This window comes from Micromonospora salmantinae (genome assembly GCF_022230905.1).
Taxonomy (GTDB): Bacteria; Actinomycetota; Actinomycetes; order Mycobacteriales; family Micromonosporaceae; genus Micromonospora; species Micromonospora salmantinae.
In genome coordinates, this window is record NZ_JAKKFG010000010.1 from 115,343 (window position 1) to 171,051 (window position 55,709).

At 72.2% G+C, this 55,709-nt stretch carries 55 protein-coding genes (2 of these 55 running past the window's edge); 25 read left to right on the forward strand and 30 right to left on the reverse strand.

The features are described 5' to 3' along the window. A protein-coding gene (locus PSH03_RS08475) for a discoidin domain-containing protein (RefSeq protein ID WP_238688769.1) crosses the window boundary here: on the forward strand, positions 1-838 show its end. Its footprint begins 1,799 nt before the window's first position; the window shows 838 of its 2,637 coding nt (coding positions 1,800-2,637); its start codon lies beyond the left edge, outside the window; it ends in the stop codon at positions 836-838. Between the two features lie 111 nt (positions 839-949). On the opposite strand, the gene PSH03_RS08480 is transcribed toward PSH03_RS08475, so the two are convergent. Then, positions 950-2,254, reverse strand: a complete 1,305-nt coding sequence (locus PSH03_RS08480; protein ID WP_308194362.1) for a flavin monoamine oxidase family protein — start codon at positions 2,252-2,254, stop codon at positions 950-952. Positions 2,255-2,546: 292 nt separating this feature from the next. Here PSH03_RS08480 and PSH03_RS08485 point away from each other — a divergent pair, with 292 nt between their 5' ends. Both PSH03_RS08485 and PSH03_RS08490 read left to right on the forward strand, forming a co-directional pair. Continuing rightward, positions 2,547-2,903 carry a YciI family protein gene (locus PSH03_RS08485; RefSeq protein WP_238688771.1) on the forward strand — a complete coding sequence of 119 codons (357 nt, stop codon included), beginning with the start codon at positions 2,547-2,549 and terminating at the stop codon, positions 2,901-2,903. Positions 2,904-2,905: 2 nt separating this feature from the next. Beyond that, on the forward strand, positions 2,906-4,126 hold the full coding sequence (locus PSH03_RS08490; RefSeq protein ID WP_238688772.1) for an RNA polymerase sigma factor: 1,221 nt from the start codon (positions 2,906-2,908) through the stop codon (positions 4,124-4,126). Here PSH03_RS08490 and PSH03_RS08495 read toward each other — a convergent pair. Next, positions 4,080-5,741: a DUF885 domain-containing protein gene (locus PSH03_RS08495; protein WP_238688773.1), complete on the reverse strand. Its 1,662-nt coding sequence runs from the start codon at positions 5,739-5,741 to the stop codon at positions 4,080-4,082. The two genes, PSH03_RS08490 and PSH03_RS08495, sit on opposite strands and share 47 nt — an antisense overlap. A 31-nt stretch (positions 5,742-5,772) precedes the next feature. On the opposite strand from PSH03_RS08495, the gene PSH03_RS08500 reads away from it, so the two are divergent. Together PSH03_RS08500 and PSH03_RS08505 are read left to right on the forward strand one after the other, a co-directional pair. Continuing rightward, positions 5,773-5,931, forward strand: a complete 159-nt coding sequence (locus PSH03_RS08500) for a hypothetical protein (protein WP_238688774.1) — start codon at positions 5,773-5,775, stop codon at positions 5,929-5,931. Positions 5,932-5,975: 44 nt separating this feature from the next. Continuing rightward, positions 5,976-7,109 (forward strand): carboxylate-amine ligase, encoded by a 1,134-nt coding sequence (locus PSH03_RS08505; RefSeq protein ID WP_238688775.1) that lies wholly within the window; start codon positions 5,976-5,978, stop codon positions 7,107-7,109. 22 nt (positions 7,110-7,131) lie between these two features. On the opposite strand, the gene PSH03_RS08510 is transcribed toward PSH03_RS08505, so the two are convergent. Beyond that, the gene (locus tag PSH03_RS08510) at positions 7,132-8,916 is read right to left on the reverse strand and encodes an N-acetylglutaminylglutamine amidotransferase (protein WP_238688776.1); all 1,785 of its coding nucleotides are present in this window, start codon (positions 8,914-8,916) and stop codon (positions 7,132-7,134) included. A gap of 98 nt (positions 8,917-9,014) precedes the next feature. Further along, the gene (locus PSH03_RS08515) at positions 9,015-9,446 is read right to left on the reverse strand and encodes a MarR family winged helix-turn-helix transcriptional regulator (RefSeq protein WP_238688777.1); all 432 of its coding nucleotides are present in this window, start codon (positions 9,444-9,446) and stop codon (positions 9,015-9,017) included. An 83-nt stretch (positions 9,447-9,529) separates the two neighbouring features. Here PSH03_RS08515 and PSH03_RS08520 point away from each other — a divergent pair, with 83 nt between their 5' ends. Next, positions 9,530-11,323, forward strand: a complete 1,794-nt coding sequence (locus PSH03_RS08520; protein WP_305076076.1) for an ABC transporter ATP-binding protein — start codon at positions 9,530-9,532, stop codon at positions 11,321-11,323. A 44-nt stretch (positions 11,324-11,367) separates the two neighbouring features. Here the strand turns inward: PSH03_RS08520 and PSH03_RS08525 are convergent, their stop codons facing one another. Next, the gene (locus tag PSH03_RS08525; RefSeq protein WP_238688778.1) at positions 11,368-12,333 is read right to left on the reverse strand and encodes a TetR family transcriptional regulator; all 966 of its coding nucleotides are present in this window, start codon (positions 12,331-12,333) and stop codon (positions 11,368-11,370) included. Positions 12,334-12,442: 109 nt separating this feature from the next. Here PSH03_RS08525 and PSH03_RS08530 point away from each other — a divergent pair, with 109 nt between their 5' ends. From PSH03_RS08530 to PSH03_RS08555, 6 genes are all read left to right on the forward strand, one after another. Continuing rightward, positions 12,443-13,435 carry an ABC transporter ATP-binding protein gene (locus tag PSH03_RS08530; RefSeq protein ID WP_372494717.1) on the forward strand — a complete coding sequence of 331 codons (993 nt, stop codon included), beginning with the start codon at positions 12,443-12,445 and terminating at the stop codon, positions 13,433-13,435. Then, positions 13,432-15,057 (forward strand): ABC transporter permease, encoded by a 1,626-nt coding sequence (locus PSH03_RS08535; RefSeq protein WP_238688779.1) that lies wholly within the window; start codon positions 13,432-13,434, stop codon positions 15,055-15,057. The genes PSH03_RS08530 and PSH03_RS08535 overlap by 4 nt, the downstream gene beginning before the upstream one ends. 113 nt (positions 15,058-15,170) lie before the next feature. After that, positions 15,171-15,743 (forward strand): hypothetical protein, encoded by a 573-nt coding sequence (locus PSH03_RS08540; RefSeq protein ID WP_238688780.1) that lies wholly within the window; start codon positions 15,171-15,173, stop codon positions 15,741-15,743. 257 nt (positions 15,744-16,000) lie between these two features. Continuing rightward, on the forward strand, positions 16,001-16,627 hold the full coding sequence (locus tag PSH03_RS32800) for a restriction endonuclease (protein ID WP_238688781.1): 627 nt from the start codon (positions 16,001-16,003) through the stop codon (positions 16,625-16,627). Between the two features lie 57 nt (positions 16,628-16,684). After that, positions 16,685-16,831, forward strand: coding sequence for a hypothetical protein (locus PSH03_RS08550; protein ID WP_210782341.1), 147 nt, complete (start codon positions 16,685-16,687; stop codon positions 16,829-16,831). 26 nt (positions 16,832-16,857) lie between these two features. Further along, positions 16,858-17,790: an HNH endonuclease gene (locus PSH03_RS08555; RefSeq protein ID WP_210782343.1), complete on the forward strand. Its 933-nt coding sequence runs from the start codon at positions 16,858-16,860 to the stop codon at positions 17,788-17,790. 119 nt (positions 17,791-17,909) lie between these two features. On the opposite strand, the gene PSH03_RS08560 is transcribed toward PSH03_RS08555, so the two are convergent. Together PSH03_RS08560 and PSH03_RS08565 are read right to left on the reverse strand one after the other, a co-directional pair. Further along, positions 17,910-18,056, reverse strand: coding sequence for a hypothetical protein (locus PSH03_RS08560; protein WP_238688782.1), 147 nt, complete (start codon positions 18,054-18,056; stop codon positions 17,910-17,912). Further along, entirely contained in the window at positions 18,053-18,277 is a 225-nt protein-coding gene (locus tag PSH03_RS08565; RefSeq protein ID WP_238688783.1) for a cell division protein DivIVA, read from the reverse strand. Before PSH03_RS08565 ends, PSH03_RS08560 begins: the two co-directional genes overlap by 4 nt. A gap of 228 nt (positions 18,278-18,505) precedes the next feature. Between PSH03_RS08565 and PSH03_RS08570 the strand changes: the two genes are divergently transcribed. From PSH03_RS08570 to PSH03_RS08580, 3 genes are all read left to right on the forward strand, one after another. Then, positions 18,506-18,763 carry a hypothetical protein gene (locus tag PSH03_RS08570; RefSeq protein ID WP_210782345.1) on the forward strand — a complete coding sequence of 86 codons (258 nt, stop codon included), beginning with the start codon at positions 18,506-18,508 and terminating at the stop codon, positions 18,761-18,763. 472 nt (positions 18,764-19,235) lie between these two features. Further along, positions 19,236-19,805, forward strand: coding sequence for a carboxymuconolactone decarboxylase family protein (locus PSH03_RS08575; RefSeq protein WP_238688784.1), 570 nt, complete (start codon positions 19,236-19,238; stop codon positions 19,803-19,805). A gap of 386 nt (positions 19,806-20,191) precedes the next feature. Next, positions 20,192-21,118: a DUF559 domain-containing protein gene (locus PSH03_RS08580; protein ID WP_238688785.1), complete on the forward strand. Its 927-nt coding sequence runs from the start codon at positions 20,192-20,194 to the stop codon at positions 21,116-21,118. A 79-nt stretch (positions 21,119-21,197) separates the two neighbouring features. Here the strand turns inward: PSH03_RS08580 and PSH03_RS08585 are convergent, their stop codons facing one another. Further along, complete coding sequence (locus PSH03_RS08585) at positions 21,198-22,049, reverse strand: hypothetical protein (RefSeq protein WP_238688821.1); 852 nt, start codon at positions 22,047-22,049, stop codon at positions 21,198-21,200. Between the two features lie 214 nt (positions 22,050-22,263). Between PSH03_RS08585 and mptB the strand changes: the two genes are divergently transcribed. From mptB to PSH03_RS08605, 4 genes are all read left to right on the forward strand, one after another. Continuing rightward, a complete protein-coding gene (mptB, locus tag PSH03_RS08590) occupies positions 22,264-23,667 on the forward strand; it encodes a polyprenol phosphomannose-dependent alpha 1,6 mannosyltransferase MptB (RefSeq protein WP_238688786.1) in 1,404 nt (467 codons plus the stop codon). Continuing rightward, on the forward strand, positions 23,664-24,887 hold the full coding sequence (locus tag PSH03_RS08595; RefSeq protein ID WP_238688787.1) for a glycosyltransferase 87 family protein: 1,224 nt from the start codon (positions 23,664-23,666) through the stop codon (positions 24,885-24,887). The genes mptB and PSH03_RS08595 overlap by 4 nt, the downstream gene beginning before the upstream one ends. Before the next feature lie 41 nt (positions 24,888-24,928). Next, positions 24,929-25,396, forward strand: a complete 468-nt coding sequence (locus tag PSH03_RS08600) for a ribonuclease domain-containing protein (RefSeq protein ID WP_247669103.1) — start codon at positions 24,929-24,931, stop codon at positions 25,394-25,396. 79 nt (positions 25,397-25,475) lie between these two features. After that, complete coding sequence (locus PSH03_RS08605; protein ID WP_210782355.1) at positions 25,476-25,841, forward strand: barstar family protein; 366 nt, start codon at positions 25,476-25,478, stop codon at positions 25,839-25,841. A 77-nt stretch (positions 25,842-25,918) separates the two neighbouring features. Here the strand turns inward: PSH03_RS08605 and PSH03_RS08610 are convergent, their stop codons facing one another. The 8 genes from PSH03_RS08610 to PSH03_RS08645 all read right to left on the reverse strand — a co-directional run bounded on the left by PSH03_RS08610 (position 25,919) and on the right by PSH03_RS08645 (position 36,555). Continuing rightward, positions 25,919-27,412 carry an FAD-binding oxidoreductase gene (locus PSH03_RS08610; RefSeq protein WP_238688788.1) on the reverse strand — a complete coding sequence of 498 codons (1,494 nt, stop codon included), beginning with the start codon at positions 27,410-27,412 and terminating at the stop codon, positions 25,919-25,921. A 150-nt stretch (positions 27,413-27,562) separates the two neighbouring features. Then, complete coding sequence (locus tag PSH03_RS08615; protein WP_210782359.1) at positions 27,563-28,288, reverse strand: HD domain-containing protein; 726 nt, start codon at positions 28,286-28,288, stop codon at positions 27,563-27,565. Positions 28,289-28,370: 82 nt separating this feature from the next. Next, the gene (locus tag PSH03_RS08620) at positions 28,371-29,726 is read right to left on the reverse strand and encodes a pectate lyase family protein (RefSeq protein ID WP_238688789.1); all 1,356 of its coding nucleotides are present in this window, start codon (positions 29,724-29,726) and stop codon (positions 28,371-28,373) included. A 52-nt stretch (positions 29,727-29,778) separates the two neighbouring features. Then, positions 29,779-30,993: a Gfo/Idh/MocA family protein gene (locus PSH03_RS08625; protein ID WP_238688790.1), complete on the reverse strand. Its 1,215-nt coding sequence runs from the start codon at positions 30,991-30,993 to the stop codon at positions 29,779-29,781. Further along, the gene (locus PSH03_RS08630) at positions 30,983-32,476 is read right to left on the reverse strand and encodes a mannitol dehydrogenase family protein (RefSeq protein ID WP_210782362.1); all 1,494 of its coding nucleotides are present in this window, start codon (positions 32,474-32,476) and stop codon (positions 30,983-30,985) included. The genes PSH03_RS08625 and PSH03_RS08630 overlap by 11 nt, the downstream gene beginning before the upstream one ends. Further along, positions 32,467-33,771 (reverse strand): enolase C-terminal domain-like protein, encoded by a 1,305-nt coding sequence (locus tag PSH03_RS08635; protein ID WP_238688791.1) that lies wholly within the window; start codon positions 33,769-33,771, stop codon positions 32,467-32,469. Before PSH03_RS08635 ends, PSH03_RS08630 begins: the two co-directional genes overlap by 10 nt. Continuing rightward, a complete protein-coding gene (gene uxaC / locus PSH03_RS08640; RefSeq protein ID WP_238688792.1) occupies positions 33,768-35,201 on the reverse strand; it encodes a glucuronate isomerase in 1,434 nt (477 codons plus the stop codon). Before uxaC ends, PSH03_RS08635 begins: the two co-directional genes overlap by 4 nt. 25 nt (positions 35,202-35,226) lie before the next feature. Next, positions 35,227-36,555 carry a Gfo/Idh/MocA family protein gene (locus PSH03_RS08645; protein ID WP_238688793.1) on the reverse strand — a complete coding sequence of 443 codons (1,329 nt, stop codon included), beginning with the start codon at positions 36,553-36,555 and terminating at the stop codon, positions 35,227-35,229. A 236-nt stretch (positions 36,556-36,791) separates the two neighbouring features. Here PSH03_RS08645 and PSH03_RS08650 point away from each other — a divergent pair, with 236 nt between their 5' ends. From PSH03_RS08650 to PSH03_RS08675, 6 genes are read left to right on the forward strand one after another with little or no spacing between them, the layout of a single operon-like run. Further along, on the forward strand, positions 36,792-37,922 hold the full coding sequence (locus PSH03_RS08650) for a LacI family DNA-binding transcriptional regulator (protein WP_238688794.1): 1,131 nt from the start codon (positions 36,792-36,794) through the stop codon (positions 37,920-37,922). Positions 37,923-37,941: 19 nt separating this feature from the next. Then, positions 37,942-39,291: an ABC transporter substrate-binding protein gene (locus tag PSH03_RS08655; RefSeq protein WP_238688795.1), complete on the forward strand. Its 1,350-nt coding sequence runs from the start codon at positions 37,942-37,944 to the stop codon at positions 39,289-39,291. 31 nt (positions 39,292-39,322) lie between these two features. Then, positions 39,323-40,306 carry a carbohydrate ABC transporter permease gene (locus tag PSH03_RS08660; RefSeq protein WP_238688796.1) on the forward strand — a complete coding sequence of 328 codons (984 nt, stop codon included), beginning with the start codon at positions 39,323-39,325 and terminating at the stop codon, positions 40,304-40,306. Beyond that, the gene (locus PSH03_RS08665) at positions 40,306-41,193 is read left to right on the forward strand and encodes a carbohydrate ABC transporter permease (protein ID WP_238688819.1); all 888 of its coding nucleotides are present in this window, start codon (positions 40,306-40,308) and stop codon (positions 41,191-41,193) included. The genes PSH03_RS08660 and PSH03_RS08665 overlap by 1 nt, the downstream gene beginning before the upstream one ends. Then, positions 41,177-41,878, forward strand: coding sequence for a hypothetical protein (locus tag PSH03_RS08670; RefSeq protein WP_238688797.1), 702 nt, complete (start codon positions 41,177-41,179; stop codon positions 41,876-41,878). Before PSH03_RS08665 ends, PSH03_RS08670 begins: the two co-directional genes overlap by 17 nt. Beyond that, positions 41,875-42,735 (forward strand): DUF6807 domain-containing protein, encoded by an 861-nt coding sequence (locus PSH03_RS08675; protein WP_238688798.1) that lies wholly within the window; start codon positions 41,875-41,877, stop codon positions 42,733-42,735. The genes PSH03_RS08670 and PSH03_RS08675 overlap by 4 nt, the downstream gene beginning before the upstream one ends. A 51-nt stretch (positions 42,736-42,786) precedes the next feature. On the opposite strand, the gene PSH03_RS08680 is transcribed toward PSH03_RS08675, so the two are convergent. The 14 genes in view from PSH03_RS08680 to PSH03_RS08745 are tightly spaced (at most 30 nt apart) and all read right to left on the reverse strand, a layout consistent with a single transcriptional unit that may run on beyond the window. Continuing rightward, positions 42,787-43,569 (reverse strand): hypothetical protein, encoded by a 783-nt coding sequence (locus PSH03_RS08680; RefSeq protein WP_210787181.1) that lies wholly within the window; start codon positions 43,567-43,569, stop codon positions 42,787-42,789. Positions 43,570-43,599: 30 nt separating this feature from the next. Beyond that, positions 43,600-44,061 (reverse strand): hypothetical protein, encoded by a 462-nt coding sequence (locus PSH03_RS08685; protein WP_210787174.1) that lies wholly within the window; start codon positions 44,059-44,061, stop codon positions 43,600-43,602. Then, the gene (locus tag PSH03_RS08690) at positions 44,058-44,987 is read right to left on the reverse strand and encodes a hypothetical protein (protein ID WP_238688799.1); all 930 of its coding nucleotides are present in this window, start codon (positions 44,985-44,987) and stop codon (positions 44,058-44,060) included. Before PSH03_RS08690 ends, PSH03_RS08685 begins: the two co-directional genes overlap by 4 nt. Beyond that, a complete protein-coding gene (locus PSH03_RS08695) occupies positions 44,984-45,499 on the reverse strand; it encodes a phage tail protein (RefSeq protein WP_210787165.1) in 516 nt (171 codons plus the stop codon). The genes PSH03_RS08690 and PSH03_RS08695 overlap by 4 nt, the downstream gene beginning before the upstream one ends. Beyond that, on the reverse strand, positions 45,480-48,152 hold the full coding sequence (locus PSH03_RS08700) for a putative baseplate assembly protein (RefSeq protein ID WP_238688800.1): 2,673 nt from the start codon (positions 48,150-48,152) through the stop codon (positions 45,480-45,482). The genes PSH03_RS08695 and PSH03_RS08700 overlap by 20 nt, the downstream gene beginning before the upstream one ends. Further along, entirely contained in the window at positions 48,149-48,583 is a 435-nt protein-coding gene (locus PSH03_RS08705) for a GPW/gp25 family protein (RefSeq protein WP_030489705.1), read from the reverse strand. Before PSH03_RS08705 ends, PSH03_RS08700 begins: the two co-directional genes overlap by 4 nt. After that, entirely contained in the window at positions 48,580-48,918 is a 339-nt protein-coding gene (locus PSH03_RS08710; protein WP_238688801.1) for a hypothetical protein, read from the reverse strand. Before PSH03_RS08710 ends, PSH03_RS08705 begins: the two co-directional genes overlap by 4 nt. Beyond that, the gene (locus PSH03_RS08715; RefSeq protein ID WP_238688802.1) at positions 48,918-50,510 is read right to left on the reverse strand and encodes a contractile injection system protein, VgrG/Pvc8 family; all 1,593 of its coding nucleotides are present in this window, start codon (positions 50,508-50,510) and stop codon (positions 48,918-48,920) included. Before PSH03_RS08715 ends, PSH03_RS08710 begins: the two co-directional genes overlap by 1 nt. Then, positions 50,507-51,388: a CIS tube protein gene (locus PSH03_RS08720; RefSeq protein ID WP_238688803.1), complete on the reverse strand. Its 882-nt coding sequence runs from the start codon at positions 51,386-51,388 to the stop codon at positions 50,507-50,509. The genes PSH03_RS08715 and PSH03_RS08720 overlap by 4 nt, the downstream gene beginning before the upstream one ends. Continuing rightward, positions 51,388-52,740 (reverse strand): hypothetical protein, encoded by a 1,353-nt coding sequence (locus tag PSH03_RS08725; protein WP_238688804.1) that lies wholly within the window; start codon positions 52,738-52,740, stop codon positions 51,388-51,390. The genes PSH03_RS08720 and PSH03_RS08725 overlap by 1 nt, the downstream gene beginning before the upstream one ends. Next, the gene (locus PSH03_RS08730) at positions 52,715-53,197 is read right to left on the reverse strand and encodes a phage tail protein (RefSeq protein ID WP_030327509.1); all 483 of its coding nucleotides are present in this window, start codon (positions 53,195-53,197) and stop codon (positions 52,715-52,717) included. Before PSH03_RS08730 ends, PSH03_RS08725 begins: the two co-directional genes overlap by 26 nt. A gap of 1 nt (position 53,198) precedes the next feature. Beyond that, a complete protein-coding gene (locus PSH03_RS08735; RefSeq protein WP_210787154.1) occupies positions 53,199-54,440 on the reverse strand; it encodes a phage tail sheath family protein in 1,242 nt (413 codons plus the stop codon). Between the two features lie 23 nt (positions 54,441-54,463). Beyond that, on the reverse strand, positions 54,464-55,162 hold the full coding sequence (locus tag PSH03_RS08740) for a carboxypeptidase regulatory-like domain-containing protein (protein WP_210787152.1): 699 nt from the start codon (positions 55,160-55,162) through the stop codon (positions 54,464-54,466). Beyond that, positions 55,159-55,709, reverse strand: the 3' portion of a protein-coding gene (locus PSH03_RS08745) for a glycine zipper family protein (protein ID WP_210787145.1). The gene runs 58 nt beyond the window's last position; the window shows 551 of its 609 coding nt (coding positions 59-609); the start codon falls outside the window, past its right edge — the gene reads right to left on this strand; its stop codon occupies positions 55,159-55,161. Before PSH03_RS08745 ends, PSH03_RS08740 begins: the two co-directional genes overlap by 4 nt.

Below are 55,709 nucleotides of genomic sequence, written 5' to 3' on the forward strand. Positions count from 1 at the left end.
GCTCTTCACCCCTGGCGTGCACCGCGTCACCGAGCCGATCCAGGTCAACCGGGCCGACACTGTCGTCCTCGGTCTCGGCCTGGCCACCATCCAGGCCGACAACGGCGCGGTGGGCATGCGGGTGGCCGATGTGGACGGCGTGAAGGTGGCCGGCATCATGTTCGAGGCCGGCACGACGAACTCGCCGGTGCTGATGGAGGTCGGGCCGTCCGGCTCGTCCGCGAGCCACGCCACGAACCCGACCTCGCTGCACGACGTGTTCTTCCGCATCGGCGGGCCGCACGTCGGCAAGGCCACCAACACGCTGACTGTCAACAGCGACAACGTGATCGGCGACCACATGTGGCTGTGGCGGGCCGACCACGCCGCCAGCGGCGTACCGACCGGGTGGACGCTGAACACCGCCGACACCGGGCTCACCGTCAACGGCGACAACGTCACCATGTACGGCCTCTTCGTCGAGCACTACCAGAAGTACCAGACCATCTGGAACGGCAACGGCGGGCGGACGTACTTCTACCAGAACGAGCTGCCCTACGACCCACCGAACCAGGCGGCCTGGATGAACGGGTCGACCCGGGGCTACGCCGCGTACAAGGTGGCCGATTCGGTGACCAGCCACCAGGCGTTCGGGCTGGGCAGCTACAGCTACTTCAACGTCAATCCCGCGGTGGTCGAGGAACGGTCCTTCGAGGTTCCCAACAACCCGAACGTGCGCTTCACGAACATGGTCACCGTCTCGCTCGGTGGCGTCGGCACCATCAACCGGGTGATCAACAACGCCGGTGGCACCGCGAACGCGGCCAACCAGCAGGTGTACCTGACCATCTATCCCTGACCGGGGCGCCCGCGCCGGCCCGGACGTCTGACGGACCGGGTCGGCCGGGTCGCACCCAGGGCCGTGGCCGGCCCGGTCCCGCCGAGACCGGGCCGGCTGCGGTCGTGCCGCTCAGCCGGCCAGCACCTCGGCCGCCGCCCGCTCACCGGCGCGCACCGCTCCCTCCAGGTAGCCAGTCCAGCGGGTGGCCGTCTCGGTGCCCGCCCAGTACACCCGCCCCACCGGCGTCCGCAGGTGCGGGCCGTAGGTCCGCCACGTGCCGGGGGTGAGCGCACCGGAGAAACAGCCCCGGGTCCACTCGTCGGCCGACCAGTCGTACTCGACGAGATCCACGGGGTCCTCGGCACGCGGCCCGACCACGCTGGCGAACGCTTCCAGCAGGCACTGCCGACGTCGCGCGGGGGACATGCCACGCAGCGTGGCGGCGTCCGTGGAGTAGCTGAACCCGGTCAGCACCCCGATCGGTGAGGTCGGGGTGGAGTTGTCGACCGTCTCGGTGAGCGGACCGGCGCTGGTGGTGGCCACCCCGGAGCGCCCGTCGGCCCGCCAGAACGGCTCCGGGTAGACGGCGTGCACCTTCAGTGCCGAACCCATCGGCATGCGCTGGGTGAGCCCGTCACGCAGTGGAGGCAGCGGAGGGTCGTACCGGATCCGGCCGGCCAGTGCCGGGGCCAGCGCGACCACCACGGCGTCGCCGTCGACGCGCCCGGTGTCGGTCCACGCCGTCACGCCGTCGACGGTCTGTTCGATGGCTCGCACCGGCGCGGCCAGCGTCAGCGTGCCCGGTGGCAGGGCGGTGGCCATCCGCTCCGCCAGCGCAGCCGGCCCGCCCACGATCCGGTCCTGCTGCGCGCCACCGGCCATCCCCAGCAACGGCCCGGTCCCGCCGGCGCTGCGCAGGTAGAACAGCAGGTGCAACAGGGACAGCTCGTCGGCGCCGGTGGCCAGCAGCCCGCCGGCGAGCACCCGCCCCAGGTAGTCGGCGGTGTCGTCGTCCCCGGCCGTGACGGCGAGCCACCCGCCGAGGGTCGTCCGGTCCCACAGTGCGGCCTCCGGCGTCGCCCAGGGTGCGGCCGGGTCCAGTCGTGCGGCGTACTCGTCGAGCAGGCCGAGCACCCGGCCCACCTGCACCGGCGGCTCGGCCTGGCGCGCACCGGCCCAGAGCACAGTGGGCGCGCCGATCGATGCCGAGGCGAAGGTGGCCAGCCCGTGCTCGGCGACCAGCGCGTACATCCGATCCTGGGTCGGACCGATCCACTGCGCCCCCAGGTCGAGTTGCGTGAGCTCGGGCAGCCATCGGGTCAGCACCCGACCGCCCACCCGGTCACGGGCCTCCAACAATCGCACCTGGGCGCCGGCACGGGTGAGCGCCAGCGCGGCGGCGAGCCCGGAGAAGCCGGCGCCGACCACAATCACCCGCAAGCCGTCGACCACACCGGGGTCTACCCACAACCGTCGCGGGCATGGCTACCGGCTCCGGTCGCGGCACTCGCGGACCGTATCCCTGTCCTTCATCCTTTGCTCTGCACCCGCCGATGCGACACCCGTGCCCGCGCACCCGTCGCGTCCGCGGGTGCAGAGCAAAGGACGCCAACAGCGGGCCGGGTCGGACGCCGACAATTTTCCGCCGGCCTGTCGATCTGGGCGGCCGCCGATCGTGTGGAGGATGAGAGGTCGGCGACGGGCCGGCCCCCCGCGAGGAGGAACGATGACGCTGTACCTGCTCAGCATCCACCAGCCGCAGGGTGAGCTGCCGCCGGAGCCGGAGTTCCTGGCCGGGGTGATGCGTCAGCTCGGCGAGCTGCGCGACGAGTTGGCGTCCACCGGGTCGTGGGTCTTCGGGCAGGGCCTGCACGGCCCGGAGACCGCCACCGTGCTGCGGCCCCGCGACGGCGAGGTGCTCACCACCGACGGACCGTTCGTGGAGGGCAAGGAGTACCTGGGCGGCATCACCATCATCGACGCGCCGGACCTGGACGCCGCCCTGCTGTGGGGCCGCCGCTACGCGCTGGCCACCACCCTGCCGATCGAGGTGCGCCCCTTCCAGGGTGGGGCCGGCGACTGACAGTGCCCGACGTGGAGACGGTGTTCCGCGCGGAGTACGGCCGCGCCGTCGCCGTCCTGGTTCGCCTTCTCGGCGACATCGACCTCGCCGAGGAGGCCGTCCAGGAGGCTTTCGTCGCCGCGGTGGCGCGCTGGCCGACGACCGGCCTGCCGCCCAGTCCGGCCGGCTGGATCATCACCACCGCCCGGAACCGGGCGATCGACCGGCTGCGCCGCGACGCGGCCCGGGCCGACCGGCACGCCCAGGCGGCCCTGCTGTACGCCGCCGACCCACCCGCCGAGGAGGGACCGGTGCATGACGACCGGCTACGGCTGATCTTCACCTGCTGCCATCCGGCGCTCGCCCCGAGCACCCGGGTCGCCCTCACCCTGCGGCTGCTCGGTGGCCTGAGCACCGCCGAGATCGCCCGAGCCTTCCTGGTGCCGGAGCCGACGATGGCGCAGCGGCTGGTCCGCGCCAAGTCGAAGATCCGCAACGCCGGGATCCCGTACCGGGTGCCCCGCGACGCCGACCTGCCCGACCGGCTGCACGGCGTCCTCGCGGTGCTGTACCTGATCTTCAACGAGGGGTACACGGCCAGCGCCGGCCCGCATCTGGTCCGGGCCGAGCTGTGCGTCGAGGCGATCCGGTTGACCAGGCTGCTGGTCGAGCTGATGCCGGACGAGCCCGAGGCGCTCGGCCTGCTGGCGTTGATGCTGCTCACCGAGTCCCGCCGCGACGCGCGGACCAACGCCGAGGGTCAGCTGGTGGCGCTGCCGAGCCAGGACCGGGCCCGGTGGGACGCCGAGCTGATCACCGAGGGGCAGGCGCTGGTCCGCCGCTGCCTGCGCCGCGACCGGCCGGGCCCGTACCAGATCCAGGCCGCGATCGCCGCGGTGCACAGCGCCGCGCGGCGCGCCGCCGACACCGACTGGGCCCAGATCCTTCAGCTGTACGACCAGCTGACGGTCGTCGCCCCCAGCCCGGTGGTGGCGCTGAACCGGGCCGTCGCGCTCGCCGAGCTGTCCGGAGCGGCGGTCGCGCTGACCGAGGTGGACCGCCTCGACCTGATCGGCTATCACGTCTACCACGTGGTCCGCGCCGACCTGCTGGCTCGGCTCGGCCGCGGCGGGGAGGCCGTCGAGGCGTACCGGACGGCTGTCGCCCTGACGGACAACGCGGCTGAACGGGCCTTTCTCACCGGGCGCGCGACGGCCCTGAGCGCGCGTCTGCCACCGGGGTAGGCCGGGACTGGAGGCAAGCTGTCAACTGATCCAAGCCCAGCGAACCCAGCTCCAGGGCCTGGCGATGGAATGCGCGCCGGTCGCCGGGGAAGGACGAGCGGCCTGCCAGCCACACGCGCTCACCCGCCTTGTAGGCCAGCGCCTGCCCTGGCCGGCCCAGGTAACGCGCGAGCTCGGCGGATGCGTACGGCCCCTGATGGCAGCGGTCCTGCAACAGCTTCAGCGCCGCGTCCGCCGTCCACACGGCTCCATCGCCAGCTGGCATCGGCAGTCGCAGGTGCAGGCCGATGTCGAGCACGACCCGCGCGGCGCGCAGCAGCCGCATGTACAGGTACCCCAGTCGAGCACCCGGCTGTTCGTAGAGCCCGAGCTCGTCCATGAACCGCTCGGCGTACAGTGCCCAGCCCTCCTGGCTGCCGGAGAGGCCGCCGAGCAGGTTGAGCCTCTGCCCGAGGCCACCCCGGCACACCTCGGAGCCGAGGTGGAGGTGGTGGCCGGGAACACCCTCGTGATAGGCGGTGCTGTAGGCGTACCAGGTGGGGAAACTCGTCGCGTCCTCGGGGATGGACCACCAGACCCGGCCCGGCCGCGTCAGGTCCCGCGACGGCCCGGTGTAGGCGATGCCGGACGACGTGGTCAACCGCGACTCGACGCGCCGCAACGGGGCGGGGATGTCGAAGTACACGCCGTCCAGCCGTTCGGTGGCGGCCTCCAACAGTTCCTGCAGCCACGCGGCGAACGACTCCCTGCTGTGCAGGGTGCCGGGTGCGTCGGGGCTGTTGAGCCGGGCAAGCGCCTCTGGCACGCTCCCGCCCAGAGCCTTCGCCTCCGCGATCAGTTCTGCCTCTATCGCTCTGAAGTCGTCCCAGCCCCAGCCGTACAGCTCACGCACATCAGGCTGGGCCGCGAGGAAGGTGCGCACCCAGAGTTCGTACCGCTGCTCGCCGAACGTCTCCTCCTCGACGGCCTGTGGTGCCAGATCCGCTGTCAGCGTCCCAGCCAGTTTCTGGTACGCCTCTCTCGCGTCCGTCGCTGCGGCCTGCAACGACGCCCGCTGACACCCCTCGCCGTAGCGCTCCACCAGGGCGAGATCGTCGTCGATCCAGTTGCGGCAGCGCTGCGTGACGAGCTCCACTTGACGCCGCGCCGGCAGATTGCCGCGCTCTGCGGCGAGTGAGAGGCTGCGGGCATACCCGTCCAGGGCGGCGGGGATCGCGGCTACGCGTGCGCCGACACGAGCCCAGGCCTCCTCGAAGGCAGCGCCCTCGGCGTCGGAGCCGGGAACCGCGGCCTCGACGGCCTGGCGGATGAGCTGGAGCGGACCGGTGGCGGCCACGTGCAGTTCGCGCAGGTCCTCCCCGGCATCGTGGAAGGCGATACGCGTGTGCAGCCGTTCGGCGAGGTGAGCGTGCAGCGGGCCGCCGTCCGCCAGTTCGTCGCCCAGGCTCTCGAGCTCGCCCAGGGCGCGGGCTGCGAGGTCGGCCCGGGCCTGGTGGCCCTCCGGGCTGTAGTCGGTGAGCCCGTCGACATCCTGCTCGCCAGCCTCGACGACCGCTGTGCAGGGGTCGAGGCTGGCCATGTCGCACAGGAGCCGATTGGCGAAGCCCTCGATCACGGGGCCATGCTAGGGCCTTGACCTAGCTGCCGTGGTACGAGCCGCATCGATCGCGGTGGCCCGGCTCGGTCGGGACGCCGAGGCCGTCGACGCGTACCGGACGGCCGTCGCCTTCACGGACAACGCCGCCGAACAGGCCTTCCTCACCGCCCGCGCGGCGGTCCTCAGCGCGTGTTTGTCATCGGGGTAGGCCGGGAACCCGAGGCACCGCCGCAGCAGGGATGGGGAGGGGCCATGGCGTACCGACCGACCGCCGTCGACACCGTGCCCGACCTGTCCACCCTCACGCTGGGCGTGGAGGAGGAGTACCTGCTGCTCGACCCGGACAGCGGCCGGAACCTGCCGGTCGCCGATGAGGTGCTCGCCGCGCTGCGCGGCCCCGCCCGGGACCAGAGCCGCCAGGAGTTCCGGCACAGCATGGTGGAGATGGTCACCCCGGTCTGCTCCGACCTCACCGAACTGCGCGCGCACCTGGTGGCGCTGCGCCGATCCGCCGCCGAGGCCGCCACGGCGGCCGGCGCCCGACTGGTGGCGGTCGGCGCCACCCCGGTGGCCGAACCCCACCGGACGGTCCCCGACGAACCGCGCTACCACGCGATGTCGCGCCGGTACGGTCCGGTGGCGCACGACCCGGCGGTGTGTGGCTGTCACGTGCACGTCGGGCTGCCCGACCGGGAACTGGCCGTGCAGGTCTGCAACCACCTGCGGGTGTGGCTGCCGGTGGTGCAGGCGATCACCACCAACTCGCCGCTGCACGACGGGTACGACACCGGGCACGCCAGTTGGCGCTCGATGCAGTTGGAACGCTGGCCCAGCATCGGACCGACGCCGTTCTTCGACTCCGTCGCCGACTACGACCGCACTGTCGGCGAGCTGATCGCCGCCGGCATCATGCTCGACGCGGCGATGGTCTACTGGTACGCCCGGCCGTCGTCGACCTACCCGACGGTGGAGGTGCGGGTCGGTGACGTCTGCACCGAGGTGGACGACGCGGTGCTGGTCGCCGCGCTGGTCCGGTCCCTCGTGGCCACCCTCGCCGACGACGTACGCGCCGGGGTGAGCGCCCCGAACGTCCGGGACTGCCTGGTCGCCGCGGCGCACTGGCGGGCCGCCCACGACGGTCTCGACGGCGAGCTGATCGACCTGCGTGCCGGCGGCACCCGCCCCGCGTGGGCACTCGTCGACGAGCTGATGGCGGTGATCGCCCCGGCCCTGCTGCGCCACGGCGACCTCGGGTACGTGTTGGCGCAGCTCGCCCGGCTGCGCCGCGACGGCACCGGCGCCACTCGGCAGCGGCGGGTGCTGGAGCGCGCCGGAGACCTGCACGTGGTCCTCGACGACCTGGTCGCCCGCACCGCCGCCGGCTGACGGCCCGTCACGGCCCAGCGGGTCAGCGGATGTCGTGGGTCTGGAGCCACAGCTCCAGCAGGCCGAGTTGCCACAGCTTGTTGCTGCCGGCCGCGGCCTCCGCCCGGTCCGGCTCGGCCAGCAGATGTGCCACGTACTCCGGGCGGAACAGCCCCCGCTGGCGCGCGGCCGGCGCCTGCAACGCCTCGGCCACCAGCTCGCGCACCGGGCCGTCCACGTTGCGCAGTGCCGGCACCGGGAAGTAGCCCTTGGGCCGGTCGATCACCTCGGCGGGCAGCACCTCACGGGCGACCTCCTTGAGTACGCCCTTGCCGCCCTGACTGACCTTGTGTTCCGGCGGGCAGTGCGCGGCCAGGGTGACCAGGTCCTGGTCGAGGAAGGGCGTACGCACCTCCAGACCCCACGCCATGCTCATGCTGTCCACCCGCTTGACCGGGTCGTCGGGGAGCATCAGGTGGGTGTCCAGGCGCAGCACGGCGTCCAGCGCGGTCTGCGCCCCGGGCGCGGCGAGGTGCCCGGTGAGCAGGTCCCGGCTGGCGTCGTGCTCCAGCGCGTACGCCGGGCCGACGATGCGGCGCAGCTCGTCGTGGTCGCGGTCGAAGAACGCGGCGGCGAACGTCTCGGCGGCGCCGTGCCGGGGCGCCTCGACGAGTGGCTGGTGGTAGCCGTAGCCGGCGAACACCTCGTCGGCGCCCTGACCCGACTGGGCCACCTTCACGTGCTGCGCCACCTGCTCGGAGAGCAGGTGGAAGGCGACCACGTCGTGGCTACCCATTGGCTCGGTCATCGCCAGCACGGCCCGTCGGACGGCGGGCACCAGGTCGTCGTCGGCCAGCCGGATCCGATGGTGGTCGGTGTCGTACGCGCGGGCCACCAGGTCGGAGTAGTGGAACTCGTCGCCGGACTCGCCGTCGCGGCTGTCGAAGCCGATGCTGAACGTCCGCAGGTGTTGCTGGCCGGCCTCGGCGAGCAGCGCCACGATGAGGCTGGAGTCCAGTCCGCCGGAGAGCAGCACCCCCACCGGCACGTCGGCGACCAGCCGTCGGCGTACCGCCGCGCGTAGCGCGTCGCCGATCGCGGCCCGCCAGTCGGCGGCGTCCATCCCTTCGTCGGCGGGCTCCCGCACGTAGTCGGGTCGCCAGTAGACCTCCTCGCGGCTGCTCCCGTCCGCCTCGATCACCCGCAGGGTGGCCGGCGGCAACTTGCGCACGCCACGCAGCACCGTCCGCGGCGCGGGCACGATAGAGTGCCAGGACAGGTAGTGGTGCAGCGCCACCGGGTCGATGCCGGTGTCGACGTCACCGGCCCGCAGCAGGGCGGGCAGGGTGGAAGCGAACCGCAGCCGTCCCGGTGTCTCGGCGAGGTAGAGCGGTTTGATGCCGAGCCGGTCGCGGGCCAGGATCAGCCGCCGCCGCACCCGGTCGACCAGCCCGATCGCGAACATGCCGACCAGGTGGTCGACGAAACGTTCACCCCAGTGGGCGTACGCCACCAGGATCACCTCGGTGTCGCTGGTGGAGTGGAAGGCGTACCCGGCGTGGCGCAACTCCTCGCGCAGTTCCGGGTAGTTGTAGATGCAGCCGTTGAAGACCAGCGCCAGGCCCAGGTCGTCGCGGACCATCGGCTGCCCGCCCGCGTCGGACAGGTCGATGATGGTCAGCCGGCGGTGCCCCAGGGTCACCCAACCGTCGGCGAACAGGCCCTCGTCGTCCGGGCCGCGTGAGCGCATCGCCTCGGTCATCCGGGTGACCGCCGCCGCGTCGGGCGAGCGGCCGTCGAACCGCGCCTCCCCGCTGATCCCGCACATCAGCCGGGCCTCCCGTCACCTCGCCCCCGACCGGTGCCGGCCGGTCCCGCCGACCGGACGGGGCCGCTGGCTACCCGTGGGCGCGGGGAGCAAACCCGTCAGCCGCGCAGGGTGCGCAGGATGCGGGCCAGTTCGGCGCGGTCGGCGTCGTCGAGGTGGCCGAAGAAGCGGTCGGCCTCGGCCCGCCGCGCGGCCCGGATGGCGGTGCTGACCCGGTCGCCCTCCTCGGTGAGCGCGACCAGGGTCGCCCGACGGTCGGCCGGGTCGGGTCGGCGTTCGACCAGCCCTCGCGTCTGAAGGTCGTCGACGACCTCGGTCGCCGAGCGGGGCGCGATGCGCAGGTGCTCGGCGAGGGTGCCGGGGCGTACCTCACCGTGCCGGGCCAGCACGCCGAGGGCCCGGGACTGGCTGGGCGTGACGTCCCAGGGCGCCAGTGAGTCGCGGCTCTGCCGGCGCAGACGGGACGCCACCGCCCAGAACGTCTCCGCCAGGCTCTCGTCGTCGGCGCTCTCGACGGTGTGCTCGGTCACCGGAATACGGTAGCAGGATATGTGGTTGCTCCCTCATGATGAGGTAACCTCAGCAATATTGTCGACGAAAGGCAGTGCCCCCCTTGGAACCCACCCCGAAGGGCCGCGACCGCGGCCACCGCACCGTCAGCGCCGAAGAGAAGACGCAGGCCCGTCAGGTGTCGCTGCGCCGCATCGGTCGCCTGTTCACCCCCCACCGGCCCGCGCTGGCCGCCGTCACCGCGATCATCGTGGTCTCCTCGATCATCGCGATGGCCACCCCGTTCCTGCTGCGTGCCGTGATCGACCGGGCCCTGCCGCAGGGCGACGTGACGCTGCTGGTCTGGCTGGTCGTCGGCATGGTCGCCGTCGCGGCGGTGACCTCCGCCCTGGGCGTCGTGCAGACCTGGATCTCCACCCAGGTCGGCCAGCGGGTCATGCACCGACTGCGCACCGACGTCTTCAGCCACCTCCAGCGCCAGTCGCTCGGCTTCTTCACCCGCACCCGCACCGGCGAGGTGCAGTCCCGGATCACCAACGACATCGGCGGCATGCAGTCGGTGGTCACCTCCACCGCAACCGCCGTCGCCGCCAACCTCACCACAGTGGTCGCCACGGTCGTCGCCATGGTCGCGCTCTCCTGGCAGCTCTCCCTGGTCTCGCTCGTGGTGCTGCCCCCGGCCATCTGGCTGACCCGTCGGGTCGCCCGGATGCGTCGCGAGATCACCGCCCAACGGCAACGCGAACTCGCCGACCTCAACGTCACAGTGGAGGAGGGGCTCTCGATCAGTGGCGTCCAGCTGGCCAAGACCCTCGGCACCGGCCCCGCGCTGATCGACCGGTTCACCGCCTCCTCGGCCCGCCTTGTCGACCTGGAGCTGCGCAGCGAGCTGGCCGGCCGCTGGCGGATGGCCTCGATGAGCATCATCTTCGCCGCCGTACCGGCGGTCATCTACCTTGCCGCCGGGCTGCCCGGCACCGCCGGCACGCTGAGCATCGGCACCCTTGTCGCCTTCACGGCCCTGCAGGGCGGCCTGTTCCGACCGCTGATGGGACTGCTCAACGTGGGTGTCTCGCTCACCGCCTCGCTGGCGCTCTTCGCCCGGATCTTCGAATACCTGGACCTACCGGTCGACGTGGCCGACCCCACCGAGCCGGTCCGCCTCGACCCCGCCCAGGTGCGCGGCCACCTGCGCCTGGAGGACGTCACCTTCGGCTACCCGGGCAGCGACACGGCAGCCCTCGCCGGGATCACCCTCGACGTGCCCGCCGGCACCAGCCTCGCCCTGGTCGGCGAGACGGGCTCGGGCAAGAGCACCCTCGCCGGGCTGGTCAGCCGACTGCACGACCCGACCGCCGGCCGGATCACCGTCGACGGCGTCGACCTGCGCGACCTGCGCCTGGCCGATCTGGCCGCGATCGTCGGCGTGGTCAGCCAGGAGACGTACCTGCTGCACACCACCGTCCGGGAGAACCTGCGCTACGCCCGGCCCGAGGCCACCGACACCGAGATCGAGGACGCCGCCCGCGCCGCCCAGATCCACGACCTGATCGCCGGGCTGCCCGACGGGTACGACACAGTGGTCGGCTCACGCGGGCACCGGTTCTCCGGCGGTGAGAAGCAGCGCCTCGCCATCGCCAGGACGCTGCTGCGCGACCCGCGCATCCTGGTCCTCGACGAGGCCACCAGCGCGCTGGACACCGAGACCGAACGCGCCGTACAGCGGGCCTTCGACGTGCTCGCCCAGGGGCGCACCACGATCACCATCGCGCACCGGCTCTCCACGGTCCGCGACGCCGATCAGATCGCGGTGCTCGACCACGGTCGGATCGTCGAGGCCGGCACCCACGCCAGCCTGCTGGACAGCAACGGCCGCTACGCGACGCTGGCCGCCTGAAACCCGGATCACAACCGTCTCGAAACAGTCTCGGAACTGTCTCGTTATGGCGCGGTCAGGTGACGGTAGACGGTGGCCCGCGAGACACCCAGCGCGGCGGCGATGGCGTCGACGGAGTGGGTGCCCGCCGCGTGCATGCGTCGGGCCGCCTCGATCTGCTCCCGGCCCAGCGCAGGCGGCCGTCCCGGCCGCCGACGCCGGCTCGTCGCCCCCGCACCGTCGGCTACGCCCGGTGGCGTCGCCGAGCTAGCGCTTGCCGGGGCCGCGCCCCTCGCTGTCACACGCGTCGGGGCTTCGCCCGCTGGCGGCGGGACCGTCGTGCGCGGGGCGGCTGTGACGTCCGTGCGCGGCCCGGTCGTGGGGTCCGTGCGCGATCCGGCTGTGGGGTCCGTGCGCGGCCCGGCTGCGGGGTCCGCGTGCGGCGCGGTCGCGGGGTCGGCGCGCGGCCCGGCTGCGGGGTCCGTGGGCAGCGGGGCCAGCAGTCGGCGTGCGCCGTCGAGCATGTCGGCGCGCAGCACCTCGTCGGACACGTCGGTGAAGAAAACGACCGGATCGCTGCACGCGCCCACCGCCTGGACCGCGAGGACCCGCTCGCGACGCCCCGCGTTCGGTCCGGCGATGAGGTCGTTGGCCCGCATCGCGACCTCCATCAGGCGGTGGTACGTGTCGCCCCGGCCAATCAGCGCGATGTCGTGGAAGAGCATGCCGAGCGGCCGGCGGTGGGCGAGCATGGTGTCCAGCCAGCCCTCCAGCACCGTCCACCGGGCCCGCTCGGTGGGCTGTGTCTGCGCCGAGTCGAGCAGCGCCTCCAGGTCCGCCACCAACGGCTCGACCAGGGCGGCGAGCAGATGCTCCTTGGCGGGGAAGTGGTACAGGATCGCGGTCTTGGTGAGGCGCAGCCGCTCGCCGATCTGGCGCAGCGAGGTGCGCTGGTAGCCGTGTTCGGCGAACAGGTCGAGCGCGGCGCGCAGGATCCGGGTGCGGGTGTCGTCCGCGGGATCGGCGGTCATGCCGGCCAGCCTAGCGACGTCCTGACCGGTGGGCACGATCACCATTGATTCGACTGACCGTTGGTCAGTACAGTGGTGGCGGTCGACGCAGCCAACGGCAGGAGGGGCCATGCCCGTCATCTCGATCGGCAACCTGGTCAAGACGTTCGGCGCCATCCGGGCACTCGACGGGTTGGACCTGCACGTCGAGCAGGGGGAGGTGCACGGCTTCCTCGGGCCCAACGGCTCCGGAAAGTCCACCACCATCCGGATCCTGCTCGGGCTGCTCCGCCGCGACTCCGGCGACGCCAAGGTGCTCGGCGCCGACCCGTGGCGCGACGCGGTCCGCCTGCACCGCCGGCTGGCGTACGTGCCGGGCGACGTCAGCCTCTGGCCCAACCTCACCGGCGGGGAAGCCATCGACCTGCTCGGTCAACTGCGCGGCGGCCTCGACCGGCGTCGCCGCGACGAGCTGCTGCACCGCTTCGACCTGGACCCGACCCGCCGCTGCCGCACCTACTCCAAGGGCAACCGGCAGAAGGTAGCCATCGTCGCCGCCTTCTCCTCCCCGGTGGAGCTGTACGTGCTCGACGAGCCGACCTCCGGCCTCGACCCCCTCATGGAGGCGGTGTTCCAGGACGAGGTCCGGCGGGTCAAGCAGGCCGGCGCCACAGTGCTGCTCTCCAGCCACGTGCTCGCCGAGGTCGAGGCGCTCTGCGACCGGGTCAGCATCATCCGCGAGGGCCGCACCGTCGAATCCGGCACCCTCACCGAGCTGCGCCACCTCACCCGCACGGCGGTGACCGTCGAGACCGCCCGCCCGGTCACCGGCCTGGACGCGCTGCCCGGCGTGCACGACGTACACGAGGTCGACGGCCGCACCCACCTGGAGGTCGAGCCCGCCCACCTCGACGAGCTGCTCGGCCAGCTCATCCGCTTCGGCGTCCGCGCGCTGACCAGCACACCACCCACCCTGGAGCAGCTCTTCCTCCGCCACTACGGCGACGACCCCGCCACCACTGCTGGCACGGACGCTCCCGCCACCGCCGCATCGGGGGCTCCCGCCGCCGGCTCCTCGGACGCCGATGTGCAGGCGGACGCCCCGCAGGGCGGTGCCCGGTGAGCGCCCTCACCGGCACGACCCGGCTGGCCCGGCTCGTGCTGCGCCGTGACCGGATCCGCCTCGCCATCTGGATCCTCGGCACGCCCCTGCTCGGCTACGCCCTCGCCGGCAGCGTCGCCGGCATCTACCCGGACCAGGAGACCCGGCTGGGCTACGCCACCACCTCGGCGTCCAGTCTGGTCGCCCGCGCCTTCAACGGCCCCATCCACGGCACCGACCTCGGCGCCGTGGTCGTCGCCGAGACGTACGTGACGCTGGCCCTGATCGTCGCGCTGCTGAGCACCTTCGCGGTGACCCGGCACACCCGCCAGAACGAGGAGACCGGCCGCGCCGAACTGCTCGGCGCCAACGTGGTCGGCCGGTACGCGCCGCTCACCGCCGCGCTGCTCGTCATCGTCGCGGCGAACACCATGGCCGCCGTGCTGCTCGCGGTCGCTCTGGTCGGCGCCGGTCTGCCGCTCGCCGGCTCCGTCGCGGCAGCGGCCGCGATCGGCGGCGTCGGGGTCGCCTTCACCGCTGTCGCCGCGGTCACCGCCCAGCTCTCCGTCACCTCGCGCGGCGCCAACGCGCTCGCCGCCGCCACCCTCGGGCTGTCCTTCGTGCTGCGCGCCGCCGGAGACGTCCTCGGCGAACAGAGCGCCGACGGCACCCGCGTGCGCAGCGCCTGGCCGTCGTGGATCTCCCCGCTCGGCTGGGGCAACCAGGTCCGAGCCTTCGACGGTGAACGCTGGTGGGTGCTCGCCCTGCCCGTCGCGCTGCTGCTCGCCGGAGTGGCGCTGGCGTACGCCCTCGCCGAGCGACGCGACCAGGGCGCCGGGCTGATCGCCCCCCGACGCGGCCCGGCCACCGGCGCGCCACGGCTGCTCAGCCCCACCGGGTTGGCCTGGCGGATGCAGCGCGGCACGCTACTCGGCTGGGCGGTCGGGGTGGCCGTGCTCGGCCTCTCCATGGGCGTCGCCGCCGACGAGTTCAACGACATGATCGACGCGAATCCGGCCGCCGCCGAGGCGATCAACGCGATGGGTGGCGGAGCCGACCTGATCAACGCGTACCTGGCCGCGATGCTCGGCCTCTTCGCCCTGACCATCGGCGCGTACGTCGTGCAGGCCCTGCTGCGCGTACGCGGCGACGAAGCCGACGGGGTGCTGGAAGCCGCCCTCGCCACGGCGGTCAGCCGTACCCGCTGGCTCGGAACCCAGGTGCTCGCCGCGACACTCGGCGCGGTCGCCCTGCTGCTCCTCGCCGGCGTCACCACCGGCCTCGGGTACGGCATCGTCACCGGAGACCCGCTCGGCCAGGCCGTCGAGCTGGGCGGCGCCGCGCTGCTGCGGCTACCCGCCCTGCTCGTGATCGCCGGCGTGGTGACCGCGATCTTCGGGCTGCTGCCCCGCTGGTCGGTCGTGCTGTCCTGGACGGCGTTGCTGGTCTTCCTGCTCCTCGGGCAGCTCGGCGCGGTGCTGGAGCTGCCACAGGCCGCGCTCAACGTCTCGCCGTACACCCATGTGCCGGCCGTGCCCGCTGTCGACCCGGCGGCGCTTCCCCTTGTGGTGCTGGCGGCGGTGGCCGCGGCCCTGCTCGCCGTCGGCGTGGTCGCCTTCCGCCACCGCGACGTCCCGTCCTGAGCCGTGTTCCTTGATCCCTGCTGACTGCCGCCGACAACCGGAACCGGGGGCGGGCAGCTCGCGGGCGTGGGTCGGGGCGGACGGGATTGCCTGGGGCTGGCAGCCTCGATCGCGTGAGCGACCTTCTGACGCAGCTTCCGGCACTCCTCGGCGTCCTGGTTGGCACCGCGGGCACGATTCTCGCCACGTCCCTCGCCGACCGCGCCCGATGGCGTCGCAGCCAGAGCGTCCGCTGGGACGAGCGGCGGCTCGACGCGTACGTCGACTACGCGCACGCCCTCAAGGAGAGTCACGCGGTGGCGCTGCGACTCACGGCCGAGCACCGGCCGGGATCGCGAAGCCACCCCATCGACCGCGAGGAGGGGCTGGTCCGGCTGGCTGAGGCGGACGCTCGGCGCACCATCGTCTGGGAGAACCTGCTGCTGCTCGGCGACGAGCCGACTGTCGCCGCCGCCGCCAGCTGGCGGGACGCGATCTGGCAGGTCGAACGGCTCGCCCGGGGAATCGTCGAGTCGCCATCGGACGCGGCGGGCATGCTGACCCGGGTCGACGAGGCCCGCGACGGGTACTACCGGGCGGCCCGGCGCAGTCTCGGGGTACGCGGGGGGTCGGTGGAGCAGTCCGCGACGCTGCGGCAGGCGTTGGTCGACCGGTCCACCGCGACGCCGGAGGCGCCCGCCGTATAGGTGCGGCGGTGCCCGTGGGTCCGCTGCGGGCGCTCCCATGTGGGACGTCGGCTGATGCCGACTGACGGGTACCGGACACCATCGACGGCCGTGCAGGGGGTTTGTCGCACGCTACCGCGACACTGAGGCTTCCTCGACCGGGGAGGTGCCTCGTGCCGTATGTCAGGTCCCACACCAGGAAGGGTGGCGCGCGGGTTCGGGCGCACTACCGAAGGCGGCGCAGGGGCAGCGTTCGGCGCAGATCGACGGCCCGCCGCGTGGCCGGTGGCGGCAGATCTGCCAACGGCTGGGTTCTGGCGCTGTGTGCCGTCGTCGTTTTCCTGCTCCTCCGCATGGTCATCGACTTCGTGCAGCGGCACCCATACTGGTCCGCCCTCCTGGTGAGCCTCGTCGTAATGGCGGCGGCCGCGGTGGGTCTTGTCGTGTCGAGGCAGCGTGCCCGCGAGCGGGCCGACCAGGCCCAGCGGGACAGGCTGATCGCGGTGACCGACACGATGAGCGGACCCGAGTTCGAGCAGTGGTTCGCCCGGATCCTGGTCGCATCCGGGTTTCGGAACGTGACGGTGTGCGGTGGCTCCGGCGACCGGGGAGCGGACGTCTTGGCGGTCGCTTCCGACGGCCGACGCGTCGTGGTGCAGTGCAAGCGGCAGAGCCCCAACAACCGGGTCGGAAGTGCCGCGATCCAGCGGTTCGCCGGCACCTGCCGAGACATCCACGGTGGCGAGATCTGCATGCTCGTGACTAACAGCTTCTTCACTGCGGGCGACGGTATTCAGATAGCCCGACAGCTCAACATCACGCTCGTCGACCGGGATGCGCTGGAAATGTGGGCCTGGACGGGGAGACCAGCGCTGGGGTCCATCGCGGGAGGCGGATCGCACTGACGCAGAACGTCGGGGCAAAGGCTGGCGGGGCTTGACCGTGCTGACAGCCACGGCCTCGTGGGCACGCTTCTGATGCTGCTTGCAGCGCTCCTCGGCGTCCTGGTCGGCACGATCCTCGCCACCTCGCTCGCGCGATTGAATGTCTCTGAGGACAGCGGCCGCCGCGACGCGCGCACAGGTGACCGTTCAGGTGGTGGCGTTTAAATCCTCTTTGATCAACACTGTTCGTTGTGAAGGCCTTCGTGGGGGTGACTGACGAGAGGTGGTACCGCTTCCTTGCGGAGCGTCCCGCGCTGAACGAGGTCAACTTCTGGCGGCCCTCCGGCGGTACATTTCGGGCTCTCACTCCAGGCGAGCCCTTCCTGTTCAAGGCACACTTTCCGCTGAACCGGGTGGTGGGTGGCGGCTTCTTCAGCGGCTTCACGCAGCTACGGATCTCCGAGGCGTGGGAGCTCTTCGGCGAGGCCAATGGAGCTTCGAGTATCGACGAGATGCGCCGCAGTGTCGGGCGCTACCGCAAGCAGGCGATCGGTGCAGGGGAAGATCCGATCATCGGCTGCATCTTCGTCCGGGACGTGACCTTCTTCCCCGACGAATCGACCGTCGATCCACCGCCAGAGTTCGCGTCAAATATCGTGCAGGGCAAGACCTACAACCTGGCCGACGCCGGTTCGGCGTCGTACTTCGACCTGCTGATCCACCGTCTGATCGGGACGACGGCGGCGGTTGACCTGAGCGGGCCCTGGCATCGTCCCGGACCCGTCTACGGAGACCCGCGACTGGTGCCCCAACGGCTCGGGCAGCAGTCATTCAAGGCGGTGGTCCTGGGAGCCTACGGCCGACGTTGCGCGATCACCGGCAACAGGGTCCAGCCCGTGCTGCAGGCCGCGCACATCCGCCCGCTCCCGCTGGGGGGCGAGCATCGGCTGGACAACGGCCTGTTGCTCAAGTCCGACGTGCACATCCTCTTCGACCGTGGCTACCTGGGCGTCGATCCGAAGCACCGCCTACTGGTCAGTCCGCGGCTTCGCAGCGAGTTCGGCAACGGTGACCAGTTCTATGCGAAGGCGGGCGAACAGATCGCTTTGCCAGAACGACGCCGCGACCGGCCGCGTGCTGATTTCCTCGAATGGCACCTCGACACCGTCTACAAGGCGGCTTGATCCAGTACTGCCCGCCCTAAGCGAGGCTCGGGTTGATTCGGTTGCCCGGACGCCGCTAGGCCGGCTAGTTGGACGTAGACCTCACGTGTGGCTGTCGCGATGCCGCGGCGGTTGAGGACCTAGCCGGTCAACCAGACCCAGCCCTCGTGCGTCGGTCGGTCGCAGACTGAGACGACGCGGAAGGTCAGGGCATGATCCCCGGCGAACTGCACCGAGGCTCGGCCGTCGATGACGAGCAGGTCGCCGGGGGAGGGACGCGCGGTCACCAGTGGCCGGAATTGTGGTGGTGCTGCTGCGGTGGCGGGCACTTCCGCGCGTGCATCGTCTGCCAGTCACGCAGCGCCCGCTTGATCCGGTCGTACTCCCGGCTGAGCAGCCGTACCGTCTCGTTGAGCATGGCCAGTGCATCCGACACCCGGGCCTGGAATTCGCGTACCTCCTTCCGGTCGACGCCGCGCCGGCACGCGGCGAACTCGCGGGTCCGCACCTCGTGGCGGCGTCAACCTGCCTGGGTAGCCGGCGGGGTAGGGCTGGCCACCTCACGGCGGATGCCCATTCGACGGAGATCGCTGGCGGATCGTCGCGGTAGCGCCGCCCGTTGTCGGGAGCCGAACCGCACGCGCCCATGCAAGCCTTTACTTTCACGAACTTCGATGTCCCGGTCTCGGCTCGACGCAGAGCCGCCATGCACCGTGGACGGTGATGAGGAGGCTCCATGCGCGGACGCAGATGGGCGACCCTGGTGACGGCGGTGGCGCTGGCACTGGGCGGATTGGTCGGGGTCAGCGCCACTCCGGCTGCGGCGGATCCGCCGGGCGGCACGCTGCGCAACGTCTACTCCGACGGTCAGTTCTGCAACAGCTATGGCAGTGAGGGTGTTCGGACCGGCCTGTGGAGCCGGTACTACTGCGAGTACCGCCAGTACGGCCCCAACGCCCCCGGCTTCTACTTCCTCTGGACCTTCAGCTCCTAGCGCACGCACCTGCTCGGACGGGCGCTCTCGGACCCGATTGGCCGCCGCCGGATCGACCAGACCGGCGGCGGTCATCCGCTGCCCAGCTGATCCGTCGGTGTGCGGGCGCGAGACCGAGGCTTCGTCGACCGGGGAGGCGCCTCGTGCCGGATGCCAGGCCACACGCTAGGAACGGTGGCGCGTGGGTTCGGGCGCCACGGCACTTCTGCTCGTCGGCTCTCCTGGCGAACTGGATTGGCGGGCGGTCACCTGGCGGCACCTCGAGGGCTACCGGCAGTGGGCACAGCTCGGCCGTGCCGGTGGCTCGACAACCGAGGCCCCAAGCGGGTCCGCGACCCGGTGTGGATCGGGTGTGAGGAAAACCCCTCACCTGACGATCGTCGAGTGTCGGGCCCCCGTGCACGGCCGATTTCCTGACAGCGTCCGCAGTCCCAACGGCGTACCGTCCGGGTCAAGCATGGGGAGGAGCCGGATGAGTTTCCTGCAGCAGGCAGAGCAGTCGCCTGACACCGAGCGGATGTTCGACACGGACACGAAGGCGATGGGCTACCTGCCCAACTACACCAGGTTGTTCGCCCACAGCCCGGCTGTGTACCTGGCGTGGCAGCAGCTCAACGGTTCGGTGAAGACCGGGATGGAGCTGCGCCGCTACGAGTTGGCGACCCTCGCCGCAGCTCGGGCCCTGAAATCCTCCTACTGCGGCTTGGCGCATGGAAAGGTCCTACGCGACAAGTTCTTCGACGCGCCGAGCGTCGCCGCCATCGCGTCGGACCACGGCAGCCCTGTTCTCTCCGCGCAGGAGGTCGCAGTCGTCAACTTCGCCGGAAAGGTCGCGGCCGATGCAAGCTCCGTCACCGAAGCCGACGTCGCGGGCCTGCGCGGTCACGGTCTCGATGACACGGAAATCTTCCGCGTGATCCTCGCCGTTGGCGCCCGATGCTTCTTCAGCACCGTCCTCAGCGCTGCCGGGGCTGAGCCCGATCCGCAGTACAACGAGAGCCTGGACGTGGATCTGCGGCAGGCGCTGAGCTTCGGCGGTTAAACCCAGGAAGAACGCACCGACCAGGCTGTCCCAGTGTCAGTCGGCATTCTGGACGTCAACATCGAATCATGGCTCAGGGGCGAAGACCGACTGCCGTGGCTGCTCCAGTACTGGTTCGACTCCTGTTCGGGCGTCGGTCGCGGCCCAACGACTCGGACAAGGCGCTTGCCGGTCTCCAGGTGAGTGCCGCCTCGCCGAAACGACTCGCCGTCGCCGCTCTGGCCCGAGCCAGGCGAGGCACCACGGCTCCGCATACCACAATCGAAGGTGCCTCGGGCGGCGGTCCACAGGTGCATTCGCTATCCACAGCGGCCGTCACGCGGGCAGTACTCGGCCGTACGCCGGGGCAGGGTGGGGCGGTGGACCCGAGGTTGCATGCTCTGCTCGTGCGCGGCAATGGGCTGGTCGCTCGACGGGACATACTGCGGGCGGTCCCGGCCTGGACGATCCAGACCGCCCGGCGGGCGAACCGGCTGATACAACTGCTGCCCGGGGTCTACGGCGACGCGGCGCTGATCCGTCGCGCCAACTCCGACCTGCCGACGCTGGCCCGGGTCGAGCGGGACGTCGCCCGACGCGCTGTGCTGGCGTACGTCGACGGGCGCGGGGTGCTGAGTCGCCTGACCGCCCTTGACGTGTGGGGACTGCGCCGCCAGCCACCAGAGGAGGCGGTCTATCTCGACGTGCCACAGGGCTCAGGCCTGCGTGATCGGCCGCATCTCCTGGTACGACGTCGCTCCGGCTTCGTGGTCGCGCCGCCGCAGGTGGTGACACGGGGAGGACTGCCGGTCACCCGGCTCGACCGGACCCTGGTGGACTGTTGGCCGATGTTGCCGCCGATCGACCGATCGAGTCTGCTCATCCGTGCGGTCAACGATCGGATGACCACGCCGCAGCGCCTCGCCGCCACATCTGCCCAGGTACCCCGGATGCCCGACCGTGCGGCACTGAGCGGTTTGCTGGACCGGCTCGCCGCCGGTTGCCGCAGCCCGTTGGAGATCTGGGGCCACGATCACGTCTTCACCGGCCCGGGAATGCCGACGTTCACCCGGCAGGCGCGGGTACGGGTCGGCGCCCGGACGATCTACCTCGACCTGTTCGCCGAGGCGGAACGTGTCAACATCGAACTGGATGGCGCGACCAGCCACGGCGACCCGGCCGAACGCGAGATCGACCTCCGCCGCGACGCCCTGCTCGCCACCATCGGCATCCTCGTCGTCCGCTTCACCCACCGTCGCCTAACCACGGATCCGGTTCAGGTCCGCCACGAGACTCTGGCCATTCTCGCCAACCGCACCCGCCCCGCCCCATGATCAAGTGATGAGAAATAGGTCCCACAGGCCCTCCACACCTACTTTTCATCACTTGATCATGGGGGAGAGGGCGGGGGAGCTACTCGGGGGTTGGCGGGGCCGGGGCAGGGGTGGGAGGGGTGGGGTGGGTCTGTTGTGGGGGGACTCTGGGCGTGGGTGCCGACTCTGGTGGGTGCTCGCTGTGGCGGTGGAGGAGTTCGGCGATCCATCGGGCGGCTTCTCGTTGCGCGGTGAGCATGTGGTCGCGGGCGTCGGCCAGCTCGTGGTCGTCCGCGTGGTCATTCAGGATCGTCGCCCACTGGCGGCTGAGCTCCTCGGCGTACCGGGCCTTTCGGATCTGCTCGTCGAACTGGTATTCCAGCTTGACCAGGCGGTCGACGTGCGGCTGGAGCGCCGGCATGATCCGTTCGTCGAGTCGTACGGCGGCGTCGGGGCGGCAGGTGAGCGTGATGTCGCCCCGTTGGTAGTGCCACAGGGGATCCTCGGCGAGCGCCCGCTGCAACGCCACCTCCAGGTCTCCGGCCCGGTGCGGGGGCAGGTCCCGGGCGGCGTCGGCGGCCAGCCGGGTCAGCCGCTGGATCGCGTTCGGTTGGAAGTTCTGCACGTACCAGCTCAGCACCTCGGACCGCAGACTCGCCGGTGACGACCAGGCGAACGTGGCGCGGATGTAGAACGAGTACACGTACCCGCGTGCGGGGACCGCGATCAGCCGGGGTGCGTCGCGTTGCTCGACGAGTGGACCGGACGGCGACGGCGCGGCAGCGGAACCGACGGGCGCCTCGTCCTGGAGTGCGGCGACCAGCCGATCCCAGCTACGCGCCCACCACCGCCAGCCGCGCACACCGGCGTCGCGGGCGATGGTCAACCCTCGTACGCCCCGGTGTCGCCACTGGTCCGCGGGCCTCGGCCTCCCGTCGGGGGCGTCCGTCATGGCACCCCTCCACGGTCACGGATCCGCGTTTCACGCTAACAACCGGTGACCGATATGCCCGCCGCCACGCCGTCAGCGAGCAGACCGCATACCGACACGAACCAGACCATGGGTCGTCGACGGTGGGACGGCCGAGCCGGTCCGACATCGCGCCGTCGCCTGGTGATCGTCCGGGGGTCGTGTGGCGGTCAGCCGCGGACGACATCCTGCCCGGGTGCGCACACTGCCGACCGTCGTCGCGTACCGGCTGCTCGGAGGCGTCGGTGCCACAGTGTTGTCCGGCGCCGGCCTGGCCGCCGGGGCGCTCCCGGTCGGCGCGCACGCCGCCTGGTGGAGCGCGTTGCGGCAGCTCGCGGGGCCGGGTCTGCTCTGCGGGTACGCCGGCCTGACCCTGCTCGTGGCCGCCTGGTGGTGGGCGGGCCGGCATCCGCACGCCCCCGACGAGGTCGTCGACCGACGTTCCGCCGCGCTCACCCTGCTCTGCTGGGCGGGGCCGTTGCTGGCGGCGCCGCCGCTGTTCAGCCGGGACGCGTACAGCTACCTGGCGCAGGGAGCGATGGTCCTCGCCGACGTCGACGTGTACCGGCACGGGGTGGCCCGGTTGGGCGGCGCGTTGGCCGGTGAGGTGCCGCAGATGTGGCAGCAGACCCCCGCGCCGTACGGGCCGGTGTTCCTCGCGGTGGCGGCAGTTGTCAGTGGCGTGACCGGCGGCAAGCTGGTGCTCGGCGTGCTCGGTCTGCGCCTGGTGGCGCTGGCCGGGGTGGCGCTGCTGGTGGCGTACCTGCCCCGGTTGGCCCGGCACTGCGGCGTCGATCCGGCCGCCGCGCTCTGGCTGGGCGTGCTCAACCCGCTCGTACCGTTGCACCTCGTCGCTGGCGCGCACAACGAGGCGGTGATGCTGGGGCTGCTGGTGGCCGGGCTGAGTCTCGCCTTCGAGCATCGCTACGGCGCGGCCACCGTGCTGGTCACCCTCGCCGCGCTGGTCAAGGTGCCGGCGGTGGTCGGGCTGCTGGTGGTCGTGTCGCTCGCCGCGCGCCACCGTGGACTGCCGACCTCGGTGGCCCGCACCGCCGGGTTCGCGGTGGGCACCACCGCCGTGGTCACCTGGGCAACCGGCATCGGGTACGGGTGGGTCGGCGCGCTCGGCACCCCGATGTACCAGCACAGTTGGTCGATCTCCAGCGCGCTGGGTCGGGTGGCGTCACGCGCGGCCGGGCGGTTCGGTCTGCACCTGGGCGACGCCCCGATGCGGTTCTGTCTGGCGCTGGGCGTGGCCGCCGCACTCGCCGTGGCGGTCGGGGTGTGGTGGCATCGGCGACGGCTCGGGCCGGCGTACGCGCTGGGGTTGGTGTTGGTGGCGGCGGCGCTGCTCGGCCCGGCGACCCGGCCCTGGTACGCGCTGTGGGGTCTGGTGCTGCTCGCGGCGGCGGCGCACGGGCGGGCCCGGCCGGCGGCGGCGCTGGGCGCTGTGGTGCTCGCGTTCGTGGCGCTGCCCAGCGGCTTCGGACCGGATGTGGCGCAGGCGGTGCTGGCCGTCGCCGGGGTGCTGGTGGGGTTGCTCGCGGTCGGCTCGCTGCGCCTGCTGGTGCCACCCGCCCCGGTGGAGCTTGCCCGATGAACGCGGGTCGGCGGCGGGTGGTGACGGTTTTCGGCCTGGTCGCCGTGCTCGCGGTGGCGATCGCGGTGTTGCCCGGGCATCGGGGTTGGTTCGACGTCGGTGTCTACCACGGCGCGGTCGGGCACTGGGTGCGCGGCGGTGACCTGTACGAGTGGACCACCGGCAACGGGTACGGCTTCACCTACCCACCGTTCGCCGCGGTGAGCATGGCGCCGATGGCCGCGCTGGCCTGGTACCCGACGATCGTGGCGAATTTGCTGCTGACCGCGTTGGCCGTCGCGTTCCTGCTGCACCTGCTGGTGGACCCGTTGGCCCGGCGGCACGGCTGGACCCGTTGGTACGCGCTCGCGTTGGCCTGCTGTCTGCTGGCCGGGCTCAACCCGGTGCGGGACACGGTCAGCTTCGGACAGGTCAACCTGTCGCTGGTGGCGCTGGTCTACGTGGACCTGTGGTTGTTGGAGCGGGGCAGTCGGCTGGCCGGCGTGGGGGTGGGGTTGGCCGCCGCCGTCAAGCTCACCCCGGCGATCTTCATCGGGTACCTGCTGGTCACCGGGCGGTGGCGGGCCGCCGCCACGGCCAGCGGCACCCTCATCGGCGCCACGGTGCTCGCGGCGGTGCTCGCGCCGCAGGCCAGCCACACGTTCTTCGCCGAGGCGTTGTGGGACACGGACCGGGTCGGTGAGTTGGCGTACGTGTCGAACCAGTCGCTGCTCGGCCTGGTCGCCCGGCTCGATCCGGCGCACCCGGACCGGCGGGTGTGGCTGCTGCTCGTCGTCGCCGTGCTGGCGGTGTGGGCGGTACGGGCACGCCGGGCCGTGCGCGACGGCGACGAACGGGCCGGCTTCGCGCTGACCGGCGTCGCCGCGTGCCTGGTCAGCCCGGTCACCTGGGTGCACCACCTGGTGTGGCTGGTACCGGGGCTGGTGGTGCTCGCCGCGTCCGCGCTGCCGTGGCCGCCGGTCGACGCGACGGCCCGCCGTCGGGCGAGTGCCGGTGCCGCCGGCTACGTCGTGCTGTGCAGTGGGCTGGTCTGGGTCTTCGCCAACGGCTCGGACGGACCGTGGGGGTTCGTGGGTGCCAACGCGTACGTCTGGGTCAGCCTCGGCATGCTCGCGCTGCTCCCGATCGGGCGCGCCGAGACAGATGATCATCCGGGGTTAACCGAGCATTGTGGAGCAGTTGGGGTGCCGAAGGGTGTTGCCGCCGACCGGCAGCGGTGAGACTGGGTCCGGTCCAACAATCACGCGGATCGATGGATCGGATGGTCTGGAGGCAGCCTGTGTCCACCCTCGTGTCCCCGCTGGCCACGCTCGGCGCGATCCGCCGGCGTACCACCGCCCTCGCCCTGCTCCTCGCCATGGTCGCCGCCGCGCTGGTCGGCCCGTCCGTGGTCTCCCCTCGGTCGACCGACCCGGCCTTCGCGGCGGTCTACAGCTCCTGCACCATGAGCCGCTGCGCGGACGCCCGCACCGCCCGTTCGGGCTGGTCCGCCAAGGCGTTCCCGACCAGCCGAGGCTGGTACTCCTGGAGCGGCGGGAAGTCCAACTTCGCCGGCGGCCGGTTCTACAACTACGAGGGTCAACTGCCCGCCAACGCCACCTACTACGAGTACGACGTCTACCCGCGCACCCAGGGCGCCGCCCGGGACGCGTACCGGATCGTGGTGAACCGCAGCACCGGGGTCACCTGGTTCTCGCCCAACCACTACACCGACTTCTACCGGCTCTGACCGACCTGGGGGCCGGCCGGCCGCGGTCGGCCGGCCCCGCCGCGGGTCGTCGCCCCCGGACAGATTCAGGAGGAACGTGATGGTCGACGAGCACGCGGGTCGGGTGCCCGATTGGCTGATCGTCCGCCACGGCGGCGGCCTCGACGTGCCCGGCGCGGTGGTGCTGGCCGGAGCGATGACGCGGACCAGGGCCGACTTGTTCGCCGCGCTCGCCGCCGTACTGGCCCTGCCGGCGTACCTGGGGGACACCTGGGACTCCCTCTCCGACGTGCTCCGGGACCGGCTCGACGCCGGCCCGCTCACAGTGCTGATCACCGACGCCGGCCAACTGCTCGTCGATGAGCGCTCCGATCAGCGCGGTCTGCTGCTCGCCGTGCTCGGCGACCTCGCCACCAGCGCCCCGCACCCGTTGCGCATCGTCCTCGACGAGGCCGCGCCGTCCTGACCGGTGAATCGAACCCGCCGTCGGTGGCGGTGCCCGGCGGTGCGGGTCGGTGTCACCCGCACCGCCGGTCGTCCGGGTCAGTGCGTCGCGGGCGGGATGCTCTGCTCGTACTGGAAGACGTTGTGCGGGTCGTACTTGGCCTTGATCTTGCGCAGCCGGGGGAAGTTGCGCCCCCAGTAGGCCTTCTCCCACTCGGCCATGCCGATGTTCGGCACGTTGACGTAGGCGCCGTCCACGTAGGGCCGCAGCGCCTGGCTGAACTCGGCGATCCAGGTCTGGGCGATCGGGGTGATGGCATCGTCGCTGTCGGGTTCGCCGCGTTTGCCCCAGCCCGCGCCGGGCTCCGAGTAGAAGAGCGCGTCGCGGTGCGGGAACGCCGAGCCGCCAAAGGGCTCCTGCCGTTGCGCCCCCCGGCCGAAGGCCTGGGTGAAGAAGTTGCTGTCGGGCGAGGGCGCCTTCTCCATGAACTCACGGACGATGCTGACCGCCTTCTCCGGAAACGGCTCGCGGGTGAACTGGGAGAAGAACTTCCATTTCGCCGGGTCGTCCTCGTTCGGGGTCTGGAAGCCGGCGTAGACGTCGCCCCAGTTGCCGGTCTGCACCGTGACAGTGGGGTTGCCGATCGACAGGATCGGCGCCAGCAGCTTCCTGGCCTCCGCCTCGGATCCGTCCGCCAGCACCGCGAAGAACAGGATCTCGGTCGGGTGGACCTCGAGCTGGCTGCCGAGACGCGGGTCGGTGAAGGGTGCGACGCGCTGCCAGGTGTCGAAGACCTCGTGCAGGTCGCCGAGACCGGGCCAGGTCACCTGCAGGTACGCGACGCTGGTGACCGGAGCGACCTTGTAGGTCAGGGAGGTGACGATCCCGAAGTTGCCGTTGCCCGCTCCGCGCAGCGCCCAGAGCAGGTCCGGGTAGTTCCACGGGTCCACCTCGAGCACCTTCGCCCCGTCGGCGCCCGCCGCCACGACGATCTCCGCGCCGATCAGGTTGTCGCAGGCCATCCCGAGGTAGCGGGTGAGGAAGCCCAAGCCGCCGCCGAGGGTGGCGCCGGAGAGGCCCACGGTCCCCTCCGTGCCGGTCGTCGCCGCGAGGTCGTGCTCCCCGAGGGCGGTCACGGCCTCCGACTGGGTGAGCCCCGCGCCGACCTTCGCCGTGCGGGTGGCGGTGTCGATGTGGACGTCCTTCAGCTCGCTGACGTCGATCACGATGCCGTTGTCGACGTTCGACCAGCCCTCCAGGTTGTGCCGGCCACTGCGTACCCGCAGCGCGACGTCGTGCTGCCGCGCCCAGGTGAGCGCGTTGACCACGTCCTGGGTCTCCTGAGCGAAGACGATGACCAGCGGGTAGTGCACGAACAGCTCGTCCCAGCCGAGGCTGGCCTCCGCGTAGTTGGGGCTCTGCGGGCGGACGATCCGGCCGGTCAGCTGTGCCGGCGGGAACTTCGTGTCGGAAGCCCACCCGGGACCGTCGGCCGCGACCGCCGAGCTGCCGGCGATCACGCTCGGGATAGCGACCGCTCCGGCGCCGACGGCGGTAGCCCTAAGCAGATCACGACGGGAAAGGTCGCGCATCGTCCAAATCCTCTCGATTGGTGACACGCCCGAAAGATGAACCGAGAGGGGCCTTTCCTCTCATCTGGCGCAAACCAACCGTAATGCCCGCGGCTTCCTGGCAGATCCGAGAACTTGTCACGGAACCCGGTCGGGTGATCCGGGAACGGATCAGTTCGGGGCGGGCTGGTCCAGGATGGCGCTGAACCGCTCCTCGGCAAGGTCCAGCTGGCCGAAGATGTGCCGCTTCACAGCAGGCGACAACGGGGTGTCCGGCCGGCCGATCAGGTCCCGGAACAGCGGCACCAGCGGCCGGTACTTCCGGGCCGACGAGATCACCTTCGGCCCGACCGTGTGGATTACGCCCACCCCGTTGTCGGTGAAGTCCGACACCTTGATCACCCGGGCCCAGGGCTCCCGGTCCAGGCTGACCGCCAGATGCTCCCGGTACTGCGCGTTGCGGTCCCGGTCGGGGTCGTACACCGGATTGGTGACAGCGGCGACCAGGGTGGCCACCCGTTGCCCGAACCGCGCGGCGAGCGCGGCCAGCGCGGCCCCGGTCGGGTCGGCGCCCGGATCGCCGTCGGCCAGCTCGACCGGATGGTCCTCCACCGCGTCGTGCAGCAGACCGGCGACGATCACGTCCACGTCCCGCACCTGGTAGTGGTGCATCAGCCTGATCGCCACCCGCAGCAGGTGGTTCAGGTACGGCTCACGGACGCGTCGATCGTCGCGGTGCAGTTCGGCGGCGAGGTCGAGCGCGGCGGTCAACCGCGCCCGGGCGGCGTCGTCGAACTGCTGGACCTCCAACCGGAAACGTTCCAGCAGGCCCGGTTCGCCGTGGATCTCGGTGATCGCGTGCATCGGCATGCTGCCCAGGTGCGGCGGGAAGTCCATGCGTCACTTATAGCCGATCTTCACCACATCGATGAGCCCGTACGTCGCCGACCCGACCGCGAGTCGCGGGCGCGCCGAGCCGTCAGACGGGCAGCCGGTCGGCGCCGGCGAGCAGGCCCACCAGGAGGGGGACCAACGGCGCCGGCAGCACGGGGTCGCGGCGCAGGGTCGGCGTCCAGCCCGCGTCCGCGGCCACGTCGGGGTCATGCGTCGCGTTGTACGCCCCCAGCAGGTCGACCGGTCGGGCCGCCCCGCCGCCCTGGCGGACCCAGGAGCCTCGCTCGGTCACCGCAGTGCCGCCCCAGTCGTAGAGCAGGTCCGCCGGGTCGACCGCCGCGTCCAGTGTGAAGAAGTTGCTCTGCGCGTAGATCGCCGACTGGACACCGACGCCGAGCGCGTACTGGAAGTCCTCCCCACCGAGTCGGTAGTGGTTGTTGTAGACGTCGACCTGACCGAAACGCACCCGGGGCAGCCGTTGCAGGACGCCGTCGAAAAGGTTGTGGTGCAGTGTGACATTCAGCCGGCTCACATCCGGGCCGACGGTGTTGGACGAGCCGATCAACAACAGCTTGTCCCGACCCGTGAAGCGGTTCCAGGAGGCGGTGACCAGGCTGGCGGTGTGTGTGACGTCCAGCGACCCGTCGTGCACCTGGTACGGCCGACCGAAGTACACCGGCTGGGCGCTGTCCGGGTTGTCGCCGTCGGTGAAGGTGTTGTGGTCGACCCAGACGTTCTCGCTGCGGCGTACCGAGATCTGGTCGTACTGGCTGTTCCAGTTGCCGGCCTCACCGTCGGTCGGCGACCAGGCGGGGAAGCAGTCCCGGGCGTCGACGAGGGTCAGATTGCGCACGATGACGTTCGACGCCCGGTCGATCATGAGGGTGAGCCCGGTCAGTCGAGCGCCGCGCAGCCCGACGATAGTGGTGTTCGGTCCGACGTTGATCTGGGTCTGCCGGGTCTGGTTGGCCACCGAGCGCACCCGAGCCTCCTCCAGCGGCCCGCTCGGCGGCACCCGCCCCCACACCGCCGGGTCGTACGCGGCCAGGTAGGCGTCCAACCGGTAGGCCGGGTCGGCCAGGTCGGCGCAGCTCAGCGGCGTACCGCCGGGGCCTTCGAAGCCGTCGACGGCGCCGTCGACGTAGATGAGCTTCGGGGTGGCGTCGGCGGCGTTGCCGGCGTTGTCGCCGCCCAGCGCGGCGACCAGCCCCGCCCGGTCGTGGACCACCCGGGTCCGTTCGGGGGTGGCCGCCGAGCCGCCCGTGGTGCCGGGGCCGTCGGCCGCCCAACCGTCCCGCTCGGGCAGCGTCTGCCGGCCGAGGCGGTCGGCCAACCAGGAGAGCCGGTCGGCGGACGGGACGTCCGGGCGGGCAGCGGCGGCGGCCGGGGTGGCGCCGAGGAGAAGGGCGACCACTGTGGCGCCGCCGAGGATTCTGCGCATCGACTCACTCCATTCGTTTGTGGTGGAGGTCCGTCCCAGGTGGTGCCTGTCGCTATCCGGCCAGCTCGGCGCGGTACGCGCCGGACGCCCACGGCACCCCCAGTTCGCTCGGCAACGCCCCCCGATCGGCGGCCCGGCGCAACACGTCGACGACGCCCCGCAGGTGGCGGACCCGCTCCCCGCCCTCGCCGAGGGTGGTCACCAGTTCGCCGTCGAGCAGCCGGGGCTCCGGCGCCGGCCGCAACGCGTCCAGCAGCGCCGTGAACGGCGCGGTACGGGCCAGCGGTGCGATCAGTGGCACGCCCACCGGGTCGACCCGGTGGGCGAGCAGGTTCTCCAGCAGCCCCAGCCGCCCCGGCACCCGGCGGGTCACCACGTCCCCGGGCAGGCGCAGCCGGTCGGTCGGGTACTCCAGCACCGCCTGCCCCGCCGTACCGGTCACCACCACCTCGCCCGCCACGAACTCCTCGGCGGCCAGGGTCACCGCCACCAGCACCGGCGGCCCGGCGCGGAACCGGACCCGCAGCACTGCGGTGTCCTCCACCTCGATCGGTCGGACCCGGTAGCGCTCCACCTCGATCGCCACCGGCCACGGTGTCGCCCCGGCGAGCGCCTCGGCGATAGCCAGGCACTGCATGACCGCGTGCGCGAGCGGGTTGACGAGCGCGCCGTCCAGCACCGGCCGGCCGTCCACACTCCGTCGACCGGCCCAGGGGGAGCGGGCGTAGTAGGCGTCCGGCCGTTGCCAGGCGGCGATGGTGGAGATGCCGGTGACAGTGCCCAACCGGCCGGCGGCCAGCGCGTCGGTCAGCGCGGTGAGGGCCGCCGAACCGAGCGCCTGGAAGCCGACCTGGGCCACCCGACCGGCGGCGGTGAGGGCCCAGGTCAACTCCTCGTGCTCGGCCAACGACAGCACCGGCGGCTTCTCCAGCAGCAGGTCCGCGCCGGTGGCCAGGGCGTCGCGGGCGATCGCCAGGTGGGTGTGCGGCGGCGTGCAGATCACCACCACCTCCGGTCGGGTGGCGGCGAGCATCGCCCGGTGGTCGGTGAACACCGCCACCCCGGGCGGCACCGGTGCGGCCGGGTCGTCCTCCACCGGTCGGACGTCGACCAGGGCGACCAACCGCAGCCGACCGGCGGCGTGCAGGGGCGCGATAACCCGCCGGTGCCAGCGACCGTGCCCGTTCGCCCCAATCACCGCCACCCGTGGCGGTGGGGTTGCCCCGCTCACCGCCGACCGGTCCGGGTGGACCCGGTCACCGGGCACCGGCCAGGGTGGCCTCGACGCCGTGCCGCTCCAAGGCGGTCAGCCAGGCGATCACGTCGGCGCGGACCTCGTCGTCCTCGGCCACCTCCATCGGGATGACGTCGCGCAGCCCGAAGACCGCGTCGACAGCGCCCGCAGGGCTCTGCGCCCCGGCGTCCAGCGCGGCCCGGATCGGCCCGGCCAGTGGGTCCTGGAACGGCAACGGCCGGCCGTCGTCGGCGTACCCCAGCGCGAAGCGCAACCAGGACGCCACGACCAGCGCGCCCCAGCGCGCGGACCGCCCGGTCGCGCGCAGGTCGGCGATGGTGTGCAGGACGCGCTGCGGAAGCTTCTGGGAGCCGTCGATCGCCACCTGGAGGGTGCGGTGGTGGATCGCCGGGTTACCGAACCGGGCGAGGGCCTGCTCGCCGTAGTCGACCACCAGCACCCCGTCCGGTGGAGTGAAGCTGGCCGCCACGTCCTCGGCGATCAGCCGGCGCAGCACGTCACGCAGGTGCGGGATCTCCAACGCGTCGGCGATCGTCTCCCGACCGGCCAACGCTCCGAGGTACGCGATGGCGGAGTGCACCCCGTTGAGGGCACGCAGCTTCAACCGCTCCCACGGGCCGGCGTCGTCGGTGAGCACCGCCCCGGCGAACTCCCAGCCGGGCCGACCGCCGGGGAAGTCGTCCTCGATCACCCACTGCGCGTACGGCTCGGCGGCCACCGCGGCCAGGTCGGTCACGCCGAGCGCCAGCCGGGCCGCCTCGATCGTCTCCGGGGTGCTGGCCGGCACGATCCGGTCCACCATGGTGCCCGGGCAGGTGACGTTGCCGGCCACCCACTCGACCAGCCCGGCGGGCACCCCGCCGGCCCGGCCGACCGCCTGGTCGAGCATGCCGCGCAGTCGTCGACCGTTGGCCGGCAGGTTGTCGCAGCTCACCAGGGCCACCGGCCCGGCGTCCGCGGCGGCCCGGGCGGCCAGCCCGCGCAGCAGCAGCCCCGGCACCGTGGTCGGCGCCGCGCCGCCGGCCAGGTCCGCGGCGAGCGCCGAGTCCGGGGACAGTCGGCCGGTCACCGGGTCGAGTTGGTACGCCTTCTCGGTGACGGTCAGGGTCACCACGCGGATCGCCGGGTCGGCGAGCAACGCCACCACGGCGTCCGGGTCGCTGGGCGCGTGCCGGACACCGCTGAGGGCGCCCACCACCCGGGTGGAGCTGCCGGCCGCGGAGAGGGCGCTGACGCTGAACAGGTTGTCCTGCGCGGCGATCGCCTCCACCACTGCGGTGCTGCGCGGGGCGACGGCCACGATGCCCCAGTCACCCCCGGCCGCGCCGACCGCCGCCTCGGTGAAGACGGCCTGGTGGGCGCGGTGGAACGCGCCCAACCCCAGGTGTACGACGCCGGTCGGCACGGTGCCCGGCCGGATCAGCGGGCGGGCGTCGGCGGGCAGCCGGCGCAGCATGCCCATGCCGAGCCGGGAGGCCCCGACGGTCACCGCCATGCCGGACCGTCCGGGAAGCGGAACTCGGCGATCGACGCGGACTTCATGGTGGCGCTGTAACCAGGCCGTTCGGGCAGCAGGTAGCGGCCACCGCGGGTCCGCACCGGGTCGACGAAGTGTTCGTGCAGATGGTCGACGTACTCGATCATCCGACCGTCCAGACCGGTGCCCACCCGCAGGTAGTCGAAGATCGCCAGGTGCTGGACGTACTCGCAGAGGCCCACGCCGCCGGCGTGCGGGCAGACCGGCACGCCGAACTTCGCCGCCAGCAGCAGCTCGGCCAGGACCTCGTTGACGCCGCCGACCCGGCAGGCGTCGACCTGCATCACCCCGATCGCCTCGGCCTGGAGCAACTGCTTGAAGATCACTCGGTTGGCGGCCACCTCACCGGTGGCCACCCGGCAGCGGCCGGCGGTCAACTCGGTCACCGCGCGGGCGATCCGGGCGTGCCCGAGGATGTCGTCGGCGTGGGTGGGCTCCTCGATCCAGTACGGGTCCACCTCGGCCAGCGCCTCCATCGCGGTGATCGCCTCGTCGACGTCCCAGACCTGGTTGGCGTCCATCATCAACAGCGCGTTCGGGCCGATCTCCTCCCGGATGATCCGGGCCCGCCGCAGATCGTCGGCGAGCGGACCGCCGACCTTCATCTTCATCGCCCGCCAGCCGTCGGCGTACGCCTGCCGGGTCAGCGCCCGCACCTTGTCGTCGGGATAGCCGAGCCACCCGACCGAGGTGGTGTACGAAGGAAAACCGTCACGTTCGAGCGTCGCCAACCGGTCGGCCAACCCGTCGCGTCCCTTGTCGAGGATGGCGGCTGCCTCGTCCGGGGTGAGCGCGTCGGTGATGTGCTTGAAGTCGACGCTGGCCACGAGGTCGTCGGTGGGCAGGTCGGCGAGGAAACGCCACATCGGCTTGCCGGCCAGGGTGGCCCGCAGGTCCCACACCGCGTTGACCAGCGCGCCGGTCGCCATGTGGATGACGCCCTTCTCCGGGCCCAGCCAGCGCAGCTGCACGTCGGCGCTGAGCGAGCGCCAGAACGCCACCGGCTCGGCGGTGATCTCCTCGATGGTGCGGCCCTGGACGTGGTGGGCCAGGGCACGCACCGCCGCGCAGGTGATCTCGTTGCCGCGACCGTTGGTGAAGGTGAACCCGGCGCCGGTCGGGCCGGCGTCGGTGCCCAGCTCCACGTACGTCGCCGAGTAGTCACCCCGGTTGATCGCATCGGAGCCGTCGCCCCGGGCGGCGGTGGGGAACCGCACGTCGTGCACCTCGACGGAGGTGATGGTGACGGTCATTGAGCCTGTCCTCCGAAGTTGAAGACCCGCTTGGGCAGCCGGTACGCCAGGTCGACGATGGTCTCGGCGGCCTCGTCCATCGGTAGCCGGTGCTCGGCGACGAGCCGGGCCAGGAAGCCGGCGTCCACCCGGCGGGCCACGTCGTGGCGTACCGGAAGGGAACAGAACGCCCGGGTGTCGTCGACGAACCCGGTGGTGTTGTAGAAGCCGGCGCTCTCGGTCACCGTCTCCCGGAACCGGCGCAGCACCTCCGGGGAGTCCAGGAACCACCAGGGCGCGCCGAGCAGCAACGCGGCGTACCCGCCCGCGAGGGGCGCCAGCTCGCGGGTGAAGGTGTCCTCGTCGAGGGTGTAGAGCACCAGTCGCAGCCGGGGGTCGTTGCCGTAGCGTTCCAGCAGCGGGGCGAGCGCGTGCACGTACTCGGTGGCCTGCGGGATGTCGCCGCCGACGTCGCGGCCGTGCCGGGCGTGCAACCACCGGTTGTGGTTGCGCACCGCGCCGGGGTGCAGCTGCATGACCAGGCCGTCGTCGAGCGACATCCGGGCGAACTCCACGAGCATGTGCGCCCGGAACGCCTCCGCGTCGGCGGCGTCGGCCTCGCCGCGCCGGCCCCGGTCGTACAGCCGCTCGGCCTCGGCCGGCGTCAGGTCCAGGGTGCGCGCGGTGGGGTGGCCGTGGTCGGAGGAGGTGGCGCCGGCGGCGATGAACGCGGCGCGCCGGGCCCGCAGCGCCGCCAGGTAGCCGGCGTACGTGCCGGTGTCCTCACCGGCCCGGTCGCCGAGACGGTCCACGTTTGCCGACCAGCCCTCGAACTCCATGTCCACCACGTCGTCCGGGCGGAACGTGGTGACCACCCGGCCGCCCGGCCCACCCCACCCGTCGGCGGCGAGCTTGGCGTGCTGCGCGAGGTCGTCCAACGGCGACTCGGTGGTGGCGAGGACCTCGATGTTGAACCGCTCGAACAGCGCCCGGGGCCGGAAGTCCGGCTCGGCGAGCCGGGCCGCGATCTCGTCGTAGAGGGCGTCGGCGGTGTTCGGGCGAAGCGGGGTGTGCACCCCGAACACGGTGCGGAAGGTCTGCTCCAGCCAGAGTCGCGACGGGGTGCCCCGGAACAGGTGCCAGTGCGCGGCGAAGCGTCGCCAGATCACCCGGCCGTCGGTCTCCACCGGGCTGCCGTCGCGGGTGGGCACCCCCAGATCCGACGGGGGTACGCCCTGACTGAGCAGCATCCGGGTCAGGTAGTGGTCGGGCACGATGAGCAACTGCGCCGGGTCCGGGAAGGGGCGGTCCTCGGCGAGCAGGGCCGGGTCGACGTGCCCGTGCGGCGAGATGATGGGCTGCTCCGCCGCCAGGGCGTACAGCTCCCGGGCCAGCGCGCGCAGGCCCGGCTCGGGCGGCAGGAGCAGGTCGGTGTGGTCGAACGTGGGCACGGAGTGGGGCTCCTCGTCTCCTGTGTCAGCGGGGGGTGAGCAGGTCGGCGACGCGGACGGGTTGGCCGGTCTCGAAGGACCGGTTGGCGGCCAGACCGGTGAGCAGTGCCAACGCGCCGTCGTCGGCGGTCGCGGCGCGGCCCAACGGGTCGGGTTGACCGCCGAGGAGCACCCCGGTCATCCGGGCGTCCGCGCCGCCGTGCCCGTGCCGACTACGACCCTCCACCGGGATCTGCCGGGGCGGGGCCCAGAACGGGCGCAGGGTAAGCGTCGCACCACCGCCCTCGGCCGGCGCCTCGGCGCCGTGCAGGGCGGCGCCCTTGACCGCGCCGGCGGTGCCCCGGTCGACGAAGTCGTTCTCTGCCACGTCCAGCTCCAGTCGGCCGCGGCTGCCGTTGACCATCACCCGGTAGCCCTCCCAGGGCGCGTACGCGGTGAGGTGGTAGGTCATGGTGGCGCCGGTGGAGTAGCGGGCCAGCACCGCCATGTCGTCCTCGATGCTCACCCCGGGGGCGAAGACGTTGCGGTCGCGCTGGTAGCCGTCCTCGGCCTCGGCGTCGAGGTACAACTCGCGCAGCCGGGGGTGCGCGTCCAGCCGCAGTGCGAACGGGTCGTCGGCGGCGGCGGGGGAGCCGTGTGCCCGGTCGTAGTCGCGGGCGTAACCGTGCCGGCGACCGTCCTCGCCGTAGAAGAAGAGTCGGCCGGCGGCGTACACCTCGACGGGCGTGGCGGCCAGCCACCAGTTGACCAGGTCGAAGTGGTGGCTGGCCTTGTGCACCATCAGCCCGCCGGAGGTGGCCTTGTCGCGGTGCCAGCGGCGGAAGTAGTCGGCGCCGTGGCGGACGTCGAGCAACCACTCGAAGTGCACCGAGCCGATCTCGCCGACCGCGCCCTCGGCGAGCAGCCGGCGAACCTGTTCGTGCAGCGGGTTGTAGCGGTAGTTGAAGGCGACAGTCACCCGCCCACCGGTCTCGGTGACAGTGTTTAGGATCCGCCGGCAGCGGGCCACGTCCACTGTCATCGGTTTCTCGGTGACGACCTCCCGGCCGGCGCGCAGCGCGGCCACCACGTACTCGTCGTGGGTGACGTCCACGCTGGTGACCAGGACGACGTCGACGCGCTCGGAGTCCAGCATTGCCTTGAAGTCGCCGGCCGGGTACGTGGGCACCGGGCGGTGGCCCAACTCGCCCAGCCAGCGGTTGTGGGCGTCCATTCGGGCCTGGTTGACGTCGGCGAAGGCGACCAGCTCGGTGGTGTCGGCGTGGTCGAGCACCAGCGCCCGGACGAACATCTCGGCCCGCGCGCCGGTGCCCACGACGGCGTACCGGGCTCGCCCGGCGGCTCTCGGTGACATGCGGTCGCCTCCCGTGGTGCTGCAAAGGTTTGCAATGAAGTAATCACGATCGATCCGTTCGCGTCAACGACGACAGCGGGATCGGCGTCATTTGTCAGCGTTTGAGAGGCCACAGGTCACCAAGGGGAGTGTGGGTGCAACGAAGCCGTAATCATTGACCGTTGACACTGGCGCAACCGTTTGCATTAATGGGCCACACCTGCGTGACCGCCACCACATCGGACGAAGGGGCCGCCGTGCCAGTCACCATCCGGGACGTCGCCCGGGCGTCCGGTGTGCACATCTCCACCGTGTCGCGCACCTTCTCCGCTCCACACCTGGTCAACCCCGAGACCCGGGTCCGGGTGCTGGCCTGCGCGGAGGATCTGGGCTATCGGCCCAACCGCGCCGCCCGGGCCCTGATCACCGGGAGGACGCACAACATCGGGCTGATCATCGCGGATATCGCGAACCCGTTCTTCCCGCCGCTGATCAAGGCGGCGGAGAGTCAGGCCCGGCACCGCGACTACCACGTCTTCGTGGCCGACACCAACGAGGACCCGACCGCCGAGGAAGAGTTGGTCCACGCGCTGGCCAAGCAGGTGGACGGGGTGCTGCTGTGCAGCCCTCGGATGAGCAACAGCCTGATCGAGCAGCTCAGCCGCGAGGTGCCACTGGTCGTGGTGAACCGCCAGGTGACCGGCCTGCCCTGCGTGCTGATGGACGTCGGGCAGGGCGCCCGCTCGGCGATCGAGCACCTGGTCGGCCTGGGGCACCGCAGCATCGCCCTGCTCGGTGGCCCGCGCAGTTCGTGGACCAACCGGGAGATGCGCCGTGCCGCCGGGGCGGCCGCCCGAGCCGGTGGCGCGGAGCTGACCATGCTCGGCCCCAACGCGCCCACCGAGGTCGGCGGCTCCGCCGTCGCCGAGCAGGTGCGACGCAGTGGCGTGTCGGCAGTGCTCGCCTACAACGACCTGATGGCGATCGGCCTCATCGAGGGGCTGGACGCGCTCGGGGTCCGGGTGCCGCAGGAGGTGAGCGTCGTCGGGGTCGACGACATCACCCTGAGCCGGCTGACCCGCCCCAAACTGACGACGGTGGCCACACCCACCGGGGCCGCCGGCCGGACGGCCGTCGACATGCTGCTGCAACAGGACATCGAGTCACCGCGCGGTGCGCGGGGGTCCGGTGCCGGCACGGCGCTCGGCGTCCGTCGTACCACCGCACAGGTAATGCTCCAGACCGACCTGGTCATCCGCGACTCGACCGGCCCGGGCCCGTACGCCCGACCGGCACGTCCCCTGGCCGCACCACGTGGCCCGGGCCCGCATTGCCCTGCGGACCCGGGCATCCCGACTGCTGCCACCGGTGACGCCGTCGCCTCCTAATGCCGAGGAGTGAGCGCACATGCACCCCGCAACGCCCCCCACCACTGACGCGCCCGTCGGGCGCGCCCACCGTACCCCTCTGCCTCGGCGGCGCCTGCTACGTGGCCTGCTCGCCGTGACAGTCGCCGCACCGCTGATGTTCGGCGCCGCCGCCTGCGGAGACGACGACGGCGGCGCCGCCGACCCGAACGCGCCGGTCAAGCTCTCCATCTTCTGGTGGGGCGGCGACGCCCGGGCCAAACTGACCGAGGACGCCCTGGCTCTCTACACCAAGAAGCATCCGAACGTGACGTTCGAGAAGACCTGGCAGGCCAACCAGGGCTACTTCGACAAGCTGGCCACCCTCACCGCCGGCGGCAACCCGCCGGACCTGTTCCAGATCGACGACAACTACCTGGCCGAGTACGCGGCCCGCAACACCACGCTCGACCTGACCTCGTATCAGGAGTCCGGAAAACTGGACACCTCCAAGTTCCCCGAGAGCCTCTGGCAGTACGGCGTGGTCGACGGCAAGCTCGCCGGTCTGGCCGCCGGGGAGAACACCCAGGGCCTGGTCTACAACAAGACGCTGTTGACCACTAACGACCTGCCCGAGCCGACCACCGGAATGTCGTGGGAGGAGCACATCGCCTGGGCCGAGCAGGTCACCGCCAAGACCAAGGTGCCTGGCACGCAGGACCCGAGCGCCGACTACAAGGCGTTCTGGGTCTGGCTGCGCCAACAGGGCAAGGACCTCTACCAGGGCAAGGAGCTGGGCTTCGCCGCCGAGGACGTGACCAAGTGGTTCGACCTGTGGAAGGGCGCCCGGGACCGCAAGGCCACCCCGAGCGCCGACGTCATCCACGAGGGCAACTCCAGCGACGTCACCAAGCAGCTGGTGGTCACCGGCAAGTCGGCGACCTCCTGGGTCTGGGCCAACCAGATGCCGGACCTGAAGAAGAACACCAAGGACGAGCTGGGCGTGATCGCCTACCCCGGTGATCCGAGCGCGCAGTGGGCCCGTGCCTCGATGTACTGGTCGGTGTTCAAGGGCAGCAAGAACAAGGACGTCGCGGTCGACGTGATCAACTTCCTGAACAACGACCAGGAGGCGGTCAAGCTGCTCGGCACCGACCGCGGTCTGCCGTCCAACCTGGACCTGCGTCGCGTGGTCAGCGACGACACCACCGACCCGGCCATGAAGCAGTCCATCGCCGTCGAGGCGGAGCTGACCCAGAAGTTCGGCAAGTCACCGCAGGTGCCCATCAAGGGCCACAGCAAGGTGAAGTCCGAGCTGATCAAGGCCGCCGAGAACGCGCAGTACGGCCGGGCCACCCCCGCCGAGGCCGCCGCCCAGTTCATCGAGGCGTGCAAGTCCGCCATCGCCTGACCGCGCCGCGAGGCGAGGAGAGGAGCTGTTCGTGGCGTTGACCACGGCACCCGACCCGACCCGACGCGGCCCCGGATCCGACCGGGCCCACGCTGAGAGGCGTGGGCCCGGACGCTTCCGGCACAGCGAAGGTCTGGCGGGGTACGTCTTCCTGTCGCCGTGGCTCATCGGCCTGATGGGTGTCACGGCGATCCCCATGCTGCTGTCGCTCTATTTGAGCTTCACCAACTACGACATCCTCACCCCCTTCTCCGAGGTGGAGTGGGTGGGGCTGGCCAACTACGAACGCATGTTCACCGCCGACCCGTCGTACTGGCACGCGGTGCGGGTCACCCTGACCTTCGCGCTGATCGCCGTACCGCTGAAGCTGGCCGCGGCGCTCGGCGTGGCGCTGCTGCTCAACCGCGCCTGGCGCGGCGTCGGGCTGTTCCGCGGGCTGTTCTACCTGCCGTCCCTGCTCGGCGGCAGCGTCGCGCTGGCCATCGTCTGGGTCAACATGTTCAACCGCGACGGCGCGTTCAACTCGCTGCTGAGCCTCTTCGGCATCACCGGCAAACCGTGGGTCAACGACCCCGACTGGGCCCTCGAAACACTGATGGTGCTGGCCATCTGGCAGTTCGGCGCACCGATGGTGATCTTCCTGGCCGGGCTCAAGCAGGTGCCCACCGAGCTGTACGAGGCCGCGTCGGTCGACGGGGCCGGCCAGTTCCGCCAGTTCCGCAACGTCACCCTGCCGATGCTCTCCCCGGTCATCTTCTTCAACCTGGTGTTGGAGACCATCAACGGCTTCCAGGGCTTCACCGCCGCGTTCGTGCTCAGCAACGGCACCGGTGGCCCGGTCGACTCCACCCTCATGTACACGCTGAACCTCTACATCACCGGCTTCACCGACCTCAACATGGGCTACGCCTCGGCGATGGCCTGGGTGTTCCTGCTCGCCATCGCGGTCATCACCGCGATCTTCTTCAGCACCGGACGGTTCTGGGTGCACTACTCCGACGGGGAGGACCGGTGATGGTGACGGTGACCCCGACGACCCCAGCGCCGCCGAACGCGCGTCGACGACCCGGCGGACGGCCCGTGCTGCGGCTGCTGATCCTGGTGGCGATCGTCGCCGTGGTGCTCTACCCGCTGATCTGGATGGTGGGCACCTCGCTGAAGTCCCAGGAGGAGATCGTCAACAACGTCGGGCTGCTGCCCGAGCGTTTCACCCCTGGCAACTACACCGCCGGGTGGTCCAACTTCGACGTCAGCTTCGGCCGGTTCTTCCTCAACAGCGCCATGGTCAGCCTGCTCACCGTCATCGGCAACGGGCTCTCCTGCCTGCTGGCCGCGTACGCCTTCGCCCGGCTGCGGTTCCGGCTGCGCGGCATGTGGTTCGCCGTCATGATCGGCACGCTGCTGCTGCCCCAGCACGTGCTGATCGTTCCGCAGTACATCCTGTTCCGCACGCTCGGGCTGGTCGGCGGTGACTGGCCGTACCTGCCGCTGCTCATTCCGCAGTTCCTGGCCACCGAGGCGTTCTTCGTCTTCCTCATGGTGCAGTTCATGCGGGGCGTCCCCCGGGAGCTGGACGAGGCGGCCCGCATCGACGGCGCCGGTCCGTTCGGCATCTTCCGGCACATCATCCTGCCGCTGAGCCGCCCGGCGCTGGTCACCACGGCGATCTTCTCGTTCATCTGGACCTGGAACGACTTCTTCCGCCAGTTGGTCTTCCTGTCCCAACTGGAGGACTACACAGTTCCGGTCGCGCTGACGCTGTTCATCGACTCGACCAGCCAGAGCGCGGTCGGCCCGATGTTCGCCATGTCGGTGCTGTCGCTGCTGCCGGTCTTCCTGTTCTTCGTCGCGTTCCAGCGGATGCTCGTCGAGGGGATCAACACCAGTGGCATCAAGGGCTGAACCTCCGGACCCCGGCGGGCGGCGGGACTGGCGCGACGTCGCTCGCGACGCCGCCGACCTGGCACTGCTGGGCATCCTGCTGACCCTCGCGGCGGTGCCCCTGCTCACCGCCGCCGCGGCGGCGGGCACGGCCAGCGCGGCGGTGCACGACTGGACGCGTACCGGCAGTTGGCCGTCGGCGCGCACGACAGTGCGCCGGTTCGGCCGTGCGGTGCTGCCCGGTGTGCCGGTCAGCCTGCTCGCGCTCGCCGGCGGGGCGCTGCTCGCCGCCGACCTGGCGGCGCTGGCCACCGGCCGGGTGCCGGGCGGCCCGGCCGCGCTGCTCGTGACGGCGCTGATCGCTGCCGGCCTGGCCGGGTACGCCGGGCTGGTCGTCGTCGAGGTGGGCGGCAACGGGGGCGGGCGGTGGCGGGCCTCGGCCCGCTCCGCCGCCCGCGCCTGCCTCGACGCGCCCACCCGCTGGGCGGCGCTCACCGGGGTCGTCGCGCTGGCCGGGCTGCTCACCGTCCTGGTCACCCCGGTCGCGGTGCCGATCCTCGCCGGCTACACGGTGGCCGCCCTGCACGCCGTCACCGTCCGCCGGCCGGTCCCGGTCGCCGTCGTCGGCGGCCGGGAGAGACCAGCCGACTCCCACGCCCGCCGACCGGTCTCGGTCGCCGTCGCCGGACGTCGGGAGCTGCCGTGAGCGGGGAGCCGGTGCGGCTGACGGCCGGGGCCACGGAGGTGGCCGAGTACGTGCTCGACCCGGCGCTGGACGCGCGGCACGGGCCCCGACCGTACCTGCACCCGGTACGCACGCTCGGCGGAACGGTGGTCACCGACGCGCTCCCCGCCGACCACGTGTGGCACCTCGGCGCGTCCCTCGCTGTGCAGGACGTCGACGGCAGCAACCTCTGGGGCGGGCGCACCTACGTCCGCGACGTCGGCTACACCTGGCGCGACGACCACGGTGTCATCACGCACACCGGCGAGGTCGAACGGTCCGCGGGCCGGTACGCGCACGACCTCCAGTGGCGCGACCGGGCCGGCGGGGTCCTGCTGACCGAGCGGAGGTGGCTCGCCGCGTCGGTGGTCGCGCCGGACGCCTGGCGACTCGACCTGGAGTCCGTTCTCGTCGCCCCGGACGACCGGGAGATCCGGCTGGGCAGCCCGGCCACCAACGGCCGCCCGGGCGGGGCCGGCTACGGCGGGTTCTTCTGGCGGGCCGTCGCCGACGGCGAACCGGCGGTGTTCACCGCCGACGCGGCCGGGGAGGAGACGGTCAACGGCAGTGCGGCGCCGTGGCTCGCGCTGACCGGCGCCGGGTCGGCCGGCGGGGCGTACACACTGGTCTTCGCGGGCCTCGGCCGCGACGACCGGTGGTTCGTGCGGACCGGGATGTATCCGGGGGTCTGTGTGGCGTTCGCGTTCGACCGCCCGGCGGTGGTGCCGGCCGGTGGGAGCCGGCACGGCCGGTACCAGGTGTGGGTGGCCGACGGGACCCTCGACCGGGACGCGGTGGCGGCCCTGGTCGCGACGGTGGCCCCGACCCACGCAGGTTGACCATGAAGTTGTTGCCACTCCGCCCGGCGTGTCACGGCAACAACTTCATGATCAACGGGGCGAGGGGCGGGTGGTGGGGGCGCGGGTTGGTAGGGCGGCGGTTACTCGGACGGCTTTGACGATCGCCGGGATGGAGCCGATCAGCAGCACCAGCCCCCAGATGATCGCGATGATCGCGAAGACCAGCGCCGCCACGTCGTCGACGATGCTGACCAGGATCACCGGCACCAGGTTGTGCAGGAACTCCAGCACGACAGTGCACAGCAGGGTGGTGAGGATCAGCAGGACGAGGCCCTTGTTCTGCAGGAAGCGCGGCTGGGCCAGCACCAGCATCCCGGCCCACACCAGCTTGAGCAGCAGCACCAGCCCGAGCAGCACCGCCGCCTCGCCGACCGGGAAGAACCCCCACAGCGCCAGGTACGCCAGGGTGCCGAACGGGACGGCCAGGAACAGCGACACCATGATGGACAGCTCCACGAAGGCGACGACCAGCGCGACCAGCCCGACGATGATGAGGATGATCGAGAAGATCAGGCTGGCGACGCCCTGCACCCGACCCTGGACGCGCTCGGGCAGCAGCAGGCCCAGGCAGAACAGCCCGGTGCTCCAGACCGCCACCGCGTCGATCAGCGCCAGGTAGCCGGTGCCCCGGCCGGACGGTTCGCTGACCCCGGACACGTCGTCGATCTCCACGTCCAGCCCGCCGGCGCTGTCGGCGAGGGCCGCACCGGCGTCGGCGCCGCCGAGCAGCAGCCCGGCGCCGAGCTCCACCCCGATCGCCAGGACGATGGCGAGCATCGCCATCAGCAGGAACGGCTTGCGCAGGTCACCCACGGCGGCACCCTCCACTCGGTCCAGGTCGATTCAGGACGTGGCCACGACGACAGTGCAACCGCCCAGGCCGGGGCAGACCAGACCCACCTCGGTGGCCTGGTCGACGGCGATCTTCGCCACCGCGCCGGTGCCGTCCGCCGCCGGCTCGACCTCGTCGCGGATGGTGAGGTCGGCGTCGCCGGGCGCCGGGGCGACGACAGTGAACCGTGCCGCGCTGCGCAACACCAGGGTGCGCAGCCCACCCGGGTCCGCGACCCGCACCACGCAGCTGCCGGAGAACGCCAGCCGGCCCGTCTCGTCGGCGCAGTCGGCGCTGACCGTCGCCGGATCCACAGCGGAACGCTCGCCGCCCAGCGCGCCCAACCGGTCAACCAACCCGTGCCGGGCCTCCGGATCACCCGGCTCGTCGCGGCCCGTGCTGACCGCGACCACGAACAGCGCCACCAGCAGGACGGCGAACAGCCCCAGCAGCGCCTTCTGCCGGCCACTCATCGCGGCACGGCCTGCGCCACGATCTCGGTGAACCGGATCTCGTCGACGCCCGCGAAGTAGCGGTTCGTGCCCTGCGTCTTGCCGACCACCAGCAGCGTGACCTGGTGGGGGCCCTTGGCGAGCCGCACCGTGCCGACGTCCAGGAACTCCGTCCTGCGCACCGTCGGCGTGAAGCCGAGGAACGTGCCGCCCACCTGGTTGCCGTCAATGGCGAAGACGGTGTTGGCGTAGTCGAGGGAGGTGGTGCGTACCGCGGCGAAACGCCAGGTGCCGTCGGCCGGGATCTGCACCGTCACGGTGACCTTGTCGCCGATGGCCAGCCCCTGGAAGAACAACTGCTTGTCGCCGGACCAGGTCACCCCGCAGCAGTTGGGTTGCGCCTCCACCTTCGCCCCGTTCTTCGCCGGGGACTCCACCACCGCGCCCGGCACCAGGCTCTCCGCCTCGACGGCGACCACCCGCGGCTCGCCGGGGGCCGGCTCACCGTCGCGGGTCAGCAACACCACCCCCACCGCGACCACCACCAGCACCAACGCCGCCGCGGCGGCGATCCACAACCACGGGGTACGCCGTGGCGGCGCGACCGCCCGCACCTCGTAGGTGACCCGGCCGCTGGAGCGGGAACTCTCCTCCGGCGCGGTGTTCGCCGAGTACGCGAACCCGGTCATGTCGTAGCGCCGGGGCGGGGTGCCGGCCGGCACGGCGAGCTTGACCAGGAACGACACCGAGCCCTGCCCGGGTACCACCCGTTGGGGTTCGGCGACGGTGAACCAGGCCCGCTGGGAGCCGTCACCGGGTGCCACGTCGAACACCACAGTGTCCGGCGCGTTGCCCGGGTTGGAGACGGTGAAGGTCAGCTCGCCGCTGTTGCGCGGGTCGACTGTGAACTGCTCGGCGGCGGCGACGACCGCCCACTCGGTGGTCATGACGACTCCTCTTCCAGGACGATCTCGACAGTGGCCGATGCGGGTTTCTCCGCCTCGACGATGCGGGTGATCACGGCGAGCTGACCGGCGGCGGCGACCGGCACCCGCACCACGACGTGGAAGGCCCGCTCGGCGGGCTCGTCGATGGCGAAGCCCGACATCCCGGTGGCCAGCTCCAGGGCTCTGCGCATCCCGTACGGGGTGCCGCGCCAGCGGGCCAGCAGGGCGGCGTTGGCCACCAGGTCGCGCAGCCGACCCACCGGCAGTGGCAGCGGGGTGTCCGGCCGGGACGAGACCACCACGTGGTCCATCGCCACCCAGCGGGTCAACCGCACTACCAGCCCGTCCGGCGCCCGGTACGGGTCGAACAGCGCGTCCACCTCGGCGAGGATCGCCTCGTCCGGGGCGTGCAGCCCCTCCATCACGTCCAGCAGCGCCCAGAGCACGCTGCCCGGCACGCAGGCCCGCTGATAGGCGGCGGGCAGCAGCCGTTCAATCGCCGAGCGTCGCATCCTGGCGCACCACCTCGATGTCGTGCTCGCCGGAGCAGAGCAGCCAGGTATCGGGGACGGTCACCACGTCGGCGGTGGCCTGGTTGGCACTGGGTGTCCAGGTGACGGCGTCGGCGCTGCGGTGCACGCCTCGTTCGCCGCTGGCCAGGATCAACCGCTCCGCCGCGCCGGTGCCGCCGGGCGCAGCGGCCCCGGCCGTCGGGCCGCTCACCGCGATGGCGTCGACCGGCACGAACCGGGTCCGGTCCCGCAACGGCAACCCGCAGTTGACCGACACCGCCTGCCACTGCGGTTGGGCGGCCAGGGTGTCCAGCCGCAGCACCCCGCCGCTCTGCGTGGCCGCCACCGCCTGCTGGCCGGCGAACGCGAGGTCCCGGCAGGTGCCGCCGCTCCACCCGGCCTGCATCGACTGCCACTTCACGTCGGACTCGAACAGCCGGGTGCGATGACAGCCCTGGCCGGGCTTCTTCGGATCCGGCTCGCCCGCGCCGCTCCACAGCAGGGTGGCCGGGCCGTCGTACTGCACGGCGAGGACCCGGTTGTCCACGTTGGCCAGACCGACGTGGCTGAAGCTGCCGGGTCGGCCGCCGCTCGTCGACAGGTACACCCCGAAGCTGGCCTGCGCGGCCACCGCCACCCCCGGCGCGCCCCGCTCGGAGACGAACGTGCGGACCGCGTAGAAGCCCCGGTCGGCGTCGGACGGGTCGACCAGGATCTGCAACGGCACCGCCCCGGGCAGCAGCGACACCTCGTACAGGCCGGTGTCGGTGGCCGCCAGCAGCGCGCCCGCGCCGTCGCGGTCCAGCCAGGCCAGGTCGGAGATCCGCGAGTCCAGGTCGGTGAGCAGCGACCACGTCTCGCCGAGGTCGGTGCTCAGGTGCACCCGGGAGCCGCCCGAGGCGCGCAGCGTCACCACGGCCACCGAGCCGGGACGCGCGACGATGCCCGGCCGTACCGGCGCGGGCGCGGGCACCACCCGCAGCACCGTCTCGTCGTCGAAGCGACCGGCCGGTTCCCAACCCGCGCCGCCGTTGCTGGAACGGAACAGCACCGGGCCGCGCCCGGCGTACCAGGTGCGCGGCTGGTACTGGTCCACGGCGAGGGCGCGGACGCCGGCGTCGGGGGCCTCGTCGACCACGAACCGCACCGACTCGACGTAGCGCACCCCCGGCTCGGCGTGCTCCAGCAGCCGGTACACGTTGGACGCCCGCAGCGGTTCGCCGAACGGCCAGCCGGTCGGGTTGAGCGCGGTGGGCAGCGGACTCAACGTCTGGTGCAGCCGGTCGTGGATGCGGCGACGGACCGCGTCCACGTCCTCCTCGCGGCGGACCACCACCCGAGCCCGGACGGACACCGCCTTGAACCGCGCCCAGGTGGCCCGGGAGCGGATGCCGACCATCCGGCGTTCCTCCAGGTCCGCCTCGACCCGGTGCCGTGCCTCGGGCACCTCGTGCTCGCGCAGCACCGCCACCGGCAGCCGACCGCCCGGTCGGGCCGCCTCCGGCACGTACGGCACCAGCACCACCTCGACCTCGCCCGGACGGGCGAAGCTGTACACCGCCGCGCGGGTGAACGCCCGCGCCCGCGCCACCGCACCGGAGCTGGTCGCGAGAACCTCGAAGTCGCGGGCGGTGACCGCCCGTTGCTGGGCGAAGAACTCGTACGGGCCGCGCAGCAGCACCGACTCCAGCGCCTCCATCTCCCGGCCGCCGGCCGCCGGGGCGGGGTTGTCCACACGTACCCCGGGCAGTGGGTCACGCAGGCTGGTCAGCGTGCCCGCCGCCACGTTGCCGGTGGGCCCGCCACCGGCGCGGTACCAGAGCCGGATCTGCCGTCCGGCCGGCGGCACCGCCGCGACGGTCACCGGCGCTACGGCGCTCGCCGGTGCGACCGCGTCGGCGGTGACCTCGCCGTGCGGGGTCGCCCCGGCGGGGGGTCGCAGGTCGAGGGCCGGGGCGAAGATGACGGTGCCGGAGCAGCGGTCGACCAGGTACGCCTTGGCCTGCGGGCCGAGCCCGGCGAAGCTGTCCACCGGCTGCCAGATCTCGAAGGTGCGACCGTCGTGCTCGCGGGCCGCCGCGCCCAGCTCGACAGTGCCGGCCGGCACCTCCACCCCGAGCAGCAGGTCCAGCGCCTCGGCGGTGTGCGTCAGCGGCGCGCGTGCCGCGCGCAGCACCTGCCCGGGCTGGCCGGTGCCCACGCCGAGCAACTCCGCCTCGACCGGTTCGCAGTGGTGCATCCGGACCGTCACCGACGGCTCGTCGGCCGGCAGCAGCGTCGGCTCGGTGGTGACGAACACGACCGGCCGGGGATCCGCGCCCCGGGCCGCGGCGACCCGCAGCCCGGCCGGGATCCGGACCGCGCCGCGGTCGGTGCCGGTACGGGTGAACCGGACGTCCGCCCAGGCCGCTGTCGGCGCGTGCCGGGTGACCCCGAGCAGGTTCAGAAACGAGACGTACGCCTTCTCCGGCAACTGGTTCAACCGGTAGATCATCACCTCGGTGAGGTGCGCGAACGTCTCCACCAACGCCATGCCGGGGTCGTGCGCCGACAGGTCGGTCCACGCCGGGCAGGACTGCCGGATCCGTTCCCGGGCCTCGGTGACCAGATCGAGGAAGCCGCGATCGTCGAGGTGCGGCACGGGCAGCGTCATGACGCTCCTCCCTGGGCGGGCTCGTCGACCGGGAGCAGGTCCACGGAGAAGACCAGCTGCCCGGGGGTCAGGCTGGCCCGCACCCGGTAGTCCAACCGGATCACCAACCGCCACGCGTCGTCCGGGTCCGGCCCGGCGTCCACGTCGATCACCTCGACCCGGGGCTCCCACCGGGCGATGGCCTGCCGGACGTAGTGGATGGCCAGACCGGCAGTGGTGTCGTCGTTGGGCGCGAACACCAACCGGTGCAGCCGGGAGCCGTACCCGGGTCGCATCAGCCGTTCGCCCGGCGTGGTCGACAGGAGCAGGAACAGCGCCTGCCGTACGCTCTCGTCGCCCTCGGTCATCGCCAGGCCGCCGGCCGCGGTGAGCGCCAACCCGCCGGTGCGGCCGGCGTCGAAGCCGGCGCCGACGAAGCGGAAGGCCCTCATCGGTCCGCCCCCAGGAACTGCTGGCGGGGGTCGCGAACCGTGTGCTTGACCAGCCCCGGCGGTGTGCCGTTGGTGAACCCCTCCAGGTGCGACAGCACCACCCGGTGCCCGTCGACGCGGACCCAGTCGCTGTAGCCGACCCGGACGGTCAGCGTCGTCGTGCACGGCTTGATGGTCGGGCCGTAGTTCGGGCAGGCGATGATTGTGCGTCCCTCCGGGTCGTCGTCGATGAGCACGGGCACGCCGGTGACGGTCACCCACTGCCGCGAGGGTCGGTTCTCGACCCGGCCGTCGTGATCGCAGGTGATCACGGAGTCACTGTGGATCCAGCGCATCAGCCGCCTCCTTCGTGGTGGGCGCGGGCGAGCGATCGGGCCTGCTCCGCCGCGGTGGTCGGGTCCTCGGTCGAGTCGGCGTGCAGGAAGTCCACGGTGCGGGCGCGCACCACAATGGCCCGGCCGGGCGCGGAGATCACCAGGTCGGATGCCGCGTGCAGGGTGGCCAGGTCGGGGGTCAGCTCCAGGAAGCTGCCGCCCTGGGTGCCCAGCCGCAGGCTGCGCCGCACGTCGTCGACGACGATCGACTGCCCGCCGGCGGTGCGCATCGTCCAGCGGCGGGCCTTTCCGTCGTCGATGCCCGCGTCGTACGGCTCGACGGCGCCGAACAGCGAACCGAGCACGATGCCGGAGGCCGGCTCGCCGCCGGGCAGCACCACCAGCACTGTGTCACCGGGATCGGGCAGTGCCACCAGACCCTTGCCCGGCCCGGCGCCGGGGCAGAGCACGGCGAGCCAGCCGGCGTCCAGGTCCCCGTACGCCGGCAGGGTCAACCGGATCCGGCCCAGCCCGTCCGGGTCGGCGACGTCGGTGACGCTGCCGAGGGTGACCACCGCCGCGCCGGTCGGGGTCGGCGGGGTGGCCGGCGGCACCGTGGAGAAACGGGTCAGGTGCCCGTTGCCGTCAACTGTGTGCACCACCTCGGTCAGCACGTACGTCCCGGCGACCGGGTCGGGCACCCCGCCCAGGTCGACGCGGCGGCCCGGCCGTAGCGCCGGATCGCCCTCGGCCACCCCCTCGGCCGTGGCCAGCGCCGCAGCCCGGGTGTCCAGGCGGGCCTGGGCCAGCGCCGCCAACTCGTCGTCGCTGCGGCCGGGCTGGTCCACGGCGGTGCGAACGCCGCCGGCACCCACATCAGTCGGGTCCGGGCGGTCGCCGGCTGGTCGACCGCAGCGCGCCTCGTCGACCTGCTGGCTGATCACCTCGGCCCGCTGCGGGTGCCAGCCCAGGGCCGCACTGGCACCACTTGCCTGGTCGGTGTTCGTGGACAGCCGCAGGGTGTGCACCCCCGCGCCGAGCGTCAACGCGACCGGCTCCCCGTAGCCGGCGAGAGTGACCAGCCGGACACCGTCACCGTCGGCGGCCAGGTGCAGCCCGGCCCGGCCGGTCACCTCGCGCAGCAACTCCAGATCGCTGTGCCGGTGCTGGAGCAGCCGCTCCAACCGAGGACCGTCGACCTCGGCGGTCACCGCCAGCCCCACCGCGCCGCACAGCTCCCGGGCCAGCTCGACGGCGGTGACCGAGGTGAAGACCCGCAACCCCTGCCGCTTGCGCAGCCGGTGCAGCGGGTCGTACGCCCGCAGCCGCAGCACCGCCGCCCCGTCGGCCGCGTACTCCACCTCCACGCAGGTGACCTCACCGGTGAACAGGGCGTCCGCGTGGTCGGCGAGCCGTACGTCGAGCGTTGTGCCGGGGCGTACCGCCGGGTCGAACGCGCCGGTCCCGGCGGTGGTGGCGAGCACCAGTTCGGCCTGGGTGGGCTGGTCGAGCCGGGCCGCCACCCGCAGTGAGCGGACCCGCTGACGGGCCGCGCCGACCAGCTCGGTGCCGTCCAGCAGGACGATCAGCGCCCGGGGCGCGACGCTGGTCATGGCGTACCCCCGGGGTTGGTGCTGGTGGCCGTGGGGCCCGACGGGCCCCAGGCGGCGGGCGCGGTGGCGATCGAGGCCCCGACGAACGACGCGCCGGCACCCGCCGCGCCGGCCAGCGCCCGCGCGGCGCCGGTCACCGCAGCCACAACCGATCCACCGCTCGGCGCGCCGGCCGGTGGGACGGCGAGGGTGGTGCCGGCCGGCACGGCGAGGGGATCGGTGATCCGGTTGTGTTCGGCCAGCAGCCGCCAGCGCAGCGGCGAGCCCAGTGCGTCGTTGGCCAGCAGGTCGAAACGCACACCGGAGCGACCCGGCTCGGCAGCGCCGTCACCGGCGGCGATCACCGCGCTGCCCGGCGCGGCGGTCGGGGTGCTCGCGGCGGCCAACTCCTCGGCGAAGCCGGCCTCGGCCTGATCGGCCGTCTCGGCGGCGCGGACCAGCTTCAGCCGCAGCCAGGACCGCCGCGGCGACCCGGTGCCGGTGAACGCGTCGAACCGTTCCGCCACCGCGATGATCACACCGGGCACGTTCCAGGTCTTGCCCCAGACCAACCGGACCAACGGCGGTCGCAGCCAACCATGCTCGGCCGTGGAGTTCTCCGCCAGCATCCAGAGCGGACGGGTGAGCACCCGGACGTCGGCCGGACGCAGTTGCGCCTCCACGAAGTCGACGTCGAAGAGCAGGTCCAGCACCAGCTCGGTGCGGCCACCGCCGGTGAAGACCAGCGGGTCGTCGGCCAGACCGGCCCCGGTGAGCTGCCCGCCGCCGGCACCCCGTTGGCGTACGCCGGCGAGCCGGGTCACCTGCACTGTCTCCGGGTTGAGCAGGCAGTCCACCCGTTCACCGGAGGAGTCGATGAGGAAGGCGACGCGTTCCATCAGTCACCCGCCTGTTCCCGGTCCAGCCGGGTCAGCTGGGCGGTGTCCACCGTCGTGCCGGCGACCGACCACAGCGGGGTGTCGTCGGGCAGCGCCGGCCACGGGTCGACACTCCGCGTCACCGCGCCGGGCGGCCCGTCGACCCCTGTCGCTCGTCGGCAGCCGGCCGATCCCGCGCCGGTGTCGCGCAGCGCGGCCGGTGGCCCGGGTGGTGCCGGTTCGCCGGGCAGGGCCAGCCAGGGCCCACCGGCAGCGAGGCGATCCAGGTCGCCGCGCGTGGAGGCCGCCGGGATCCCGGCGCTCGTCGCCGGGTAGCCGGTCCGGGATGCGTCGGTCCCGCCCCGGACCGGCCCGTTCAGAAGGCGGTGCGCGGCCACCGCGTCCACTCGCGACGTCCGGGCCGCGCTCGGTGCACCACCACGCGGGTGTCCGCTCTGGTCCTCCCTGGGCGAGGGCTGACCGTCCGAGTCGCCCCGGAACCCGTCGCGACCACCCGGGAGTCGGCCGGCGGTGGTTCGGGTGGCTTCGGCCTCCGCCCGGTGCGGGCGGCCGCTCGGCGAACTGCGCGGACCGAAGACCATGGAGGGGACCGGCTGTCGGGGTCCATCCGCCCGGGGCAGCCCGCTCGCGTCGAGGGCCGCGGTGTCGGGGGTCGTGGTATCGAGGGCCGCGGTGTCGAGGGCTGTGGTGTCGACCCGGCCCGACCGCCGCACCGGAGGCGCCGCCGCGGTCGGTTCCGCCGGCCACTTCGAACCGGCCGGCGGGGTCGGACCGTCCGGCCAGGTGGAGCCGGCCGGCGGGGTTGTCAGGTCCGAGCTGGACGAAGGCGTCAGGTCGGCGGATAGGTGGGCAGCACCGGTCCCCGTACCGTCGGGCCTGTCCCCGGCTCGCGACGGGCGGCCCGACCTGCCGGTTCGGCGCTCGGCGCGCAACCTGGTCGGTCGCTTGTCGCCGCTCGCACCGGGACCGCCCACGTCGGCCTGGCCGCCGAGCCTGCCGGACCCGCCGAGCCTGCCGGACCCGTCGGACCTGGCGTTCGCGACCGGGCCCGCGCCGTCGGCGTCGACCAGACCGGTCGATTCGTCCTGCCCGCCGTCCCGGACCCCGGCGTCGGTGGTGCCGGCCGGGGACGGGTCGAGGTCCAGGTCGTGCAGCAGACCGGGCGCGTGGGCGGCGACCAGGTCCAGCCAGTGCCGCGGAGGCTCCCCGAAACGGCGTGCGGCCACCACGGGCGTCTGCGGCGGCGGAAGGTGGCCGGCGGGCTCGACCCGTCCGGCGAGGCGCTGCACCGCCCCGGCCGCCGAGCGCAGCCGGCCGGCCAGCCAGCTACGCGGGCGTCGGCGCGGTGGCACCGCCGGTCTCCAGCTCCAGGCCCTCGTAGCGCAGGGTCAGCGAGGCGATGGCGATCTCGTGGCTGAGGGTGTTGAGGTGTGCCCCGCGCCACCGGGTCGGCCAGGCGTCGATCAGGTTCCAGCGCAGCACCTCGGCCGTCCCGACCGAGTCGAGCAGCACCACTGAGACGTTGCGCCGGTTGAGGGTGCCCTGGGCGGTGGCGTTCACCCAGTCCCACAGCTCGCGGGAGGCGGTGAGGCCGAAGTGCAGGGTCACCGGCTCGTACTCGGCCTGACCGGGCACCATCCGCATCCGGCCCAGGCCGTGCTCCCGGTACGGCTGCCCGGGGATGTTCACCTCCAACCCGGTCATCTCGGTGAAGTGGCCGTTGGTGACGCCGTTGATGAGCAGTCGGAAGTTGTACGCCCGGTACGGATCGACCGGGGCCCCGGGTTGCGGGGTGGCGGTGGTGGGCATGTCAGCCTCCGATCGTCTCGGTCTCGGTGCCGCCGGCCCACTGGCTCAGCTTGAACACCACGAATTCGGCGGGCTTGACGACCGCGATGCCGATGTGGGCGATCACCATGCCCGCGTCACGGACGTCCGGCGGGTTGGTCTCCTCGTCGCACTTGACGAAGAACGCCTCCTCGGGGCTGCGCCCCAGCAGCGCGCCGTCGCGCCAGACCCGGGTGAGGAACGCCCCGATGTCGCGCCGGATCGAACGCCACAGGGTGAAGTCGTTGGGCTCGAACACCATCCATCGGGTGCCGTTGGCGATGGCCTGCTCGATGGCGATGCTGAGACGTCGGACGTTGAGGTAGCGCCACTCGCTGGCCTCGGCGGCGAGCGTACGGGCGCCCCAGACGCGGATGCCCTCGCCGGCGAAGTAACGGATCACGTTGACACCCTTGGGGTTGAGCACGTCATGTTCCGGTCGGGTGACCAGGTAGCCCAGGTCGACGGCGCCGCGCACCGGTTCGTTGGCCGGTGCCTTGTGCACCCCGCGCAGGGCGTCGGTGCGGGCCCAGATGCCGGCCAGGTGTCCGCTCGGCGGGGTGAGTTCCAACTCGCCGCTGATCGGGTCGCGCACCCGTAGCCAGGGGTAGTAGAACGCGCCGAACTCGGACTGTCGCGGCCGGTAGGCGGCCCCCTCGTGGCCGCCGGAGCCACCCGGCTGGGCCGCGCCGCCGCCGGCCGTACCCTCGGCGGGCTTGGGGGGCTTGCCGGAGGACGGCGTGGCCACCCGGGTCAACGCGGAGATGTCGTCGATGTCCGGTGCCGGGTCGCAGATCGCCACCATGGTGCGGGTGCGCTCGGCCATGCTGAGCAGCGCCTCGTGGGACACCACGTCGTGGAAGCCGGGCGCGGCGATGATGGAGATCTCGTCGACGGCCTCCAGCAGCTGCAGACCGCCACGCCGCTGCCCGGTGCCGGTGATCGCGCCGCCCTCGCCGACGTTGACCACCCAGCAGCGGGCGCCCCCGTTGTCCAGGAAGCCGAAGACCGCCCGGGCCAGCGGGGTGCTCTCCACCCGCTCCCCACCGGCGAAGAGCCGCAGGAACTCCGTCCAGTTGTTGACCGGCACCGCCTTGCCCAGGTGCGCGGAGCGGTCCGGGGCGACGCCGACGAACGCGGCGATGCTGGTGCTCGCCGGCCCGATCGGTCGGGCGCCGCTGGGGACCTCCTCGACATAGATGCCGGGGGAGAAGTAACTGGGCATCGGTCCTCCTGTGCCTGTGGGTGTCAGTGGGTCGGTGGCGCGCAGACGATGACGATGTCGTCCTCGGCCGGGTCGACGTCGGCGGTGAGGACGAGCCCGCGTCCGGTCAGCCGCAGCCGGATCGGGCTCGGGTGCTCGGGGTCGTGCGGGACGCCGACGATCAGGAACCGGCCCTCGGTGTCGGTGCGGGTGGCGGACCCGGTGGCGGGCAGTTCGACCCGCATCGCGGCCAGTGGCTGCTCCTGGGGGCCGACCACCCGACCCCCGAGGCTGCGCACGTCGAGTTGCCGCAACCGCAGCGGTTGCAGCACCGGCGGCGCGGCCGGAGTCGGGTGGTCCACCTGCGCCGCCACGTCGATCAGCAGCGCCGGTCGGGGCGCCGTACCGAACGCCGTCCACAGTGGTGGATCACCGGCCTCCAGCACGACCGGGTAACTGCCGTCGCTGGTCGCGGCGGTGAGCACCCGGTCCAGCCGGGGCAACCCGGCCGGACCGGTGACGCAGAGCAGGTGGCGGACAGTGAACCGGTACGGTTCGCGGACCGCGCCGCTGGAGCGGGTCTGCCGGGCCGGGCGCAGCTCCATCGGCCAGAGGGTGAGCCCGTCGGCGTCGTCGCACGCGCGGGGCGGGCCGATCGGGACCGGTTCCCCCGCCGCGCTGGTCACCCAGGCGACCAACTCGGCGGTGGCGGTCTCGATCGGTCCGCGCCCGTGGGTGGTCATCGCGGCGGCGTCCCCTGGATCCGGTACGCGATGGCCTCGTTCCACACGTGCGGGTAGACGCCGATCTCGAAGTACCGGGTGAAGCGGTTGATCGGCGCGTTGGTGTGGTCGTGGTAGAGCAGCCACACCGGCGCGATGGTGAACAGGACGTAGTTGGCCAGGACGAGGGGAATGTAGAGCGGCCCGAGCAGGCGACCCTGGAAGATGTGCACGTCCTCGTGCCGTTGGATGCCGGAGCTGGAGCCGGCGCAGACGGTGCCGATGGTGGTGGCGTAGCGGGGCGAGACCCCCTCCACCACGCTGACCCGACCGCTGTTCAGTGACGTGGGCCGGTCCAGTGAGTGCCCGAAGATCAGGTGCACGGTCAGGTAGATGGCGCCGACGACAGTGTTGAGCAGACTCCAGGTGTGGTCGACGACGAAGAGGAAGATGCCGCGGGCGTCCGAGCCGTACACCCCGGCCGAGGCCACCGACCAGCCGAAGACCGCGCCGACCACCAGGCCCACGACGGCGCCGATCAGCAGCCCGATCGAGCCACCGGCGAGGA

Bases quoted from the DNA above. Each gene is read 5' to 3' on its own strand.
- PSH03_RS08485 (WP_238688771.1), top strand. From the start codon at position 2,547: ATGACGCTGTACCTGCTCAGCATCCACCAGCCGCAGGGTGAGCTGCCG.
- PSH03_RS08505 (WP_238688775.1), top strand. From the start codon at position 5,976: ATGGCGTACCGACCGACCGCCGTCGACACCGTGCCCGACCTGTCCACC.
- PSH03_RS08510 (WP_238688776.1), bottom strand. From the start codon at position 8,916: ATGTGCGGGATCAGCGGGGAGGCGCGGTTCGACGGCCGCTCGCCCGAC.
- PSH03_RS08525 (WP_238688778.1), bottom strand. From the start codon at position 12,333: ATGACCGCCGATCCCGCGGACGACACCCGCACCCGGATCCTGCGCGCC.
- PSH03_RS08530 (WP_372494717.1), top strand. From the start codon at position 12,443: ATGCCCGTCATCTCGATCGGCAACCTGGTCAAGACGTTCGGCGCCATC.
- PSH03_RS08570 (WP_210782345.1), top strand. From the start codon at position 18,506: ATGCGCGGACGCAGATGGGCGACCCTGGTGACGGCGGTGGCGCTGGCA.
- PSH03_RS08575 (WP_238688784.1), top strand. From the start codon at position 19,236: ATGAGTTTCCTGCAGCAGGCAGAGCAGTCGCCTGACACCGAGCGGATG.
- PSH03_RS08585 (WP_238688821.1), bottom strand. From the start codon at position 22,049: ATGACGGACGCCCCCGACGGGAGGCCGAGGCCCGCGGACCAGTGGCGA.
- PSH03_RS08595 (WP_238688787.1), top strand. From the start codon at position 23,664: ATGAACGCGGGTCGGCGGCGGGTGGTGACGGTTTTCGGCCTGGTCGCC.
- PSH03_RS08600 (WP_247669103.1), top strand. From the start codon at position 24,929: ATGGTCTGGAGGCAGCCTGTGTCCACCCTCGTGTCCCCGCTGGCCACG.
- PSH03_RS08605 (WP_210782355.1), top strand. From the start codon at position 25,476: ATGGTCGACGAGCACGCGGGTCGGGTGCCCGATTGGCTGATCGTCCGC.
- PSH03_RS08610 (WP_238688788.1), bottom strand. From the start codon at position 27,412: ATGCGCGACCTTTCCCGTCGTGATCTGCTTAGGGCTACCGCCGTCGGC.
- PSH03_RS08615 (WP_210782359.1), bottom strand. From the start codon at position 28,288: ATGGACTTCCCGCCGCACCTGGGCAGCATGCCGATGCACGCGATCACC.
- PSH03_RS08620 (WP_238688789.1), bottom strand. From the start codon at position 29,726: ATGCGCAGAATCCTCGGCGGCGCCACAGTGGTCGCCCTTCTCCTCGGC.
- PSH03_RS08630 (WP_210782362.1), bottom strand. From the start codon at position 32,476: ATGGCGGTGACCGTCGGGGCCTCCCGGCTCGGCATGGGCATGCTGCGC.
- PSH03_RS08635 (WP_238688791.1), bottom strand. From the start codon at position 33,771: ATGACCGTCACCATCACCTCCGTCGAGGTGCACGACGTGCGGTTCCCC.
- PSH03_RS08645 (WP_238688793.1), bottom strand. From the start codon at position 36,555: ATGTCACCGAGAGCCGCCGGGCGAGCCCGGTACGCCGTCGTGGGCACC.
- PSH03_RS08655 (WP_238688795.1), top strand. From the start codon at position 37,942: ATGCACCCCGCAACGCCCCCCACCACTGACGCGCCCGTCGGGCGCGCC.
- PSH03_RS08665 (WP_238688819.1), top strand. From the start codon at position 40,306: ATGGTGACGGTGACCCCGACGACCCCAGCGCCGCCGAACGCGCGTCGA.
- PSH03_RS08685 (WP_210787174.1), bottom strand. From the start codon at position 44,061: ATGAGTGGCCGGCAGAAGGCGCTGCTGGGGCTGTTCGCCGTCCTGCTG.
- PSH03_RS08690 (WP_238688799.1), bottom strand. From the start codon at position 44,987: ATGACCACCGAGTGGGCGGTCGTCGCCGCCGCCGAGCAGTTCACAGTC.
- PSH03_RS08695 (WP_210787165.1), bottom strand. From the start codon at position 45,499: ATGCGACGCTCGGCGATTGAACGGCTGCTGCCCGCCGCCTATCAGCGG.
- PSH03_RS08700 (WP_238688800.1), bottom strand. From the start codon at position 48,152: ATGACGCTGCCCGTGCCGCACCTCGACGATCGCGGCTTCCTCGATCTG.
- PSH03_RS08705 (WP_030489705.1), bottom strand. From the start codon at position 48,583: ATGAGGGCCTTCCGCTTCGTCGGCGCCGGCTTCGACGCCGGCCGCACC.
- PSH03_RS08710 (WP_238688801.1), bottom strand. From the start codon at position 48,918: ATGCGCTGGATCCACAGTGACTCCGTGATCACCTGCGATCACGACGGC.
- PSH03_RS08715 (WP_238688802.1), bottom strand. From the start codon at position 50,510: ATGACCAGCGTCGCGCCCCGGGCGCTGATCGTCCTGCTGGACGGCACC.
- PSH03_RS08720 (WP_238688803.1), bottom strand. From the start codon at position 51,388: ATGGAACGCGTCGCCTTCCTCATCGACTCCTCCGGTGAACGGGTGGAC.
- PSH03_RS08730 (WP_030327509.1), bottom strand. From the start codon at position 53,197: ATGCCCACCACCGCCACCCCGCAACCCGGGGCCCCGGTCGATCCGTAC.
- PSH03_RS08735 (WP_210787154.1), bottom strand. From the start codon at position 54,440: ATGCCCAGTTACTTCTCCCCCGGCATCTATGTCGAGGAGGTCCCCAGC.
- PSH03_RS08740 (WP_210787152.1), bottom strand. From the start codon at position 55,162: ATGACCACCCACGGGCGCGGACCGATCGAGACCGCCACCGCCGAGTTG.